The sequence below is a fragment of the Streptomyces sp. CB03234 genome, assembly GCF_001905885.1.
In the GTDB taxonomy this organism is placed as follows: Bacteria; Actinomycetota; Actinomycetes; order Streptomycetales; family Streptomycetaceae; genus Streptomyces.
This window is the reverse complement of record NZ_LIYH01000001.1, coordinates 837434-892252: the sequence shown is the minus strand read 5'-3', so window position 1 is coordinate 892252 and position 54819 is coordinate 837434. Positions and strand designations below refer to the sequence as shown.

The following is a 54819-nucleotide window of genomic DNA, read 5'->3' as shown; positions in this document are numbered from 1 at the left end:
CACCTCACGGACTCGCCGCTCGCGGTGGGCGTGATGGGCGCCGTCGAGCTGGTGCCGCTGGTGGTGTGCGGACTGTACGGGGGCGCCCTCGCCGACGCGGTCGACCGGCGCAAGGTCATCCTCGGCACCGAGGCGGCGCTGGGCCTGCTGGCCGGGCTTCTCCTGGTCAACGCCCTGCTGCCGACGCCCATGCTGTGGCCCCTGTACGTCGTCGCCGCGGGCGTCTCGGCCCTGGCGGGGCTCCAGCGCCCGGCGCTGGACTCGCTGATGGCCCGCATCGTGCCGCACGACCAGCTGACCGCCGCCGCCGCGCTGAACGCCCTGCGCTGGCAGCTCGGCGCGATCGCGGGCCCGGCGGTGGCGGGTCTGGTCGTGGCGTACGCGGGTCACGCCACGGCGTACGGCACCACGGCGGCCTGCTTCGTCGTGTCCGTCCTGCTCTGCCTGCGCCTCTCCCCCGCCCCGGCCGCGCACGACGCGGACAAGCCGTCCCTGCGGGCCATAGCGGAGGGCGCGCGGTACGCCTGGTCGCGGCCGGTGCTGCTGGGTACGTACGCGATCGACCTCGCCGCGATGTTCTTCGCGTACCCCAACACGATCTTCCCGTTCCTCGCGGACGACCTGGACGCGGAGTGGTCACTGGGCCTGATGTACGCGGCCGGCTCGGTCGGCTCCGTGCTGCTGAGCCTGACCAGCGGCTGGACGTCGAAGGTCCGGCGGCACGGCCTGCTGGTGGTGTTCGGCGCGGCGGGCTGGGGCCTGGCGGTGGCCGCGGCGGGCTGGTTCTCCAACGTCTGGCTGGTGCTGCTGTGCCTGGCCCTCGCGGGCGCGGGCGACATGCTCAGCGGCCTGGGCCGCTCCACGATCTGGAACCAGACCATCCCGGACGAGCTGCGGGGCCGCCTGGCGGGCATCGAGGTCCTCTCGTACAGCGTCGGCCCCCAACTGGGCCAGGTCCGCGCGGGCGCCATGGCCGGCTGGACCGGCACCCGCCCCGCCTTCTGGAGCGGCGGCCTGGCGTGCCTGGCCTCGGTGGGCGTGCTGGCGGCGCTGCTCCCGAAGCTGGTCACGTACGACGCCACCACGGACGAGGACGCCCTGCGCCGCCGTGCCGCTGCCGCGGAGGGCCAGCCCTGACGCGCCCGTAAGCCCCGGCCCGCGGCGGTGCCGCGCCCCTCCCCCCACCGGCCCGCAGTCGGCCACCGGCCGGGGTGGGCCGTGCAGGGTCGTCCCCGCAGAGGTTGGCGGCGCCGTAACGGCTCCCTTGCCCGTACCTGAGGCCGCCGGCCTCGTGGGGGTGCCCCCTCTGGGGGAGAGACGAGCCCGGAGGGGCCACGCCCCCCACCCCCCGGCAGGCCACCGACCCGCACCGTACCGGGGCGAACCGGGAACGGGCACCGCCCCGGTCCCGTTGTGCCCACCCTCCCCCAAGCTCTCGGCTTCGCTCGAGCAGGGGGGACCCCCATCGCCCCAGCGGGACGAATGCCCACAACGGGGAGGGACGGGCGAGGCCCGGCGAGGGCGACCGCCCACGGCGGGGGCGGGGCCGGGCGGGGCGCCCGCAACGGCGGGGGCGCGGGCCCTGCGGGAGGGCGCGGGGCCACCCGGGCGCGGCGGGGGGCGCTCCGGAGGGGGCCGTCAGGGGGTGGGGCCTCCGTCGTCGCGGGGGGCGTCGTGCCATTTGGGGTCGGTTTCCCACTGGAGGTTGCGCTCCCGGGCGGTCTCCATCGCGTGGGAGGCCTCCTCCCGGGTCGCGTACGGGCCGAAGCGGTCCGCCGCCCGGCACTCCGGGCCCTCCTCGACCCTCCCGTGCTTCAGGCAGTAGTACCACTCGCCCGGCTTTCCGACGGTACGCCTCTTGAACAGGGCCATCTCGGCTCCTTCCTCTGTCGCAATGGTGCCCCGCGATGCCTGGTTAGACTCGCTGGCATGTCTGGCCAGTCGCTGCTCGTACCAGGGGAGCTCTCCCCCACCCGTTCCGTTCCCGGATCCATCCGCCGCCCCGAGTACGTGGGCAAGCCCGCCCCGACGCCGTACACCGGCCCCGAGGTGCAGGATGCCGACACCATCGAGCGGATGCGCATCGCGGGCCGCATCGCCGCGCAGGCGATGGAGGAGGCCGCCAAGCACATCGCGCCGGGTGTGACCACGGACGAGCTGGACCGGGTCGCGCACGAGTACATGTGCGACCACGGCGCCTACCCGTCGACGCTCGGCTACCGGGGCTTCCCGAAGTCCCTGTGCTCCTCGGTCAACGAGGTCATCTGCCACGGCATCCCCGACTCCACCGTCCTGCGCGACGGCGACATCGTGAACCTCGACGTGACGGCGTACATCCACGGCGTCCACGGTGACAACAACGCCACCTACCTGTGCGGGGATGTCGACGAGGAGTCGCGGCTGCTCGTCGAGCGGACCCGCGAGTCGCTCAACCGTGCCATCAAGGCGGTCAAGCCGGGCCGTCAGATCAACGTCATCGGCCGGGTCATCGAGTCGTACGCCAAGCGCTTCGGCTACGGAGTCGTGCGGGACTTCACCGGGCACGGGATCAACTCCTCGTTCCACTCCGGCCTGATCATTCCGCACTACGACTCCCCGCACGCCACCACGGTCATCCAGCCCGGCATGACGTTCACGATCGAGCCGATGCTGACGCTGGGCACGCACGAGTACGACATGTGGGACGACGGCTGGACGGTGGTGACGAAGGACCGCAAGCGGACGGCGCAGTTCGAGCACACGCTCGTCGTCACGGACACGGGTGCGGAAATTCTTACGTTGCCCTGACGCGCCAGGCGGGTACCGTTTTACCGACAGGCCGTCGGGAACTGGTTGACTTAGGTAAGCCTAAGTAGGAAGATCGGCGGTAGTGGTGGCGGTCACGGCTGCGTCTGCGGCTGTGCCTGCCACATCCCGTCCCCTCGGTCCCCGGAGGCCCGCCTTGGACGCAAGCGGTACCGTCACCCCGTTCTCGACGCTCATCCGCACCGCTTCGCACCAGCAGCACACCGAAGCGGAGAACTCGACCTTCATGAGCGACCTGCTCGGCGGACGGCTCGGCGTGGAGGCCTACGCCCGCTACACCGAGCAGCTCTGGTTCGTGTACCGGGCCCTGGAAGGTGCCGCCGACGCGCTGGCGGACGACCCGGTGGCCGGGCCGTTCATACAGCCGGAGCTGTTCCGCACCGCCGAGCTGGAGCGGGACCTGGCCCACCTGCGCGGCCCGGACTGGCGCGCGGCGGCCGCACCGCTGCCCGCCACCACCGCGTACGCCGCCCGCGTCGAGGAGTGCGCCCGCACCTGGCCCGCCGGGTACATCGCCCACCACTACACGCGCTACCTGGGCGACCTGTCCGGCGGCCAGATCATCCGCGACAAGGCCGAGCGGACCTGGGGCTTCGCGCGCAAGGGCGACGGCGTGCGGTTCTACGTCTTCGAGCAGATCGCCAACCCGGCCGCGTTCAAGCGGGGTTACCGGGAGCTGCTGGACCGGGTGAACGCCGACGACCTGGAGAAGCAGCGGATCATCGACGAGTGCAGGCGCGCCTTCGACTTCAACGGCGCGGTGTTCCAGCAGCTCGGCGACGAGTTCCCGCTCAGCGCCTGACCCTCAGCGCCTGATCTCCCTCACCCTGCCGCCGAGTTCGATCGTGCCGTCGGGGCCGGGTGCCGTCAGCAACTGCGAGCCCCGGCCCTGCGCGATGTTCAGCGCCCTGCCCAGCCGCGCGGTGAGCAGCAGGGCGGCGGCGCCCGTCGCCTCGTCCTCCTCGATGCCGTCACCCCGCCCCGGGAAGGCCCGCGCCCGCACCCGGCCGGCCGCCTCGTCCTCCCACGCCCACGCGTACACCCACTCGCCCGGCGGCGGCACGTCCAGCGCGTCCACCTCGGCGGCCGACCCGTACTGGCGTATCGTCCGCGCCGGCGCCCACTCCGCTCGGGCGGTGATCCAGGTGAACTCGCCGTCCTGCCGCGCCCACACCTCGCCCGCCGGCGGGTTCACCACCTCTAGGTCCAGCAGCCAGGCCGTGCCCACGAGCGGATGGCCGGCGAACGGCAGGCGCACGCCGGGCGTGTAGATGTCGACGACCCCGCGCTCGGGGTCGTCGACGAACACGGTCTCGCTGAAACCCAGCTGCTTGGCGAACGCCTGCCGGGACGCCTCGTCGGGGTGGAGCCGCCCGTCGCGTACGACACCAAGGAGGTTGCCGTGGCGGCCGTCTCCTCCGCAGAAGACGGCGAGCACGTCGTATGCACTGTTCACCGGGGCATTGAAGCACGCGGTGCGCGGCGGTTCCGGGGGAACCTGAACCCGGCGCTCCGTCCACCGTGGACCCCGGTAGGGTTCGGACGGTCATATGGGGGTCGAGGAGCAGAGGCAACCGATGAGAAGGCGGGTCCCAGGGCGGGTGGCGGCGGCGCTCGCGGCGACGACGGTGCTGGCGCTGACGGCGAGCGGGTGCGTGACGGTGCACGGCGAGCTGGAGGTCGTACCGACGGCGACGAAGGGCGAGGCCGCGCAGGCGCTGGCGGATTTCACCGACGCGTACAACAAGGCCGACAAGGCGTACGATCCGGCGCTCGACGCGGGGCGGGTCACCGGCGCGCTGGGGGCGATCAACCAGGCCGGCCTGAAGGCCCGCAGTGTCACCAGCCCGGGTGGCAACCCCAACCACCGGCCGCTGGAGCTCACCGACGCCCGGTACGTCATACCGAAGAAGGCCGGCTGGCCGCGCTGGTTCGTCGCGGACACCGACTCCAACCGGGACACCGACCAGGGCGCGGACGACAGCCGCTGGGTGCTGGTGTTCGTGCGCAACGGCCCGGACCAGCTGTGGGAGGTCGCGTACCTGCAGATCCTGCCCGCCGGCGGGGTCCCGAAGTTCAAGACGGACCAGGACGGTTGGGCCGAGCCGGCCGCGCCGGACTCGACGGCGCTCGCGGTGGCGCCGAAGAACCTGAGCGAGGAGTACTCCTCGTACCTGCAGACCGGGAAGCCGGCGCACTTCGCGGCCGGGCCGCACACCTCGATGTGGCGCGACGAGCGGAACAAGGTCGCCCACCGGCCGGGGCTGTCCACCCAGTACGTGGACCAGCCGCTGGACACCGGTGACTACGCCCCGCTGGGGCTGACCACCCAGGACGGCGGCGCGCTGGTCTTCTTCGCGACGCGGTTCTACGACCGGCAGACGGCGGCCAAGGGCTACCGGCCGAAGGTGAATCCCGACGTACGGGCGCTGATGACCGGTGAGGTCAAGAGCACCCTCACCAAGGAGTGGGTGTCCAGCCAGGCGGTGCTGGTGAAGCCGGCGGGTGCGGGGTCGGACCAGGTGACGGTCCTGGGCCGGCTTCAGGGTGTGACGTCGGCGACGGGTTCGTGAACCCGGCGCGTCAGCGGCTGAGCGGCCAGGCCACCGAGTGGTGGTCGTCGTGCTCGTCGTACTGGTCGGCGTGGCGGGCACAGGCGTCGGTGAGCGCCTCCAGCAGGGTCAGCGGGTCCGGCAGCGGGTGCTCCGGGCCGCGCACCCACTCCACGCCCAGCTCACCGGGAAGGCGGGCGGGCGGTACGAGGACGTAGGAGCCGCGGCAGTGCCAGCGCAGGCCCGGGTGCTCGTCCATCGTCTCGGGGTGGCAGTCCAGCTCGCACGGCCACCACTCGTCCTCGTCCTCGGGGGTGCCGCGGGTGGCGGTGAAGAACAGCATCCGGCCGTCCCCGGACTCGGCGACCGGGCCGACGTCGATGCCCTTGCCGAGCAGCCGCTCCAACGCGGCGCGACCGGCCTCCAGCGGAACGTCGAGGACGTCGTGGACCATGCCGGTCGCGGTGATGAAGTTGGCGTGCGGCTCGCCCTGGGCCCACCGCTCGATCTGGGCCCGGTCGGTGGTGGACTGGGTCTGCCAGGCGAAGGAAACGGGATGGCGGGCGGGCGTGGGACAGCCGACGCGCTCGCACGAACACCGGTAGCCGACGGGGTACGCGGCGGGGGCGAGGGGCAGGCCTGCGGCGGCGGTGGCCCGGAGCAGATCTTCGCGGCTCGGGGTCTCGACGGCGGCTTTCCTCGGGCGCCGGCGCAGCCACTGCGCGAGTTTGTTCTCCGTGCCGCGGTAGCGGCCGATCCCGTCGCCCATCTATCCCCTCACACCTCTGCCAAGCCCTGCGGTCCCTGCCATGGTCCCACCATCCTGGGCCTTCGGTGACCGGAGTCCCCAACCTGGGTGGGGTGACGGTTTCCGTGACGTCATCCGACCGGTCACGTTGCGGTGCTATGGGGTGATTCGCACCTCGCCGCGGGCCGCCGGGCGTGAGGAGCTCCACGGAGCGGCACGGGGACGCGAGTGGTGGGGGCTCACCTCGGGGCGAGGCCGTGGAGGGCGTACTCGACGAGTTTGTCCGCGTATGCGTGGCTGAGCGGCTGGGTGCGCAGCAGCCAGCGGTGGGCGAGCGGGCCGACGAAGAGCTCCAGCGCGACGCGCGGGTCGATCTCGGGGCGGACCTGGCCCTGTTCCCTGGCGGCGGTCAGGCGCCTGACGTACAGCTGGAGCTGCGGTTCCAGCAGTTGCTCGACGAACTGGGCGCCGAGCTCGGGGTTGACCACGCCCTCGGCGGCGAGGGCCCGCGAGGGGGCTTCGTACTTCGGGTCGTTCATCTCGTCGACCGTGGCCCGCAGCACGAACTTGAGGTCGGCCTCCAGGTCGCCGGTGTCCGGGATCCCGCTGTCCGCGTCACCCCCGAGCGCCTCGTTGGCCTGGACGCCGAGGTCGACGAAGGCCTCCAGGAGGACGGCCGCCTTGGAGGGCCACCAGCGGTAGATGGTCTGCTTGCCGACGCCCGCGCGGGCGGCGATGCCCTCGATGGTGGTCTTGGCGTAGCCGACCTCGCCGACGAGGGCGAGGGCGGCGTCGTAGATGGCGCGGCGGGAGCGTTCGCTGCGGCGCGTGGAGTCGGGTGCCTTGGTCTCAGCCATGCCCACCACCCTATCAGCGACGCGAGGCGAGACGTATCGTCTCTTGACAAGACGAGACGTCTCGTTCATTGTTGAGTGCGTCAGCGAGACGAACGGACAACGAACCGAAGGAGCCCACCCATGACCCGTGGTGGAAACGGAAACCTGCTCGGCGTCGGCGGCACGCGCCGGAAGCTCTCCCGCGAGGCGCTGCGCGGCAGCGGCGGCGGAGGCGTCGGCCGGGGCGTCGACCCGGTCGCGCAGAAGCGGGAGTTGCTGCGCAAACTGAAGGAAGGGCGTACGGCACCCGGCGCTTGACGGGCGCCGGCGTGAACTCACCCGTACGGTCCACTGCGCGAAGGCTCCTCCCGGCGCACCATGGCTATCCACGTACACAACCGTGCGTGCCCTGCCGTCCGTGAGGAGCCTTCCTTGCCTCGTGACGCATCACCTCGCCGCTACCTGATGTGCCCACCCGCGCACTTCAAGGTGACGTACTCCATCAACCCCTGGATGGACCCCGCGAAACCGGTCGACCTGCCGCTCGCCCTCACCCAATGGGAAGACCTGCGCGACCGGTACCTGGCGCTCGGCCACACCGTCGAGCTGCTGGAGCCCCGAATCGACCTGCCCGACATGGTGTTCGCCGCCAACGGCGCCACCGTCATCGACGGCCGGGTGCTCGGCGCCCGGTTCGCGCACGCCGAACGCGCCGCCGAGGCCGCCGTCCACCGCGCGTGGTTCCGGGCCCACGGCTTCACCGACGTCCGCGAACCCGACCATGTCAACGAGGGCGAGGGCGACTTCGCCGTCACCGCCTCGTACATCCTGGCCGGGCGCGGTTTCCGCTCCAGTCCCCTGTCGCACGACGAGGCGCAGGAGTTCTTCGGACGGCCGGTGATCGGCCTGGACCTGGTGGACCCCCGCTACTACCACCTGGATACGGCCCTGTGCGTCCTGGACGACGCGGCCGACGAGATCATGTACTACCCCGGCGCGTTCTCCCCCGGCAGCCGCTCGGTGCTGCGCCGGCTGTTCCCCGGCGCGCTGATCGCCGAGGAGGACGACGCGGCGGCGCTCGGGCTGAACGCGGTGAGCGACGGCAGACACGTCCTGCTGCCACAGGCCGCGGTGGGGCTGTTCCGGCCACTGCGCGAGCGCGGCTTCGAGCCGATCGGCATGGACCTGGGCGAACTGCTCAAGGGCGGCGGCAGCGTGAAGTGCTGTACGCAGGAACTGCGCGCCTGACCGGTGACTCCACGGCAGGGGGCCGGCCCCGGGCGGGACCGGCCCCCGTGCGCGGGATCCCGCGCGATCAGTCGTCGAGCAGGATGCGGAACCGGGCGAGGTCGCCGTCGATGAAGGTGATCTCGGCCTCGCCCTCGGCGTCCACGTACTTCCCCGTGCCGCCGGTGACAGCCGAGCGCCCGCCGTGCGGATAGCGGCCGAAGCGGTCGATGGAGTCGCTCAGGCTGATGCTGCCGTCGTCGGTGCGCAGTACGCGGTGGCACAGGGCGACGTACCCGTGGCGGGTGAGGTCGACGACGCTGCAGCGCGAGGAGGCGTCACCGATCTTCTTGCCGGGCCTGCCCTTCTTGTGGGTGTAGAGGTGGGCGTGGGCCGTCCACTCGCTGCCGACGCGCAGGCGGTCCGGCTTGGTGTCGGACTGCTTGTCCGCCAGCCAGTCGAGCACCTTCACGGAGTCCTTCGGCGCGTCCTTCGGGGTGGGCTTGGGCGCCGCGTCGGCGGTGAAGGTCAGGGCGGTGGTGGCGAGCATCGCGGACGCGGCGGTCAGCACGCAGGCGGTGAAACGGCGCGAGCGGGTGCGCAGCAAGGGAACCTCCAGGGAGTGAGGTGGCTGGAACGAGCCCACCTCAACTCCGCGAGGGGGCCCAGGGCAATTGCCACGGGCACGACGTCACCCGCGTGGTCGCCCACTGTCACCCCGTCAGCCCGTCAGCGGGGCGGCCACTCGTCCCCCCAGGCGGCGTCGCGGGCCGCCTTGTAGAGCGTGCCGTGCCGCTTGGTCACCGTGTCGCGGCGCAGCCCGTCGTCCTCGGTGCACAGGTCCAGCAGGACCTGACCCTTGCGGATCTGGGGCTTGCGGGTCACCCGCGCGGTGGCGGGGGCCACGGGGAACCGGGTCGCCACGACATAGGCGAACTTCTCGTCCTCGTACGCCAGTGAGCCGCCCTTCACCTGCCGGTGGAGGGAGGAGCGGCTGACCCGGGCCGCGAAGTGGCACCAGTCGGTGCCCGGCTCGATGGGGCAGGCGCCGCTGTGCGGGCAGGGCGCGGCGATCGTCAGGCCGGCCGCGATCAGCAGGTCGCGGGCGGCGATGATCCGGGCGTAGCCGCCGGGGGTACCGGGTTCGACGATCACGACGGCCTGCGCGGCCCGGGCGGCCTCGGTGACGACGGAGGTGCGGTCCTGCTCGGTGAGTTCGTTGAGGACGTACGACACGGTGACGAGATCGGTGCTCTCGACGCGGAGCGCCGCGCTGATACGCGCGCGCTGCCACGCGGTGGCCTCCAGGGACGGGATCCCCGACGCGGCGGCCAGCTCGCGGCCCAGCGCCAGCGCCGGCTCGGCCCAGTCCAGCACGGTGGTGCGCGCCGCCGCGTCCCACGCCTCGGCGACCGCCCAGCTCGCCGCACCCGTCCCGCCGCCGATGTCGGTGTGCGTGCCCGGCACCCACTCCGGCGCCGCGTCCCGCAGCGCCGCCAGCGCCGCCCGTACCGCCTCGAACGTCGCGGGCATCCGGTACGCGGCGTAGGCGGCGACGTCGGACCGGTCGCGCAGCACGGGCGCGCCGGTCGGGACCGTCCCGCGGTAGTGGGCGATCAGCCGGTCGACTGCCTGTGCCGCCTGCGTCGGCGGCAGCCCGTCGAGCAGCCCGGCGAGGGCGCCACGCAGGGCGTCCGCGGTGGAGAGGGAGACGTTCACCGATCCATCGTAGGCGCCCGGCACACGGCCCCCTCCGGGCACGGTGAGCGACGGGCACGATGCGCGGTGCGGCGCGGGCGGGGCGGGCGACGCGGCGCGGGCGGGCGCGGTGGGCGGGGCGGCGGGGCGGCGGGTTTGGCGATGCGGCGCGGGCGGGCGCGCAGGTCGGCGGGGGCGGTGGGCGACGGGGGCGGTGGGCGGGGCCTGGGCAGGGGCGCGTAACTGCTCGGTGGCGGGCCGTAGTTGCTACGCTGGCCGCCGTCGGCCGGTGGGGGGACCAGTGAGACAGAGGATCGTGCGCATGGCCCTGGTGGCCGGCGTGGCCGTCCTGGCCCTGCTGCTCCTGCTCGCCACCTGCGGAACCGGCGACCAGCGCCCCTCGGTGCCGCCCGCGAAAGCCGGCGCCGCGCCCGTGACCCGGCTCACCGTCCCCGACGCGTACGACACCTCCCGGGGCTGGGACATCACCGGCGTCTCCCCCGAGTACGTCATCGCCCGCACCACCGGAGTGATCGCGTACCTGGAGCGGGTCGACGACACCCGGTTCCGTCTCCGCACCCTCGACGCGCGCACCGGCCGCCACGGCTGGGCGGGCCGGCCCTGGCGGCCGCTCGGCGACCCGGAGAGCTTTCCCGGCCTGCTGGCGCTGGAGAAGGAGGGCCGGCGGTTCTTCGTGACCTGGTCGTACGGAAGGACCGGCGACGACCCGCTCACCACGGCCGGCAGCTTCGTGTCGCTCGACCTGTACGACGCGGCCGACGGCACCCGGCAGCGGGTGGAGGTCCCGTGGGCGGACGTGCCGATAGTGACCGGCACCGGACCGGGCGTGCTGATCAGCGACGGGCGGACGAGGAGCGCGGTCGTCGCACCGGACACCGGCGAGGTGAGCACGGTGCCGCCGCAGCGCCTCGGCCACCCCAAGGGCTGCGCGGAGTGCCGGCGGCTGACCGCCGTGCGCGGGGTGACGTCCAAGGGCCTGCTGGTGAGCGGTGCGCGGGGCTTCTGGGTGCCGGGCGGCTGGTTCAGCCGCGACCGGGCCCCGGCCGGCGCCGACCCGGCGAGCGGGGTGCCCGGCTCGCTGACGTCCGGGCACGTGCTGGCGCGGTGGCAGCACAAGAAGGGCGCGGCGCGGGCGGCCACGCACGACATCTGGGCGGTCCACGAGGCACGCACGGGCAGGCCGCTGGTGAAGGCGGAGTGCCGCAGGCCGGCGATCGAACCGGGCGAGTACCCGCAGGCGGTGGTCTCGCCGGGCGGCCGGTACCTGATCGCCGGGAGCCTCGCCTTCGACCTGGACGCGCGGACCGGCCGCTGCTTCGAGGAGGCGGACGGTTCCACGCCGCTGACGCTGACCACCGTCACGGACGGGGGCGTGGCGTACGGCGCGAGCGGTGCCCGCAGCGTGGCGGACGCCCTGGCCGGCGGGGGCAGCCCGGTGGCGGTGGACCTGGCGACCGGCGTGCCCCAGGCGCTGGCGCCGAGCGTGCGGCTGCCGGCGGCGGAGGTGGCCGGGGTGGGCGTCTACCGCTGGACGGACGCGCGGGACCGCGTCCACCTGACCGGTTACGCGCGAACCGCCTGACGGTCCTGCCACGGACGGCACAAGCCCATGAAGCAGGCGACGGCGCCCAGCGCGCACACCAGCTGGACCACGGCCATCGGCACCGCCGTCGCCTCGCCCGCGATGCCGACGAGCGGTGAGGCGACCGCACCGACCAGGAACGACGACGTACCCAGCAGCGCGGAGGCCGAACCGGCCGCGTGCGGAGTGCGCATCAGAGCCTGGGCGTTGGTGTTGGGCAGCGTCACGCCCATGGCCGACATCAGGACGAACAGCCCGGCCGCGACGGGCACGAGCCCCACGTGGCCGAAGACCCCGCTGGTCATCAGCAGCAGCGCACCGGCCGCCAGGGCGATCACCACCAGGCCGAATCCGAGCACCTTGTCCATGCTCACCCGGCCCACCAGGAGCTTGCCGTTGATCTGGCCGACCGCGACGAGCCCGACGGAGTTGATGCCGAACAGCAGGCTGAAGGTCTGCGGCGAAGCCCCGTAAATCTCCTGCACAACAAAGGGACTGGCCGATATGTACGCGAAGAGGGCGGCGAAGGCGAGACCGCCGGCCAGCATGTAGCCGGAGAACACCCGGTCGGCGAGCAGCCCGCGCATGGTGCGCAGCGCCTCGCCGACCCCGCCGCTGTGCCGCTTGGCGCGCGGCAGCGTCTCGCCGAGCCACTTCCACACGACGAGGGTGAGCAGGACGCCGACCAGGGTGAGGACGTGGAAGACCCCGCGCCAGTCGGTGATCCGGAGGATCTGGCCGCCGATGAGCGGGGCGACGATCGGGGCGGCTCCGGAGATCAGCATGAGGGTGGAGAAGAACCGGGCCATCTCGACGCCGTCGTACAGATCACGCACCACGGCCCGGGCGATCACGATGCCCGCCGCGCCCGCGAGGCCCTGGAGCAGCCGGAAGGCGATGAGCAGTTCGGGGCTCGGCGCCAGGGCGCAGACGGCGGTGGCCGCGATGTAGAGCAGCATGCCGACGAGCAGCGGTCGGCGGCGCCCCCACTTGTCGCTCATCGGGCCGACGACGAGCTGGCCGAGCGCCATGCCGGCGAGACAGGCGGTGAGGGTCAGCTGGACGGTGGCGGCGGGCGCGTGCAGGGCCTGGGTGACCTCCGGCAGGGCCGGGAGGTACATGTCCATGGACAGCGGCGGCAGCGCGGTGAGCCCACCGAGGACGAGCGTCACGAGCAGCCCCACGCGCCGCGCGGCGACGGGGCCCGTGCCCTCGGCGGCGGGCGGGGCGGCAGCGGGAGCCCCGGTGCCGGTGTCGGTGCCAGGGCCGGCGCCAGGGCCAGGAGGGTCACCGGCCCCGGTGCCGGGGCCGGCGGGGTCGTCGGCTCCGGTGGGGGCCGGAATGGCGGCCTTCGGGCGCTCGGTCGGTATGTGTCCTGGCGTACTCGGGCCGCTTTCCGGCATCTCATCTCCCTCGTGAGGTCCGGCCCCATGCTCTCAGCTACCCAACAATTGTTGAAACCTCAATTGGGGGGAGGGCTGGACGCCGCCGAGGCCCGGGTCACACCGGCTTGAGGCCCGGGTCGCCCGCCTCCGTCACGAACGACGCGGCCGTGGTGACGGGCGCGCCGGGCGTCGTCACATGGGACACCGTCCGGTAGTCGGCGCGCGCCCGCTCGCCGGTCAGGGTGACGGTCACATAGCCGCGCCGCCCGTTGTAGTACTTCAGGTGCGGGTTGGCGCGGGTGAGGTTGTCCCAGTTGGCGGGCCGGTCGGCGCCGTCCTTGCCGCTCGCGATGGACGTGGCGACGATCTCGGTGCCGACGGTCCGCGACTCCGGGTCGTCGAAGTCGGCCTTGAGGTCGAAGGCGTACCCGACGTGGACATCGCCCGTCAGGACGACGAGGTTCTCGATCCCGGCCGCCGCCGCGCCGTCCATGACGCGCCGGCGCGAGGCGGGGTAGCCGTCCCAGGCGTCCATGGACAGCTTGAAGTCCGGGGTGGGGACGTTGCGCCGCTGGGCGAAGGTGACCTGCTGCGGTACGACGTTCCACACCGCGTCCGACTCCTGCCACCCGTCGAGCAGCCACCGCTCCTGCTCGGCGCCGGTCATGGTGCGCGAGGGGTCCTCCGACTCCGGGCCGGGGGTCTGCCAGCCGTCGCCGTAGGCCTGGTTGGAGCGGTACTGGCGGGTGTCGAGGATGTCGAACTGCGCGAGCCGCCCGAAGCGCAGCCGCCGGTACAGCCGCATGTCCGGGCCGGTCGGCCGCTGCGGGGCGCGCAGCGGCTGGTTCTCCCAGTACGCGCGGTACGCGGCGGCGCGGCGCAGCAGGAACTCCTCGGGCGGTACGCCGTTCTCCGGGATACCGCCGGCGTAGTTGTTCTCCGTCTCGTGGTCGTCCCAGGTGACGACGAACGCGTGCGCGGCGTGCGCGGCCTTCAGGTCCGGGTCGGACTTGTAGAGGCCGTAGCGCAGCCGGTAGTCCTCCAGGGTGATGGTCTCGCGGTTGAAGTGGGCGGGGAGCTGCCGGTCGGTGTAGTTGCGGGCGCCGCCGGTGGCGCCCACGGCGTACTCGTACAGGTAGTCGCCGAGGTGGAAGACGGCGTCCAGGTCCTCGTCGGCGAGGTGCCGGTAGGCCGTGAAGTAGCCGTCGTGGTACGCCTGGCAGGAGACGGCGGCCAGTTTCAGCTCGCCGGCGCGGGCGCCGGGGTGGGGCGCGGTGCGGGTGCGGCCCGTCGGGCTGATCCAGGTGCCGGCGCGGAAGCGGTAGTAGTAGACGCGGTCCGTGCCGAGGCCGGGCACCTCCACGTGGACGCTGTGGTCGAGTTCCGGGTGGGCGGTGGCCTGCCCGCGTCTGGCGATCCGGGCGAACCGGGCGTCGTGGGCGAGCTCCCAGTGGACCCGGACGCGGGCCCGGGGCATGCCGCTGCCGGGCTCGTAGGGGCGGGGCGCGAGGCGCGTCCAGAGCAGGACGGAGCCGGGCAGGGGGTCGCCGGAGGCCACGCCGAGGGTGAACGGGTCCTCGGTGATCTTCCGGGGGTCGGCCTCGGCGGCGTGGGCGGTGCCCGGCAGGTTCACCGAGAAGGCGAGGGCGGCGGCGGCCCCGGTGACGGTGAGGAAGCCGCGGCGGCCGAAGTGGCGGGCGGCGGCGCGTAGTTCGGGTGCGTGCTGGGCGCTGGACCGGTCTGCGGGTGTCATGGACCCCTCCCCTGGCGGTGGCTGTCAGGGGCATCTCAGTAGCACCGGTTGTCGGGTACACAACATCCATATGTCGGCCACATGAGTTCCGCGTGCCGGACTCTCCCGTACGCTGCGGCCTCATGAGCGCAGTACACGGGATCGCGGTGGTGACGGGGGCCGGCTCGGGCATCGGCCGGAGCGTGGCGCTCGCCCTGGCGGAGGACGGCTGGGCCCTGGCCCTGGCCGGCCGCCGGGCCGAGCCCCTGGAGGAGACGGCGGCGCTCGCCGGGGTGGACGCCCTGTGCGTGCCGACCGACGTCACGTCGCCGGACGCGGTGACGGCCCTGTTCGCGGCCGTACGGGACCGCTTCGGCCGGGTGGACCTGCTGTTCAACAACGCGGGCAGCTTCGCCGGGGGCGGCACGCCGGTCGAGGACCTGGAGTACGAGACGTGGCGCTCGGTCGTCGACGTCAACCTGACCGGCGCGTTCCTGTGCGCGCAGGCGGCGTACCGGCAGATGAAGGACCAGTCGCCGCAGGGTGGCCGCATCATCAACAACGGCTCCATCTCGGCGCACGTGCCGCGCCCGCACTCGACCGCGTACACGGCCACCAAGCACGCCATGACCGGCCTGACGAAGTCCCTGTCCCTGGACGGCCGCCCCTACCGCATCGCGTGCGGCCAGATCGACATCGGTAACGCGGCGACGGACATGACGCAGCGCATGGAGACCGGCATCCTCCAGGCCAACGGCCAACTGGCGGTCGAGCCGGTCATGGACGCGGCCGACGTGGCCCGCACGGTCGCCCACATGGCGGCCCTGCCGCTGGAGGCCAACGTCCAGTTCGCCACGGTGCTGGCCACGACGATGCCGTACATCGGCCGCGGCTGATCCCGCCCGGCCACGCCCGGCCCCACGCCGGCCCCACGCCCGGCCCGCTCCGCGCCCTGCCCTACGCCTGGCCCGTCTCGAAGCGGCTCACCTTTCCGCCCTCCACCACGAACCGCCACGCCGTGCGCATCTCGCCCCAGGTGTCGTTGCGGTAGCGGGCGATGAGGGAGAGGCCGTCGGCCTGCTCCGACTCGACGTCCATGTGCCCGTTGACGGAGAAGATCTCCCGCTCGGCCCACTGCCGGAGGTCCCGGTCGGAGCCGTCGTCGGACATGGTGGCGCCCGGCGTGAGCGCGGCGTAGAACGCCTGCTGGTCGCTGGCGTTGACCGCGCCGACGAAGGCGCGTACGGCCGGGTCGGTGAGCTGGTCCACGGGGACGGTCATGCTGTCTCCTTCGGTACGGGTACCGGTACGCGGGTGTACGGGGGAGCCTCACCCGTACACCCGCGTACCACGCTCCCCGTGGACCTTGCGCCGCCCGTGGCGTGTCAGTCCTTCGCCTCGGCGACGTGGCGGAACCAGCGCTCCGTCTCCTCGGCGCCCAGCACCCGCTCCAGCACCAGGTCGCCGGTCATGTCGGGGAAGAACCGCCCCGCCGCCCAGCCCCGCCGGTACGGCGGCGGGTCCAGGACCAGCAGGCGGGCGCCGTCGACGACCGGGATGTCGGAAGGGGTGCCCTCGTTCCAGATCCAGCCGCCGTCCGCGCCGACCAGGTTGAACGAGCCGGCCGTGTCGACCTGCCCGGGGGCGTCCCGGCACACGGCCACCTCCTGCGCGGAGGGCGCGTCGCCCGGCAGGTGCAGGCCGCCGATGAGCGCGCCGGCCAGCAGGGTGTGGAGCTGGAAGTTGTCGCCGATGCCGGTCATCCGCATCGCGTATCCGGTGCGGGTCTCCCGGTGCAGGACGACCAGCGGCTCGTCGTCGAGGACGCGCAGCGCGTACACCAGGCACTTGAAGGGGTGGCCGGAGGCGTCCTGGACGCGCTCCGCGAGCGCCAGCAACTCGGCCTTGCCGGGCACCTGCTGACGTACCGCCTTGGAGTTCAGCATCGCGAGCGCGGCCATCTCCCACTGCGGCAGCGACCACCAGCCCATCGCGGCCTCGAAACCGGTCCGGTCGACGATCTCGTCGGTCAGCTCGTCGGCCTCGGGCTGCGGCAGGTCCCCGCCGCCGGTGGCCGCCCACCGCTCGCAGAACGCCTCGGCGGCCTGCAACGCGCCCCGTACGCCGCCCAGCACACCCGGCGCGCACGCCACCGGGTCGGCGCCGCGCTCGACACACGCCCCGGTGATCACGGCGACCACGGCCCGTGGCCCGGGCGGCACTTCGGCGAGCAGCTCGGCCAACCGGGGCCCGGCGGCCAGGAATTCGTCGTCCCGGGCCTGCTCGTACGTCTTGTGCAGCCCCGCGTAGGCGCCTTCGGCACCGTCCGCGTCATGGGCCCGTACGGCCGTCTCGAACGCGTCGACGGCCCGCAGGAACCCGTCCTTCCCGAATATCATCCGGGCACCCTATCCAAACGGGTGAACGAGTGAACGCCCGAGTGCCGGGGGCCGACGCCCGGCACCGCCTGAGGCCTCGACGAGCTTCTTCTTCAGCGTGACATCACCGACGCCGCCCGTGCGGTACCGCTCTCGCTGTTCGGCTCACCCCCGCCGGATGCCGCCGGGACTGCCCATGCCCCCTCGAATGCCGATTGCCGACCGACCGGTGTGCGAGACAACCTCCGCGATCTCCTGGTATTCGACGGTGAAACGGGAGTTTCTCCTATCCCGCGGGTCACTTCTCCCACCGTACGCGTGATGAACAGTGGTGTTCCGCGGCCGGTCCGCTCTGCAATCCTCGCTAATGATCCCGGGCGGATACGGGCATCCCAGCCCACGAGCGGAGACTCCCGTGGACATGCGTTACGAGGCCTTTTGCCTCACGGACCCCCTCTTCTACGACACCCCCGCACGCGCCGGCGACACCGCCGCCGACAGCGACAGCGACAGCGACAGCGACAGCGACAGCGACTTCGAGCAGACCCGGTGTCCGGTTCCCGATACATGGGTGCGTGAGGACCTCGACGACTGGGTGGTCCTCCACCCCGACGGCGCCGAGCTGCCCCCGCAGGGGTGGAAGGTCCATGTATCGGCGTGCCTCGACAACGCGGAGGAGATCCTCGGCGCGGTGTGGGACTACTGCATCACCCGGCGGATCTCCTTCAAATTCCGCCCCGGGCTCGACGCACTGCTCAACGCCAACATCAAATACGCGCCCCGGGGCGCGAGCGGGAAATTCGTGACGATCTACCCGGCCGACGAGGCCCGGCTCAAAGACGTCCTCACCGACCTGGACGGCGTCCTGCACGGCCGGCCCGGGCCGTACATTCTCAGCGATCTGCGCTGGGCGTCAGGGCCGCTCTACGTCAGGTACGGCGGCTTCGCCCGGCGGTACTGCGTCTCCCCCGCCACGGGCGAGACGGTGCTGGCCGTCGAGGACGCGTCCGGCCGGCTCGTGCCCGACCTGCGCAAGCCGGTGTTCGAGGTGCCCGAGTGGGTGACGCTGCCCGGCTTCCTGGAGCCCCACCTCGCCGCACGGGCCGGGACGACCGTCGCCGACCTGCCGTACCGGATCGAAAAGGCCCTGCACTTCTCCAACGGCGGAGGCCTGTACGCCGCCCAGGACACCCGGACCGGGGAACGCGTCGTCCTCAAGGAGGCGCGGCCGTACGCGGGGCTCACACCGGACGGCGCGGACGCGGTCAGCAGGCTGCACCGCGAGCGGGAGACGCTGGAACGGCTGCGCGGCCTCGACTGCGTACCGGCGCTGCACGACCACTTCGTCCTGGGGGACCACCACTTCCTCGCCGAGGAGTTCGTCGAGGGGCAGCCGCTCACGGACCTCTTCCGCGAGCGCTACCCCCTGTCGTCGGTGGAGCCGGACGGGCCGGACCAGACGGACGACACGGCGGCCGTCGCCTACACCTCGTGGGCCGTCGACCTGGTGGGCCGGGTGGAACGGTCGGTCGCCGCGGTGCACGACCGGGGCCTGGTCCTCGGTGACCTCCACCCGTCCAACATCCTGGTACGCCCCGACGGCCGGGTCGTGCTGATCGACTTCGAGGGCGCGGCGGACGCGGCGGAGGAACGGCCCCAGACCCTGGCCGCTCCCGGGTTCCAGGCGCCCGGGGAACTGACCGGCTTCGCCATCGACCGGTACGCCCTGGCCTGCCTGCGCCTGTCCCTTTTCATGCCGCTGACACAGCTCATCGAGCTGGACAGGGCCAAGGCGGCACAGCTCGCCCGGGAGGCCCGCCGGTCGTTCCCGGTACCCCGCGCGTTCCTGGACGAGGCGGTGCGGGTCATCACGGGAAGCGACGGCCGTACGCCTGCTGCCGGTACCGAGCCGCGGCTGGAAGCCGACCACGACGGCTGGCTGCGCGCCCGGAGCTCCATGACCGCCGCCATCCTGGCCGCCGCCACCCCCCGGCGCGACGACCGGCTCTTCCCCGGCGACATCGAGCAGTTCAGGGCCCCGGGCGGGGGCCTGGGCCTCGCGTACGGCGCGGCCGGAGTGCTGTACGCGCTGGACGTGACCGGCGCCGGGCGCCACCCGCGGTACGAGGAGTGGCTGGTCCACCGGGCCGTGCGCGCGGAGGAGGGCACCCGCGGCGGGTTCTACGACGGCCTGCACGGCGTCGCCCACGTACTCGACCACCTCGGCCACCGCGACGCGGCCATGAAGGTCCTCGACATCTGCATGGGCGACGACCAGTGGCAGGAGCTGGGGCTCGACCTGCACGGAGGGCTCGCGGGCATCGGCCTGAACCTCCAGCACTTCGCGGCGGTCACCGGCGAACCCGCGTTCCACGACGCCGCCATGAACGTCGCGCAGTCCGTCGCCGACCGGCTCGGCCCGGCCGACGGCGTACCGGAGACCAGTGGCGGCAAGTACCCGTACGCGGGGCTGATGCGCGGCTCCTCGGGGCCCGCCCTGCTGTTCCTCCGGCTGTACGAGCACACCGGCGACCCCGCGTTCCTCGACCTGGCCGGCACGGCCCTCCGCCGGGACCTGCGCCGCTGCGTCGTCCGCAAGAACGGCGGGATGCAGGTCGACGAAGGGTGGCGGACCGTGCCGTACCTCGCCGAGGGCAGCGCCGGGATCGGCCTCGTCCTCGACGAGTACCTCACCCACCACGGCGACGACCGGTTCGAGGCGGCGGCCGCCGAGATCCGCAGGGCGGCGGCGGTGCAGTTCTCCGTCCAGCCCGGGCTCTTCCGCGGCACGGCCGGGCTGATCCTTTACCTCAGCCGCGCGCATCCCGCCGGCACGGCCGCCGGGCGGGACCCCCTGGTCGCCGCACATGTACGCCACCTTTCGCGGCAGGCCCTCATGCTCCGGGGCCACCTGGTCTTTCCCGGTGAGGAGCTCATGCGGCTCTCCATGGACCTGGCCACCGGCAGCGCCGGCGTGCTGCTCGCCCTCGGTGCCGCCCTCCACCACCATCCCGTGCACCTGCCGTTCCTGGGCACTCCGTCGGCCGACGGAACACGGCACACAGTCCAACCACCGGTTCTCGCAAAGAAGGGAGGTGACATCACATGACACTCCTCGATCTGCAAGGCCTCGACATGCCGGACGCGGAAACCGCGGCGCACGGCTCGAACTCGTCGGCCAGCTGCCGTGGCGGCATCGCCGTCAGGGTGAAAGTCGGCAAGCTCATCAAGGTGCGCGTGAGGCTGTGACCGAAAGGGGCGGGGACGCCTCCGGGCGTCCCCGCCGTACCGGCCCCGTGAGCACCGCGTGACCGGCCCCGTGAGCACCGCGTGACCGGTTCCGTGAGCACCGCGTGACCGGTTCCGTGAGCACCGCGTGACCGGTTCCGCGGAGGACCCGCGACCGGCCCCGCGACCACCGGGCAACCCGTCCCCGCGAGGATCGCGGCGGCCCGTAGCTCGCACGACGGCAGACGACCGGGAGGAGAAGCCCGTGGACCGACGCGCCGCGGACCGCCTGCTGCTGGCGGCAGCCCGACGGGGCGGCCCCTGGCTGGGGGTCATGCTGGTCACGTCGTTGCTGATCAGCGGTGCCGGAGTCGTGCTGCCCGCCGTCATGGGCCGCACCCTCGACGCCGTGCTCGGCGACCAGGACGCGGCCCGCTGGCTCGCCCTCAGCGCCGCGCTGATCTTCGTCCTGGTGGCCGCCGACGCGCTGGACGACTACGTGGGCGAGGTGACCGAGGCCCGCTCCACCGCGTGGCTGCGCCACACGCTGCTGCGGCACATCCTCGCGCTGGGCACCCGCGCCACCCGACGGTTCGACTCCGGCGACCTGGTGAGCCGGCTCGTGGGCAACACCTCCGAGACGGGGCGGGTCGCATCGGGCGTGGTGTGGGCCTTCATGAATCTCGTTCCCCCGATCGGCGCCATCGTCGCCCTGGCGCTGATCGACCCGTGGCTCTGCCTCACCTTCCTCGTCGGTCTGCCCGTCCTGGCGCCTCTGGTCCGCGCCTTCATCCGCGACATCTCCGACCTCAACGAACGCTACTTCGACACGCAGGGAAGGATCGCGGCACGGCTCACCGACGCCCTGACCGGAAGCCGCACGATCGCCGCGGCGAAGACCGTGGACCGCGAGGCGCGCCGCGTGCTCGCCCCGCTGCCGGAGCTGCACCGGCACGGCATGGGGATGTGGCGTTCCCTCGCCCGGATGTCGGCCCGGGAGGATCTCGTCGTCCCGCTGGTCATGGTCGCCGTGATCGCCGTGGCCGGTCTGGAGCTCGCCCGCGGGCGCATCACGCCCGGAGAGGTGCTCGCGGCCAGTCAGTACGTGGTCATGGCCACCGGCATCGGCTCGGTGGTGGGTACGCTCAATCAACTCGTCCAGGCACGTGCGACGGCCGGGCGGCTCGCCGAGGTGTTCGCCGAACCGCCCGTGGAGTACGGCTCCGAGCACCTGCCCGACGGCCGGGGGCGGCTGGAGTTCCGGGGCGTCACGGTACGCGCGGGGGGCGACACCGTCCTGGAGGACCTCGACCTGACCGTGCCGGGAGGCGCCCTGGTCGCCGTCGTGGGGCGTTCGGGGTCGGGCAAGTCGCTGCTGGCCGCGCTGGCCGGGCGTCTCGTCGACCCCGACGAGGGCGAGGTGCTGCTGGACGGCGTGCCGCTGCGCCGCGTGGACCGGGGTGAGCTGCGGCGGGCGGTGGGGTACGGCTTCGAACGCCCCGTACTGCTGGGTGAGACCTTCGCCGACGCGATCGGCTTCGGCCCTCGTACCCCGGCCACGGAGGAGCTGGTGGCGCACGCCACCGCCGCGCGGGCGGACGCGTTCATCCGGCACATGCCCGCCGGCTACGACACCCGGCTCGCCGACGCCCCGATCTCCGGCGGGGAGGCGCAACGCGTGGGGCTCGCCCGGGCGTTCACCCAGGCCGGGCGGGTGCTCGTCCTCGACGACGTCGCCGCCAGCCTCGACACCGTGACCGAGCACCACATCAGCCAGGTGCTGACCGGCGCCCTCGCCGACCGTACCCGGCTCATCGTCACGCACCGGGCCTCCACCGCCGCCCGGGCCGAACTGGTGATCTGGCTCGCGGACGGCGGCGTTCGCGCGCGGGGGCGGCACCGGGACCTGTGGGCGGACCCCGACTACCGGGCCGCGTTCCAGGCGGACGCCGCTGCCGGGCGGGTGCCGCAGACCGCGGACGTGGGAGGTACGCGGTGAAGGGGCGGCCCGGCGACCTCCTGCGCGCCTCACTCCGCCGGCGCCGCCGCGAGTACCTGCGGCTGACGGGCTGGTCGCTGGTGCAGGCCGTGCCGGCCTTCCTGTCCGGCCTCGCCGTGGCCCGCGCGGTCGACCAGGGCTTCCTCGCCGGCCGGCCCGGTGTCGGCTTCGCCTGGCTGGGGCTGCTGGCGGGCGCCTTCATCGTCGGGGCGTGGGGGACCCGGCACGCCGTCCTGGGACTCGCCGCGCTGATCGAACCGTTCCGGGACGAGCTGGTCACCCTCGTGACCACCGGCACGCTGGACCGCTCGACGCGGCTGGGCGGGGCCGCCGACACCGCCGGCGTGGCCCGCCTGACCGAGCACGTGGAGATCGCCCGTGAGGCGTACGGGGCGGTCGTGATGTTCGTCCAGGGCTTCCTGGTCACGGCGGTGACCGTGCTGCTGGGCCTGGCGACCCTGGACCCCGCCTTCCTCGTCCTGGTCCTGCCGCCGCTCCTCCTCGGGCTCGGGCTGTTCCTGGCGGCACTCCGGGCGATGGTCGCGAGGCAGCGGGCCGTCATCCTGGCCAACGAGCGCATCTCGGAGACCGCGAGCGCGGTGACCGGCGGGCTGCGGGACGTGATCGCCTGCGGTGCCGACGAGCGCGTCCGCGCACGGACCGGGGCCCAGGTCGACGACGCGGCCCGGGCCACCAGGGCCCTCGCCCGGCTCACCGCGCTGCGGACCGCCGCCCTGGGCATCGGCGGCTGGGTACCGCTCGTCCTCATCCTGGCCGGGGCGCCCTGGCTCGTACGCAACGGCGTGACGGCGGGAGCGATCCTGGGAGCGCTCACCTACGTGTCGCAGAGCCTGAGCCCGGCCCTGCAGAACTTCGTCCAGGAACTCGGGAGCAGCGGGCTGTGGCTGCTGGTGACCATCGGCCGGATCGCGGAGGTCGCCCCCGGCGCGCCCGCTCCGGCCCTGCCGCCGTCCGGCCCAGGGCCGGAGCCCGAGCCCGAGCCCGAGCCCGGGGCCGAGCCCGGGGCCGAGCCCGGCGCCGTCCCGGAGCGCGCCCCTGAGCCCGACCGGAGCCCACCCGTACCGCCACCGGGCGCTCCCCCGTCGCACCCGGCGCACCCGGCGCGCCCGGCGCGCCCGCGCGACTCCCGCGTCGAGCTCCACGGGGTCACCTTCAGGTACGCCCGGTCCGCCGAGCCGGTGGTCCAGGATCTCGACCTGGACCTGCGCCCCGGCGAACACCTCGCCGTGGTCGGCCCGAGCGGCGCCGGAAAGTCCACCCTCGCCGCGCTGACCGCGGGGGTCCTCGCCCCGCAGGCCGGGCAGATCCGCCTCGGCGGCGTACCGGTCCTGGCGCTGGACGGCGAGGACCTGGCCCGGCACCGCGTGCTGATCCCGCAGGAGGCGTACGTCTTCGCCGGCACCCTCCGGGAGAACCTCACCTACCTCGCCCCCGGCGCCGCCCCCGCGGAGGTGGAGTCGGCCGTCCGCGCCGTCGGGGCCGCAGCGCTCGTGGAGAAACTGGGCGGCTACGACACGCCGCTGGACCCGCGGGAGCTGTCGGCCGGCGAGCGTCAGCTCATCGCCCTGGCCCGGGCCCTCCTCCCGGCGCCGCGACTGGCCCTGCTGGACGAGGCGACGTGCCACCTCGACCCGGTCGCCGAGGCGGTCGCCGAAGAGGCCTTCGCCCGCGGCCCCGGCACCCTGATGGTCGTCGCCCACCGCATCAGCTCCGCGCTGCGGGCAGACCGGGTCCTGGTCATGGACGGTACGCGGGTCAGCCTCGGCACCCACGACGAGCTGATGGCCGGCTCCGCGCTCTACCGGGACCTCGTCGGCCACTGGGACGGGGCGGACCCGTCGGCGGTCACACCCAGCCCGACTCCCGCGCTATCCGGATCGCGTCGATCCTGTTCCGCGCCCCGGCTTTCCTGGTGATCGCCGACAGGTGGTTGCGGACCGTGGCCACGGACAGCGACAGCCGCTGGGCGATCTCCCCCGTGGGCGTGCCGTCCGCGGCCATCCGGAGCACCTCCACCTCGCGCGGAGTCAGCGGATTGTCCCCCGCGTCCAGCGCGACCAGCGCGAACTCCGGGTCGATGAACCGCTGCCCCCGCACCAGCTTGCGTACGCCGTGGACCAGGCGGTCCGCCGGGGCGTTCGTACTGATGACACCCGCGGCGTGCAGGTCGAGCATCCGGCGGAGACGTTCGGGTGTCGGCGAGGCCATCATCAGCAGCATCCGGCAGTCCGGCAGCTGCGCCGTCAGCTCTCCCTTCGCGGCGAACTCCTCGCCCTCTTTGCAGTCGACGTCGATCACCGCCACGTCCGGCCGGCACAGCATCGCCCGCGCGACGAGTTCGCCGTCCCCCTCCGCCTCGGCGACGACATCGATGTCCTCCTCGCGGGAGAGGAGAGCGGCGAGCGCCCCCCGCACGAGGCGGGTCTTCCCGACGAGAAGAACACGGATCAATGTCGCTCCCTGCGGCCGGTTGCCAGACCTGGCCCCGAACATGATTATCCCCGCCCCGGCCGGGATTTTCAGTTCGGCGGTGGGGCCGGCCGACTGGTACGGCCCGTGGAATCCGTGTCCAGCCGGCGCCCGGCCCCGGCAGTGCGAAACCACTGCCGGGGCAGGCGGGCCAGGTCGGCGAGCGATCAGAGGTACGGGGTCAGACCTGTGGGCCCCGGGAGGTCACCACGCGGGTGCGCCGCACTTGCCGCCCTGGAGGCAGGCCCTGAAGTTCAGGCCCTTGAGGCCGCTGTAGTCGCCGCTGAAGGTGCCGCCCTTCGCGGCGGTGCGTATGGTCGTCCAGCCCTTGCCCTGCCACTTGGCCTGGAGCAGCACGTACTTCTTGTCCTTGGGGGCGTGGTCGTAGAACGTCCCCCAGAAGCTGCCGTAGTAGCTCTTGCCGTTCGCGCTGCTGTGCCAGGTCCACTTGACGCGAACGGAACCGGCTCCGTTGCTGGTCCTCAGCGTCCGGTCGGCCGACCCGGAACCCGCCGCCCGGACGTCGCCGTTGTCGGCCGGCGTGGCCGCGGCCGGCTGGACGACGGAGTGGGCCGCCGGCGTGGTCAGGGCCACGGCCGCGGGCGCTGTGGCGCCGCCCGTGGCCGTGACGACCCCGGCGGTGAGTGCGAGCGCCGCGAGCTTCGTACGCGTGTTCATGGCTGTGTTCCTCTCCGGCCACGGTCCGGCGTGCCCCCGGTGGGTCCCGCTTCCCGGGCCGTGGTCCTGGCGTGGTGCAACGATGCCCAGCCCGGTCCACGGGGGGCCACAGCCGGCCGCCGGTGTGGGAGCACACGGGACGTCCCACGCCCTGACCTGCTGGGACGGAGTGCGGGATGGGACGTGGGGAGACGGGGAGGGGCTGCCCGCCATGCCCTCAGCCGGTGAAGCACTCCTCTCGGCCGCTCGACGCCGCCTTGAGGCACACGCGGACTCCCGTCGTGCCCGTGCCGGTGTCGGAGGACATCGGGGTCGACAGATACCTCCCGGCTTCGGGGCCTGCTTCGGCCGTCACGTACTGCAACCGCCCGTCGGACAGGCGCAGTTCGACCCGGTCACCCGCTTCGAGGCCGGTGGCCCGTACCCACAGGGCGCGACAGACCTCGGCGTGCCGCAGTTCCAGGCGGCGGCCTTCGGAAGCGGTGCGCCTGGCGAGGGTCTGGACCATCCCGCTGCCGCCACATCCCATGTCCACGGGGTTCCGGCCTTCGCAAGCCTCCGCGGTACACCCGGGGTTACGTACCGGGGGCTCCGCGGCGGCCCGCGGCGGGTCCTGCCGCGTCCCGGCCATCGACACGCCGAGCACGGCCAGGGACAGCGCCACGGCAGCGCCGGCGAACCCTGCCCACCGTCCCCGACGCGCGGCGGGCCTCCCGCCCGGAGCGGTGACCGACGGCGCCGAGGGGACTGCGCCGCCCGGGTGCCGCCCCCGGCCGCTCCAGGTGGCGTCGGCGAGTTCCCACAACGCGAGCAGCGGTTCGGCGGGTTCCCGCGTGATCCGGCAGAGCGCCTCGACCGCCCCACGCGGTACGGGTTTCTTCCCGTTGAGGTACCGCTCCCAGGACGACTTGCTGTACGGAGTACGGGCGGCCAGCGCCGCCATGCTCAAACCGCTCCGCTCCCGCGCCCGGCGCAGCTCGGTCACCAGTTCCTCGCACGCGGCACCGGTGATCATCGGCGCAGCTCCCCCCAGGTGTCCGGGCCGATGATCCCGTCCGCGACCAGGCCGCGCTTGGCTTGGAACGCCTTGGTGGCCGCTTGGGTCCGCTCGTCGTAGAGCCCGTCGAAGGCCTTGGGGTCGAAGCCGTGTTCGCGGAGCAGGCACTGTGCTTCCACCACATCGAAACCGGTGCTGTTGATGTCGAGGAGCATCGCGCGGGTGTCGCTGTGGCCGGCTCGCAGTTCCCCGTTCCCGCGCTGGATGTCGCAGCTGTACGTCTGGCCGCGCAGATAGCCGGTGGTGGCGGCCCGGGTGCCGGTTGTCGTCACCGGAGCGCCGTCGTCCCAGGCGCCTGCTGTCATCAGCCCGGCGCCGAAGGACACCGCCACAGCGGCGATTGCCGCCGCCAGCGTACGTCGCATGGGCAAGGTACGCGCCGGACGGGGCTCGCGCGGCGCCGGAGAGGTGGACGGCCCGGACGGTGCGGGCTCACCCGGCCCGCCGCCTTTCCGTGTGCGTGCGGCGACTTGGTGCAGCACCACGAGGCGGGTCGGGTCCGTGCCGCATACCTGGGCCAGCTCTTCGACCGCCTCACGGGGCACGGGCTGCTTTCCGTTCAGGTACCGCTCCCACGAAGAGCGGCTGTAGCCGGTCCTGTTGGCGAGGGCGGCGAGACTCAGACCGCTGCGGTCCTTCAGACGTCGTAACTGGACGAGCAGCTGACGTTCGCTGTCGTCGAGCGCCGCGGGCAGTTCCTTCCATCGGGACATGAGCAACTCCCCCTGTTGGTCGGTTCCATGCGTTCAACGGCTTCCACACGCGCGGCTGCGCGACCGGTTGCACCGATGCGCGATCCGGTCACGTCCCAGCGGGCCTTCGACCGTGCGGCACTCCCTGCGGGTGTGACGTGGATCACCTAACTACCGCATCACTCCTGGTAGACCGACTAAATGTGATTAACCGATGACTGTCTGTATGAAAATCTTGCGCCGGCTTGTAACTCCAGAGGGGTGCCGGATCGGTGTGAAGGCAGAACAAGCCGTTGTTCCGCCCGTACGGCACCGTCGCCGCCGGGCTCCGATCCTGGATCAAGAAGGAGGCTTCGTGGGGCCCACCCGGACCCGGTACACGCACGGCTCGGCCTGCGTCTGTCGGATGACCACCGCGTGCTCCGGAGCCGTCGTACGGCCTGCCGCCCGCACCGCCTCGCAGGTCCGCTCCACCCTCGGTCACCAGGCCGGCCATCGGCCCGACCGGCCGGTCCACCACCAGCGCCCGACCGTACTCCCGGCCTCCGGCAGCAGCCCGGCACCACGGAGGGGCCGATGAACGATCCGTTCGGCAAAGAACGCGACCTCGTCGGCCCCGACCCCGGCCAGCCGGGCCTCGACCCCCGCGGCGAGGAATTCTTCCGGGAGAACCTGGACACGTTCATGCGCATAGCCGCCTACCGCCTGCGCAACCTGCACGACGCCGAAGACGCCCTGATGGAAGCCATGGTCACGATGCACCGGCGGATCGAGCGGATCCTCGCGGCCTCGAACCCCATCGCGCTCGCCACGAAGATCCTCAACGACGCGATCACCGACTACTACCGCAGCAGCGTGCGGATCACGAAGTACGAACACCTCGTCGCAGAGATGCCCGCAGCCTCCGCCCTGACGGAACTAGGCCGTTACGACCGGCTCGACAGGGCCATGGAGCAACTGGAAGTCATCGCGCCGCAGCAGGCCCGCTGCGTACAGATGTACTACCTCATCGGGCTGTCCTACGCCCAGACCGCCGAGATCCTCGGCATCACCCAGAGCGCCGCGAAGACCGCCGCGTGCCGGGGCCGTCAGCAGCTGACCGAGCTCATGCTCACGGAACTTCCTAAGGAGAAAGGGGACTCCTGATGCCGGAAGACCTCCTGAACCAACAGGCCGGGACCGTCCACGAAGAGACCGCTCGCAACGCCGGGAAACCCGGGCACACCCCGGACCAGCCGACCGAGGGGGACCAGCCGCGGGACGGAGCGGGAACGGAGGGCGCGATGAAGCTGATGACCCGCCAGGCCGAAGCGATCCGCGCGCACGTCCTGCAGCACAGCACCGAGGACTTTATGCAGCGCCTGGCGGCACGGATCACATCCGAAGCCCGGCGGCCGGCACGCATTCAGTACGCGCCCGCGGGCCCGGCCGCCGGCGCGCACGACCCCTACCCGGGCGAGACCACGGAGATCACCCAGCTGCCCGCACCCGCCGCCGGCCCCCTCCCGCGCACGCTGCGGCCGGACGGGCGGCCGCAGCCGCGCCGGCCACGGGCACGACGCCGCCGCCCGACACCGATCAACACCTCCGATCCCGCCAAGAGCCAGTACCTCGCCTTCGGCTACGTCACCGAGCTGTGCAGCACAGTGCTGCGCTCAGCAGAGATCGACACCCTCGCCGCATTCGCGGCGGACTACGACGAAGCCGGCGCCCGCACCTTCGGGTGCCTGCTCTACAGCCTCGACAAGCGCGAATCCGCGATGTACTGGTGGCGCTTCGCCGCCGGCGCCGGAGACCCACTCGCCGCGCACCTGCTCGCCGCCCACCACGCGGCCACCGGCCCGAGCACGGACTCCCGAGCCTGGTGCGCCTTCTCCCGGATGCTCGGCTTCCGCGCCGACCGGCACGTACCCAAGCCCGTCCGCCACCGCACGGAACTCGCCGAGAACTTCGCCCGCGAGATCCCGCTGCGCGACGAAACGCGCCTCTTCATGCGTTACCCGCACCTGCCGCAGGGCCTCGCGGCCCGGTAACCCCCCTCTGCCCACAGCGCCGCGCCCGGTCGGCACGCACACCGACCGGCGCGGAGGAGACATGCCCACATGAACAACATCATCGAGAACGTCATCGCCGGCGTCATCGTCGTCGCCATCACCTGGCTGTCCGCCCGGGTCTGGACCCGCTGGCACCGCAAGGAGCACAGCGACTAGGACACCGGATGCCGGCACGGCCAGAGCAGGGGGACTGCCGGGCCCGGGTACGGGCGGGCAACGCGGGCGGACGCATGGTGGCCCCGGCCAGGGAAAACCCTGGCCGGGGCCACCATGGCAGACGAGTCGGGCTGTACGCCGGGTTCTGTGCCCCGGGACCTCGCGGTCGTCGGGGCGACGGCCATCCATCTAGGACCGGCGTTGCCGCCGGCCTCGTGCGGTCTACCCGCGGACTCGGGCGGGCAGCCCTCATGCGTCCGCGCAGGGACACCGAGGTGTCCCCTCTTGACCTTGCTCCGGGTGGGGTTTACCTAGCTGCCCAGGTCACCCTGGGCACTGGTGGTCTCTTACACCACCGTTTCACCCTTACCGAGGACCGAGGTCCCCGGCGGTCTGCTTTCTGTGGCACTGTCCCGCGGGTCACCCCGGGTGGCCGTTAGCCACCACCCTGCCCTGTGGAGCCCGGACGTTCCTCGGGAAGACCCCCGAAGGGTCTCCACGCGGCCGTCCGCCCGGCTCGTCTGCCGTGCCGACCATGGTACCCGGCAGCGGGTCAGAGGAAGTCGGCGGTCTCCAGGTCGAAGCCGAACGGCTCGGGGAGAGGCAGCGGCTTGCCGAAGGGCATCGTGACGACCTGGCGGTAGTCCTCGCCCTCCGGGTCGCTGAAAAGGGTCACCGAAGAGCCCTCGCGGTCGACCAACAGGTACAGCGGGATGCCGCCACGGGCATAGCAGCGCCGCTTGGTCTCGCGGTCCCGCTGCGGCCGGGTGGAGGTCACCTCGACGACGAGCGCCACGCCGTCGCACGGCATCCAGGACTCCGCGCCCCGGAAGAGCCGCAGCTCGGCGGGGGCGAAGGTCAAGTCCGGGATGACGTGGGTCCTGGGGCAGCTGCCGCCGCTCGGCAGCTTGAGGCCCTTGTTGCCGGAGACGTCCATGTCGGTGCGGGAACGCCTGATCACCTGCCTCACGATCAGGCTGTTGTAGTCCTCGTGGTCCCCGTCCGGCGGCGGCGTCACGACAATCTCCCCCTCGATCAGCTCGGCTCGGAAGCCCTCCGGCGTCTCCAGCGCCAGGAAGCCCTCCAGCAGGTCATCCGCCTGCGTGAGCGGTGCATGTGCCATGGCAGTCATGTCACGCCCCTTCCTCGGTCGCTCGTCAGACTGGGACATCGCCGGGCCGCCCGTCCGTGAGATGGGAGTCGTTCCCTCGATCGTGGCACATGATCAGGGAAGGCCGCAGGATTGCTGTTGACCTTGTCGCAGCGTCAACGTTTCTACTGGTCCTCATGCGGATCGGAGAGATCGCCGACCTCGTCGGCATCACAGCGCGGGCGGTACGCCACTACCACCACCTCGGGCTGCTGCCCGAGCCCCGGCGGCTGGCCAACGGCTACCGCGACTACACGCTGCGCGACGCCGTGCTGCTCGCGCGGATCAGGCGGCTGACCGAGCTCGGGCTCGGGCTGGACGAGGTGCGGGACGTACTGGCCGGCGACGCGGGGCGGGAGCTCGTCGACGTACTGGAGGAGCTGGACGCCGATCTGGCGCGGCAGCAGGCGGAGATCGGGGCGCGCCGGGAGCGGCTGGGGGTGCTGCTGGAGCAGGCGCGGACGGGGCGGCTGCCCGCCGAGGGGCCGGTGTCGCCGGGGCAGGCGGAGCTGTTCGGGGACATGGCCAGGGCCTCGGCCGCCCTGCCGGGGCCCGAGCCGGCGATGGCCGCGCGGGACCGGGAGATGCTCGCGCTGCTGGAGACGGTGGTGCCGGAGGAGGAAGGCGCGCGGCTGCTGGGCGCCATGCGGACGATGGCCGGGGCGCCGGGCGCGATGGAGCGGGCGTACGAGGTGTACGCGGCGCTCGACGCGCTCGCGGACGCGGCGGCCGGCGACGTACGGGTGGAGGAGACCGCGCGGGCACTGGCGGCGCTGGTGCCGGACGAGGTGGTGCCCGACGACATGGGTGACCTGGAAGGCGGGCCGGCCACGGTGTTCTTCGCGGACCTCTCGGCCGCGCAGGCGGAGGCCGTCCGGCGGGCGCTGCGGATCGCCGCGGAGCGTGCGCGGTGAGGCGGGTGGTGCGGGGCATGGCGTACGCCCTGCTGCCCGCCGAGGTGGTACTCGCCGTGTTCCTGGTGGCGGGGGTGCGGATACCGGGCGCCGTGGTGGTGGGGGCCGAGGTGGCGGTCCTCGCGCTGGTGGGCGCGGAGGTCCTGCTGTTCGTACGGCTGCTGCGGCGGGGGCTCGGCCTCCGGGAGGCGGTGTACGAGCTGGTGCCGGAGCCGGTGGTGCGGCTGATCGGGCACGAGCTGCGGCTGATGGTGAGCCTGGTGCGGTGGGTGGCGCGGCGGTCGCAGGGGACCGGCGGTACGGGGGCCGAGGCGTTCGGGCACGCGCGGGACCAGGCCGCGTACATGTACGGCTTCCTGTTCGTGTGCGTGGTGGAGACGGCCGGCATGTCGTACCTGCTGGCGTCGTGGCCGGTCGTCCACGCCGTGGTCCTGGTGCTGGACGTGTACACCGTGCTGTTCGTGCTGGGGCTGCACGCCGCGTCCGTGACCCGGCCGCACGTGGTGGACGGGGACGCGGTGCGGGTGCGGCAGGGGGCACATGTGGACCTGGTGATACCGCTGGAGCGGATCAGCGCCGTACGGCACGAGCCGCTGTTCTCGCACGAGAAGGCGGAAGGGGTGCTCGATCTGGCGGTCGCCTCGCAGACGTCCGTCACCATCGAGCTGAGCGAGTCGGTCACGGCCGTACGGCTGCTGGGGACGCGGTGTCCCGTACGCCTGGTGCGGTGCCACGCCGATGACGCGCGGGGGTTCGTGGACGCGGTCGGGCGGGCGCTCACGCGGGAGCGAACAGGGCCTTCGCCCGTCCCGGGTCCGCCTGCGTGAGCCGTACGCGCAGCCGCTCCCCCAGCGGGAGCGGGCGCGTGCCGCCCTCGACGCGCGCCACCACCGCCGGGTCCTCCAGGTGGACGGTGCCGATGGACGGGTCGCGGTCGTGCACGTCGACGACGTACGCGTCGAAGACCTCGCCCACCCGGTCCTTGAGCAGGGCGGCCTCCACGATGTCGACGCACTCGCGCTCGACGGTGCCCGCCCGGCGTGAGCCCTCCGCCATCCGCTGCGGGAGGCCGGGCAGGGCGGCCCGTACCCACTCCGGGGGCTCCTCACCCGCGACGGCGGCCACGCACAGCTCCCCGGCGTACCGGTCGACGAGGCGCCGCAGCGGGGCGGTGCAGTGGGTGTACTCGTCGGCGACGGCGGCGTGCACGGCCGGCACGGGCGTCTTGCCGTCGGTGAAGACGGTGTAGCCGGCGCCACGCAGAAGGGTGGTGCAGTCCTGGAGGAACGCGGCATGGCGGGTGTCGCGCGGGTCGAGGGAGCGGACGAGTGCGGCGTACGAGACGTGGTGCGGCCAGTCGATGCCCAGCGCCTTCGCGGAGCGCCGCAGCCGGGCGACGGCGCCGTCGGGGGCGGTGGGGAGCGTACGGAGGATGCCGGTACCGGCGGCGGTCATCAGGTCGGCGGCGGCCGCGCCGGTGAGCAGGGAGATCTGGGCGTTCCAGGCGTCGGCGGGGCGGGGTGCGCGGTACTCCAGCTCGTACCTGTGGTCGCGCTCGACGATCTCCTGCTCGGGGACGTTGAGGGAGATCCCGCCGCGTTCCACTTCCAGCCGTTCCCGGAGCGTGCCGATCTCGCGGAGCAGGGCGAGCGGCTCCTCGGCGGTGCCCGCGTCGAGCTGCTGCTGGACGCCCGCGTAGTCGAGCCGGGCGCGGCTGCGGACTAGGGCCCGGTGGACGTCGGTGGCGACGCGGCGCCCGTCGGCGTCGAGGTCGATGCGCCACAGGAGCGCGGGGGCGGTCTGGCCGGGGAGGAGGCTGGCGGCGCCCTCGGAGATGACGGGCGGGTGGAGGGGGATGCGGCCGTCGGGGAAGTAGAGGGTGAGGACGCGGCGGTGGGCCTCGGCGTCGACCGCGCCGCCGGGGGCGACGAAGGCGGCGACGTCGGCGATGGCGTAGTGGACGCGGTAGCCGCCGTCGGCGCGGCGCGTGAGGTGCATGGCCTGGTCGAGGTCGGTGGAGCCGGGCGGGTCGATGGTGAAGAAGGGGAGGTCGGTGGCGTCGCGCCCGGGCAGGCGGGGCGTTTTCGCGGCGGCCTCCGCCTCGGCGAGGACGGCGGGCGGGAAGGCGTCGGGGACGTCGAGCTCGGTACGCAGCGCGCGCAGGGCGGCCCGCAGGGGCGCCTCGGCCGCGCCGGTCACACGCATCTGGCGGCGGGGCATGGGTCGAGCGTATGGCGCGGGGCTCGGGGAGGCACGTCGTGCGGTGCGGTGCTTGGTGCGGTGCGGTGCTTGGTGCGCTGCGGGTGCTTTGTACGCGGCGGTGCTTGGTGCGCTGGGCGCTTCGTACGCTCCGGCGCTTCGTACCCTCCGGCGCTTTGTACGCTGGCGCGGGGCCGCATCCCCGTTTTCGTACGTACTGAAGGAGAACCACCGTGCTCGTGCTGTTGCCGCCCTCGGAAGGAAAGGCCGCATCGGGGAGCGGCGCACCGCTGGAGCCGGGTTCGCTGTCGCTGCCGGGGCTCGCCGCCGCGCGCGCCACCGTGCTGGAGGAGCTGGTGGAGCTGTGCGCCGGCGACGAGGACAAGGCGCGGGAGGTCCTCGGGCTGAGCGAGGGGCTGCGCGGCGAGGTCGCGAAGAACGCCGGGCTGCGGACGGCGGGTGCGCGGCCGGCCGGGGAGATCTACACGGGCGTGCTGTACGACGCGCTGGGCCTGGCGACGCTGGACACGTCGGCGCGGGAGCGGGCGGGGCGGTCGCTGCTGGTGTTCTCGGGGCTGTGGGGTGCGGTGCGGGTGGACGACCGGATCCCGTCGTACCGCTGCTCGATGGGCGTGAAACTGCCGGGGCTGGGGGCGCTCGGGGCGTACTGGCGTACGCCGATGGCGGCCGTGCTGCCGGAGGTGGCCGGGGACGGACTGGTCCTGGACCTGCGGTCGGCCGCGTACGCGACGGCGTGGAAGCCGAAGGGCGAGGTCGCGGCGCGGACGGCGACGGTGCGGGTGCTGCACGCGCCGACGAGGAAGGTGGTCAGCCACTTCAACAAGGCGACGAAGGGGCGGATCGTACGGAGCCTGCTGGAGGCGGGCGCGGTGCCCGGATCGCCGGGTGAGCTGGTGGAGGCGCTGAGGGACCTGGGGTACGTGGTGGAGACGCCGGGGGCGGGGAAGCTGGACGTGCTGGTGGACGAGATCCACTGAGCGGTTGCACATGCCGCAACGGTCGTTGCGGGTGGTGATGCTGCCCGGCAGGATGGCCGCATGACTTCCGCCACGTCCGTGCTGGACCATGCCCCGGTCGTGCCCGTCGTCGTCATCGAGGACGCCACCGACGCCGTACCGCTGGCGCGGGCGCTGGTGGCGGGCGGGCTGCCGGCGATCGAGGTCACGCTGCGGACCCCCGCCGCGCTCGACGCGATCCGGGCGATCGCGGCGGAGGTCCCGGACGCCGTGGTCGGCGCCGGCACGGTCCTCTCGGCGCGGGCCGTGGCGGACGCGGTGGGCGCGGGGGCGCGGTTCCTGGTGAGCCCGGGGTGGACGGACGGGCTGCTCGACGCGCTGGAGGGGTCGGGCGTGCCGTTCCTGCCCGGCGTCTCCACCGCCTCGGAGGTCGTGGCACTGCTGGAGCGCGGGGTGCGCGAGATGAAGTTCTTCCCGGCGGAGGCGGCGGGCGGCACGGCCTACCTGAAGTCGCTGGCCGGTCCACTGCCGCGGGCCCGGTTCTGCCCGACGGGCGGCATCTCACTCGCATCGGCGCCCGCCTACCTGCGGCTGCCGAACGTGGGCTGCGTCGGCGGCACCTGGATGCTCCCGGGCGACGCACTCGCGGGCCGGAACTGGTCGCGGGTGGAGGCGCTGGCCCGGGAGGCGTCGGCGTTGCGGAGCTGACACGTCGGAACCGTGCGCCGACGCTGTCGGCCGCTTGATGGGCCACGCCGACCGCGCGTCGGCCCGGCGGGCGGGGTCGCGTCGGCCCGGCGGGCGGGTTCGCGTCGGCCCGGCGGGCGGGTTGTGCGGCGCGCGCCGGGAGCCGGCCCGGTAGGCCGGGTGCGGGGCGCCGCGATCGGGCGTGGTCGGCCGGTTGTGGGTGAGCGGGCCCTGGCGGTCGGCCGGGGACACCGCCGCGACCGGCGGCGGAGATGAGGTGCTCCTACGGGGTGAGCGCCTCCACCAGCCACGCCAGCAGGCCGATACCCGCGACGCCGGCCGCGATGAACGCGGCGGCGAAGGCGATGGCCGGGAGCGCGAGCGCGAGCAGCGCACAGGAGCGGCCCCGGGCCGCCTCCGCCTCCGTCTCCGCCTCGTAGTCGTCGTCCCAGGGGCCCACGTCAGGCGAACCCGATGTCGAGGTGCTCGGCGGCCGGGCGGTAGCCCAGGCGCTGGTAGAGCGCGGTGCTGGTGGGGTTGGCGGCGTCGGCGAACAGCAGCACCTGCCGGGCGCCGGCGTCCTGGGCGGCGCGGCTGACGGCGGCGGTGACGGCCCCCGCGTAACCGCGACCGCGCAGTTCGGGCGGCGTGTAGACGGGCGAGACGCGGGACTGCCCGGCGGCGAGGGGCACGTCGGCGGCGGTGGCCCGCCGCGCGGTGCCGGGCGGCGCGGGGCACGGCGGCGTGAGGTCGCCGAGGCGGAACAGCCGGGTCCGCCGTACCGCGGTCCACGCCCCACCGGAGCCGGTCCACGCGGCCGCGAACGCCTGGGCGGGCCCGTCGGCGCCCTTCACGCCCGCGACGTACGTACCGCGCAGGGCTTCGGCGAGCTCACGGGCCGCCTCGTCCGGCATGGGCCCGAGCAGCGGAGCCTTGGGCGGGGTCTGGACGAACGCCGCCTCGACAGGCCCACCCGCAGTACGGCGCCACCACCCGAACCGGGCGTCGTCATCCTCGTCCGCGTACGGCCGGGGGCCGTGTCGCCGCACCGTCTCGGCGACGGTGAGCAGCACGGTGCAGCCGGCCGGGTCGGCATCGAGGTACGGGCCCGCCGTGCGGCGGAAGTCCTCGACGCCGTGGGTGAGTTGCCAGCTCATGGCTGCTGTCAGCGGAGGTGGGACGTGTCGTTCAGGAGGCGGACCGAGGCGTTGCCGTCCTTGTAGTACGCCACCGCCGAGAGCGACGCCGCGGCCAGCTCCATGCGGAACAGGGACTCCGGCGGAGCGCCCAGAGCCAGCCGGATCAGCGTCTTGATGGGCGTGACGTGCGTGACCAGCAGGACGGTACGGCCCGCGTGGCGGGCGGTCAGCTGGTCGCGGGTCGCCGCGACCCGGCGCGCGACGGCCGCGAAGGACTCGCCGCCCGTGGGGGCGGCCTTCGGGGAGGCCAGCCAGGCGTCCAGGTCGTCCGGGTACCGCTCCCGTACCTCCACGAACGTCAGGCCCTCCCAGGCGCCGAAGTCCGTCTCGCGGAGCCCGTCCTCGATGCGGACGTCCAGGCCCAGGCGGGCCGCGATCGTCGCGGCGGTCTGCCGGCACCGCGCGAGCGGCGACGAGACGATCTCCTGGATGGTGCCGCGCGCCGCGAGGGCGGCCGCGACCGCGTCGGCCTGCCGCCGGCCCACCGGGGACAAGTCCGGGTCACTGCCCCCGCTGCCCGAGAAACGCTTCTCCGGCGTCAGCGCGGTCTCCCCGTGCCGCAGCAGCACGAACGTCGCCGGCGCCCCGAGGTCCGCCGCGGCCGCCCACCCGACGGGCGGGGTGGCGGTCGTCGCGGTCGTCGCCGTACGGCTCGCGGCCGCGGCGACGCCCCCCTCGCTGAGCGCGTCCCCTCCGGCCGGTGCCACGCGAGTGGCCGCCGTGCTCTCGGGCGCCGTGCTCGCGGGCGCCGTGCTCTCCGGCGCCGTGCTCGCGGGCGCGGTGCTCGTCGTGCCCGCCAGCGCCGCGCGGGCCTTCGCCGCGCCCGCCGCCGCGTCGCCGACCACACGGGCCGCGCCCGTGTCGAGAGCGCCGGCGCGGGCACCGGCGTCCAGGGCGGCCGTCGACGAGGACGGCTGCCACTGCTTGCCGCGCTTGCCCGCGTCCATCGCCTCGTTGGCGAGCCGGTCCGCGTGCTTGTTCCGCTCACGCGGGATCCACTCGTACGTCACCTGCGACGGCGGGAAGATCCGGCCCGCCTCCGCCGCCAGCGGCTTCATGTCCGGGTGCTTGATCTTCCAGCGCCCGGACATCTGCTCCACGACCAGCTTGGAGTCCATCCGGACCCGGATCGTCGCGTCCGGCGCCAGCTCGCGCGCCGCCTTCAGGCCCGCCACCAGGCCCTTGTACTCGGCGACGTTGTTCGTGGCGACGCCGATGTACTCGGCCGCCTCCGCCAACGGCTCCCCCGACACCGGGTCCAGGACCACCGCCCCGTACCCCGCCGGGCCCGGGTTGCCCCGGGAGCCGCCGTCGGCCTCGACGATCAGTTCCCGCATGTCCGGCATTACAGGCCCGACTCCGACGTACGCACCAGGATGCGGCGGCAGTTCTCGCACCGTACGACCGTGTCGGGCGCCGCCGCCCGCACGTCGTTCACCTCGGTGATGTTCAGCTCGATGTGGCAGCCCTCGCAGCGCCGCTGGAACAGGCGCGCCGCGCCCACCCCGCCCTGCTGCTGGCGGATCTTCTCGTACAGCTTCATCAGGTCGGCGGGGATGGAACCGGCCACGAGCTCGCGCTCCTTGGCGACGGACGCGGCCTCGCTGTCCAGCTCCTGCTGCTGCGCGTCGCGCCGGGCGACCGCGTCGTCGACCTTGGCCTGGACGGAGGAGACCCGCTCGGTCAGCTCGGCGACCCGCTCCTGGGCGGACTCGCGGCGCTCCATGACCTCCAGGACGATGTCCTCCAGGTCACCCTGGCGCTTGGCCAGCGAGACGATCTCCTTCTGGAGGTTCTCCAGGTCCTTGGGGGACGAGATCGCCCCCGAGTCGAGCCGCTGCTGGTCGCGGACGGCGCGCTGGCGCACCTGGTCGACGTCCTGCTCCGCCTTGGTCTGCTCGCGGGCGCAGTCGCTCTCCTCGGTCTGTGCGGCGACGAGCAGGTCGCGCAGCTGGGTGAGGTCCTTGCTCAGCGACTCGATCTCGGCGTGCTCGGGCAGGGACGTGCGCTTGTGGGCGAGCTGCGACAGGCGTACGTCGAGGGACTGGACGTCGAGGAGTCGGATCTGGTCGGCGGGCGCGGCGTTCAGTTGGGGGCTCCAGAAGAAGAGTGGTGGGACCACGGGTCGGTGACCGTCCTGGACACATGGACCCTGAGGTCCCAGCCGTGGCGGTCGGAAATCTCGTCGAGCTGGGCGGCGGCCAGCTCGCACCAGGGCCACTCGGTGGCCCAGTGGGCGGCGTCGACCAGCCCCAGCGGTGAGTGGTGGGTGGCCTCGGAGGCCGGGTGGTGGCGCAGGTCGGCGGTGAGGAACGCGTCCACGCCCGCCGCCCGTACGGCGTCGAAGAGCCCGTCGCCGGAGCCGCCGCTGACCGCGACGGTACGGACGATGGCGTCGGGATCGCCCGCGACGCGGATGCCCTGCGCGGTGGCGGGCAGCCGCTCGGCGGCGCGGGCGGCGAACTCGCGCAGCGTCTCCGGGTGGTCCAGCTCGCAGATCCGGCCGAGGCCGTTCTCGGGTACGAGGGGCCCGGTGACGCGCAGGTCGAGGGCGCCGGCGAGGGCGTCCGAGACGCCGGGGTCGGCGGTGTCGGCGTTGGTGTGCGCGACGTGCAGCGCGATGTCGTTCTTGATCAGCGTGTGGACGACGCGGCCCTTGAAGTGGCCCGCCGCGACCGTCGTCGTACCGCGCAGATAGAGCGGGTGGTGGGCGACGATCAGGTCGGCGCCGAGCGCGATCGCCTCGTCGACGATCTCCTGTACGGGGTCGACGGCGAACAGCACGCGTGTGACGTCCGCGTCGGGGTCGCCGCAGACCGTGCCGACGGCGTCCCACTGTTCGGCCCGCTCGGGCGGCCACAGGGCGTCGAGCTCGGCGATGACTTCAGACAGACGGGGCACGGAGGAAAGGCTACCTGGCCCGCCCTCCGGGCCCGTACCTGCGCCGCCGTCACCCTGCCCGCGCCCACGGCCCCGCCAGGTCGCGGGCGCGGACCACGCACAGGTACGAGCCCGGGACCCCCGCCCGGTCACGGCGCCGAGCCCACCCGGGGTGGGGCGCCGGGACCCCGCCCGGTGGCGGCGCCGACCGCGCACAGGTACGGCCCGGCACCCGCCCGGTTACGGCACCGAGCCCGCCCGGCCGGGCCCCGGAACCCGCCCGGTAGGGCGCCGGAAGCCCGCCCGAGGGCGGGGCCACGCCCACCCGGCGGGCCCGGCCGGGCTGCCGGCCGGTCGGTGGGGGCGTGGCCCCTCCGGGCTCGTCTCCTCAAGGCCGGCGGCCTTGGGTACGTCGGATCCGGAGCCCGACCTTCGCCGCCGACCTCTGCGGGGACGACCCTGCACGGCCCCACCCCGGCCGTCGTTCGTCCGCGGGGCGGCGACGCCCCGTGCACGTGCGGACCGGGGAGCACAACCGCACCGCCTTCCTCAGGCGAACCCGGACATCGCCACCCTTATAGGTGAAGCGCGAGGGCTCCCGTTGTTCGGCTGGAAGTGCGAAAACTAGCTTCGGTCGCCGGAGGTGACGACTCGATGACAGCCTGTGCCCTCGAGACGGCCGCGGAGGACGACGGCGCGGTGTCGCGTGCGGGTTTCACCATCGCGGCGAACGGCGCCTACGCGGCACGCCTGGCCGGTTCCGGCGAGGCGCTGTTCCCGGAGCGGTGGACGCTGGACGGGCCGGAGCCGTACGCGGTGCCGCTGCCGGCCGCCCAGCCCGAGGACCCGCACGCGCAGCTGCTTCCGCTGGTGGACGGGCGGGTGCTGATCGGGCGCCGGGTGGGCGGGCGGTACGTCTTCTCGCTGCTGTACCCGACCGGGCCGCGAACGGGCGAACTGCCGCTCGGCGCGGTGGAGTCGGCGTCGCTGCGGCTGCTGCCGCCGTCGCCGGACGGAGCGTGCGCCTACGCGCTGGCCGCCGGGGAGCACTCGACAGGTGTCTGGCGGGTGGCCGGCGGAGCCCGCGGTGTCCCCGAGCACGTCGCCGAGGTCAGAGGGCGCTGTACGGGTGGGGCGTGGCTGGACCGTACGGGCCGGATGCTCGCACTGGACCGGCGGCCGCCCGGCGGCGGGCCGGTGAAGACGGTCGCGGTCGACCTGGAGCGGGGCGGCGAGGTGACGCCGCTGCTGCAGATCACGGACGGCAGCGACGACCGGCTGCTGCTCGCGGACCCGGACAGCGGGCTGCTGCTCATCCGGTCCGACGCACCGTCACCGGGCCACCACCGGCTGGGCTGGGGCGTCCTGGGGAGCACGCTGCCGGTGCGCTTCCCGGAGTGCCTGCGCCCGGCCGACGCCGCGGTGACGCCGTTCGCGATACAGCCGGGTCAGACGCTGACGCCGGAGGCGTGCGCCGTGGCGTTGCGGATCGACGCGGCGGCGGGCAGCTGGGTCGGGCTGTGGCGCCCGGCGGGGCGGCGGCTGCACCACCTGGCCGCGCCCGAGGGGTGGCTGGCGGGGGCCGGGCTGTGGACCCGGGAGGGGGCGCTGCGGCTGCCGTACGCGACGCGGTCGGTGCCGTGCGGCCTGGCCCGGGTCGACCCGGCCGTGGCGATGCCGGAGGAACCCGTACCGCATCCCGTCACCACACAATCGACACAAGCGGAATGCGCTGGTGGGGAACCGTCCGGGCGCGTGGTGACTCCTGGTGTGTGCAAGCCGGTGCCGTTGCAGCAGGCACCGCTCACCGGCCGCACAGCCCGTGGATAGACTCTCGGGCCGCAACATCGTCAGCGATCACTACGGGGTGACTTCCCACATGTCTGAAGCCAGCACCGACACGACCCACGGGCGACCGCAGGGGGACGCCGGCGGCTCCGGAAAGCACCGAGGGGGCGCGGCGTCGACGGAGGACCTCTCGACGCAGCCGCACGGCCGTCACCGCAAGGACCCGCACAACAGCGCGGCCTGACGGCACGACAGCCACAAGGGGCCGCCCCGGGGAGATCCCCCAGGGGCGGCCCCTTCGCCGTACGCGGCTCAGCCCTTCGCCAGGGACAGCACCTCGGCGGCGGCGAACGTCTCGCCGGGCGGCCGGGCGGCGTAGTACGGCGAGAGCAGGGCGTCCAGCTCCTCGTACGAGAAGGCCTCCTTGGCCGTGTCGAACGTCGCCGCCACCCTGGGCCGTTCCATCACGGCCACCATTCCGCCGTGGACGACGAGCAGTTGGCCGTTGACGGCGGAGGCTGCGGGTGAGGCGAGGTAGCCGACGAGGGGCGCGACGTGGTCCGGGGACAGCGGGTCGAGGTCGTCGCTCCCGGTGGGTTCCTTGAAGCCGGCGAAGACGTCCTGGGTCATACGCGTACGGGCGCGGGGACAGATCGCGTTGCACGTGACGCCGTACTTGGCGAGCGCGAGCGCCGTGGAGGTGGTCAGGCCCACGATGCCGCCCTTGGCGGCGGCGTAGTTGGGCTGGCCCGCCGAGCCCGCGAGGAACGCCTCGGAGGAGGTGTTGACGATCCGGCCGTGGACCGGTGCCCCGGTCGCCTTCGCGCGCTCGCGCCAGTGGACGGACGCGAAGTGGGTGGTGTTGAAGTGGCCCTTGAGGTGGACGCGGATCACCGCGTCCCACTCCGCCTCGCTCATCGAGAAGACCATCCGGTCGCGGAGGATGCCCGCGTTGTTGACCAGGATGTCGAGTCGGCCGTACGTGCCGATGGCGAGGTCCACCAGCTCCCCCGCCGTCGCGTGGTCGGCGACGTCCCCGACGTGGGCGACCGCCCGGCCGCCCGCCGCGCGGATCTCGGCGACGACCTCGGCGGCGGCGGCCGCCGACCCCTCCCCGTAGTCGTTGACGACGACCGCCGCGCCGAGCCGGGCCAGTTCGAGCGCTTCCGCGCGGCCAAGGCCCCGGCCGGCGCCCGTGACGATCGCGGAGAGGTCCCGCAGAGGCATGGACATGGGATCTCCTCCCCCTCAGATCTCGATGCAGGTACGCAGCGCCTCGCCGGTCCGCATCTGCTCCAGCGCGTCGTTGATGCCCGCCAGCGGAACCCGGTGGGTGATCAGGCCCGCGAGGTCGATACGGCCCGCCCGCCACAGGGCGATGGCCCTCTCGTACGAGCGGAGCACGTCACCGCCCCCGTACATCGAGGGCAGGATCCGCTTCTCGTCGAAGAACAGCTCGAACATGTTGAGCTGGAGGAAGTCGTCCATGGCGCCCGCGCCGACGATGCAGAGCGTGCCGCCGCGCCGGGTCGACTCGTAGGCGGTGCGGGCCGTGGCGGACCGGCCGACGACCTCGAAGACGTAGTCGAAGCCCTCACCGGCGGTGATCCGCTGCTTGGCGTCGGGGAGCCCGTCCGGGGCCACCGCCTCGGTCGCGCCGAACCGCAGCGCCGCCTCGCGCCGCGAGGCAACCGGGTCGACGGCCACGATCTGGGCCGCGCCCTGGAGCCTGGCGCCCTGGATCGCGGAGATGCCGACGCCTCCGCAGCCGATGACCGCGACCGACGCGCCCGCCTCCACGCGCGCGGTGTTGATGGCCGCGCCCAGTCCGGTGGTCACCCCGCAGCCGATGAGCGCGGCGATGTCGAAGGGGACGTCGTCGGGTATGGGCACCGCGCAGCCGGCGTCGACGACGACCTCCTCGGCGAAGGTGCCGGTCCCCGCGAAGCCGAAGACGTCCCCGCCGGGGCGCTTGAAGTTGGGCGTACCGGCGTTCATGAAGCCGGCGAGGCACAGCTGGGTCTGGCCGCGTTTGCAGGACGGGCAGGCGCCGCAGGCGGGCAGCCAGCACAGCAGCACCCGGTCGCCGGGCTTGTGTGCCGTCACCCCGTCGCCGACGTCCACGATCTCGCCGGCGCCCTCGTGGCCGGGGACGAACGGCGCCGGCTGCGGCAGGACGCCACTCATCGCGGAGACGTCGGAGTGGCACAGGCCCGTCGCCCTGACCCGGATGCGCACCTTGCCGGGGCCGAAGCCCACCGCCTCGACGTCGTCGAGGACCTCGAGTTTCTCCTGGCCGGTCTCGTGCAGTACGGCTGCGCGCATGGTGCGGCTCCCTTCACACAATTTGCTTCACACGGTTTGCTTCACACGGTTTCTACGAGGGTGTCGGCGAGGACCGGGGCGTCGTCCCGCTCGGCGGCGGACACCGCCACCCGTACGCCCGTGTCCTGGCGCCACATCCGGATACGGAGGGTCTCGCCCGGGTACACCACGCCCGCGAAGCGGGTGCGGTACGAGCGGACACGGGTGACGTCGCCGTCGAGGAGCGTGTCGGCGACGGCCTTCAGCGTCATGCCGTAGGTGCACAGGCCGTGCAGGATCGGCCGGTCGAAGCCGGCGAGCTTGGCGAACTCGGGGTCGGCGTGGAGCGGGTTCCAGTCGCCGGAGAGCCGGTAGAGCAGCGCCTGGTCCTCGCGCACGTGCCGCTCGACGGTCCGGTCGGGGGCGCGGTCGGGAGGTTCGGGGCGGGCGGAGGGGCCGCGGTCGCCGCCGAAACCGCCTTCGCCGCGTACGTAGATCTCGGCGTCGCTCGTCCACAGCGGCCCGTCGTCGTCGGCCGCCTCGGAGCGGAGGACGAGGACGGCCGCCTTGCCCTTGTCGTACACGGCGGCGACGCGGGCGGTGGTGACGGCCCGGCCGCGTACCGGGATGGGCCGGTGCAGGTGGATGGCCTGCCCGCCGTGCAGGACGGCCGCCAGGTCGACGTCGATGCCGGGTGCCGCCAGCCCGCCCATCATGCCCATCCCGGCACCCGCGACGGTGGCGAAGCTGGGCAGGACGTGCAGCCGGGATTCCAGGGTGTAGCGCAGCTCGTCGGGGTCGGTGGCGGGCGTGCCGGCGCCGAGGCCGAGGTGGTAGAGCTGGACGTCCTTGTGGTCCCAGGTGATCTCGGCGGAACGGGGCTCGGCCGCGAGTGCCTGGCCTGCGTCAATGGGCATGAGGCTCCTGCTCGTCGCTGGAGACCTCGGCACGGCCGTCCGCACCGTCGGCCGCGCCGAGGCCGTGAGGGGGCCGGTTCTAGAACGCGTTCTAGGGCCGGTGGTCCTCCTGTATAGCGCGAGCCTCGCGGGTTGGGAAGAGTCCTGACGGCGCGTCAGATACGGTCACGACATTGCTCCTGGCCCCCCGTTGCGGGCACAACGGGCCAGGGCGGCGCCTGTTCCCGGTCACCCCCGGGACGGTGCCCTCGCGGGACGGTGCCCTCGCGGGGCGGGCGCCCTCCCCGCGCCGGGAGGGGCGGAGCGCGGCGCCCGGGCGCGCGGGACGCCGCGGCGGCGGGCGGGTCCCGGGGATCGGGACCGGCTCCGCGGCGCGGCGTCCGGGTCGCGGGCGGGCTGCCGGCGAGAGGGTCGGTCGGCAGCCGTCAGTGGGACGGATCAGCCGGGCTGAAAGGGGTCAGAGCTTGTCCATGCCCTTGTACGGGCTGACGATGCGGGTCTTCTGGGAGCCGAAGTCGACGAGCGTGGCGATCTGGTCCTCGACGGCGATGACCGTGCCGAGACCGTGCCTGTCGTGGGAGACCCGGTCCCCTACCGCGAAGTGCTTGATAGGTGCGGCGACGGGGGCTTTGAAGGGACTGGTGGCGAGGTGGCGCCGGGGCGCGGAGCGATTCGTCATTTCCCGCCAGTATGCGGCACGGAGGCCGGATGGGGCAGGGGGCTGCCGTGAGCGGAGGCCGACCGTAACCTACGCCTCGGTGCGGCGCGGCAGCCACAGCAGCATCAGCACGGCGCCCACCAGCAGGATCCCCGCGCCGGTACGGAACGCCAGCGCGTACCCGGCGGTAAGCGCCTCCGGCCCCGTACCGCCCGCCATCCGGGACGCGGCGACCGTCGACAGGACGGCCAGGCCCAACGCGCCGCCCATCGTGCGTGAGGTGTTGACCAGGCCCGAGACCAGGCCGGCGTCGCCCGGTGCGGCGCCCGACGTGGCGAGCGAGGCGAGCGGGGTGATGGCCAGCCCGATGCCGGCCATCATCAGGATGCCGGGCCCGAGGATGGTCGTGACGTACGTACCGTGCGCGTCCATCAGGGACTGCCAGCCGAACCCGGTGGCGGCGATCAGCGTGCCGATCGCCGCGAGGTTGCGCGCCCCGGTCGTCACCATCAGCCGCGGCGCCAGCTTGGAGCCGACGATGACGCTGATCGAGCTCGGTACGAGGGCGAGGCCCGCCGCCAGCGGGGAGTAGCCGAGAACGTTCTGGGCGTACACCGTCATGAAGAACCACATGGCGAACGAGGCGGAGCCGTTCACCAGCATCGCCACGTTGGCCGCCGACACGGCCCTGGACCGGAACACCTTCAGCGGCATCAGCGGGGCGTCCGTCCGGGCCTCGACCGCCACGAACGCCACCAGCAGCGCCACCCCGCCGAGCAGCGGCAGCAGTGTCGCGCCCGCGCCCCAGCCCGACTCCTCGGTCTGCACGATGCCGTACGCCACGGCCGCGAGCCCGCCGGTGACCAGCACCGCGCCGGGCAGGTCGAGCCGCCGCCCGCCCTCGGTCCGGCTCTCGCGGATCCACAGCGCGGCCCCCACCAGCACCAGCACGCCGACCGGCACGTTGATCAGCAACACCCAGCGCCAGGACAGCAGGTCGGTCAGGACGCCGCCGACCAGCCCGCCCGCCGCGCCGCCGCCCGCGCCCACCGCCGACCAGGTGCCTATCGCCCGGGTCCGCGCGGGCCCCGGCGGCACCGCGCCGGTCACGATGGTGAGCGTCGCGGGTGCGAGGACCGCGGCCCCGAGCCCCTGCGCGGCACGGGCGGCGAGCAGCTGCCAGCCCTCCACGGCGAGGCCACCGGCCACGGAGGCGGCGGTGAACAGCCCGAGCCCCACCAGGAACATCCGCTTGCGCCCGAAGAGGTCCGCCGCCCGCCCGCCGAGCAGCATGAACCCGGCGAAGGCGATCGAGTACGCGTTGAGCACCCACTGGAGCCCGATCGCCGACAGCCCGAGGTCGGCACGCATCGACGGCAGCGCCACGTTCACCACGGAGACGTCGAGGACCACCAGGAACTGCCCGGCACAGGCGGCGGCCAGCACCGCCCAGGTACGGGCGGCGGGGCGAGGTGAGCCTGCGGCTGTGGGCGCGGGAGCGGCGGTGTCGATACGGGACTGAGACATGGCTGTCATGGTCGCAGGTGCCGTGCGCTCCGTACATCCGGATATGGACCTACGCCGGAAGTCCCGCGCGGGACCGCGCCGCCTACGATGTGACCGCCCAGTAGGACCGTCCGACGCCCTCGACCGACCAGGAGGAACCCATGGCTGTGCCTGCCGCGCCCAAGCCGGAGACGCTCGCCGCCTTCGAGGCCGCCAAGGGGTTCATGCCCGTACGCGAGGGCCTGGCGCTCCACGCGGCGGCCGCCGAGGCGGGACGGCTGGGGTTGCCGCTGCTGGAGGTCGGCACGTACTGCGGCCGTTCCACGATCCTGCTCGCCGACGCCGCCCGCGCGGCGGGCACGGTGGCCGTCACGGTCGACCACCACCGGGGCAGCGAGGAGCAGCAGCCGGGCTGGGAGTACCACGACCCGACGGTGGTGGACCCGGAGGTCGGGCTGATGGACACGCTGCCGACGTTCCGCCGCACGCTGCACGCGGCGGGCCTGGAGGAGCACGTGATCGCGGTCGTCGGCCGCTCGCCGCAGGTCGCGCGGGTATGGGCGGGCGAGGTCGGCCTGGTCTTCATCGACGGCGGTCACACCGACGAGCACGCCACGTCCGACTACGAGGGCTGGGCGCCGCGCGTGGTCGAGGGCGGACTGCTGGTCATCCACGACGTGTTCCCCGACCCCGCGGACGGCGGCCAGGCCCCGTACCGCATCTACCTGCGGGCCCTGGAGTCCGGCGCGTTCACCGAGGCGTCGGTCACGGACTCGCTGCGCGTCCTGCGCCGTACGGGCCCGGGCATCTGACCGACCGCGCGGGAGCCGGCGCGGGCTCCCGCGACGCGGGCCGCCGTACGGGGCGCGGACGTGGCGCCGGACGGGGCGCGGACGGGGCGCCTCAGCCGGCCAGGGTGCGGCAGGCGCCGGAGTGGCCGGGCAAACGGGGCGCCCCCTTCGCCCCTCCGGTCACGCCCGTGCCGGATCACCGGAGTCGTGGGCGGGGTGGGACACCCGGAGCCCGATGCCCCCGGCGGGAGGTGTCGCACACGGCCCACAACTCCCGCCCCTGGTGCCGTGGGGCACCCGGGGGGTGGACGGCAGGCAGGACCCTCCGGGAACCAGGCGGGCGCCGACCGAGCCCGTGGCGGCAGGCCCCCCCGGGGGTGGGCGTACCGGTTGGTGCACCGTTCCGGGCCGCCCTCCTTCCCGAGAGTCGCGGGCTCCGGCGCCCTGTCAAGGGCGCTTCGCGTCGGCTTCGCCGATGGGCTTCGCCCACCCTTGACAGGCCGCCTTCGCCCGCGCGTTTTCTCTCGGAGGGCGGCCCCGGGGAGCGGGCGTCCGGGGGCCAGCCCTTTCTGGGCGCTCGTTGCCGAGGCGGCCCGGCCGGGGCAGGCGCGGCAGGGGAATGGGGCGGTGACGGCTCGGCTAAGCGACTGGCGGCCGTCTCCCGGTTGCGGCACAAGACCTCGCTCCGGTGAGTGGTGGGTGCGCCCAAGTGGTGTGGGGCATCCGGGCCCGGCCCGGCGACTGCGGCCGGGTGAGGGGCCGGGGTACAGGCAGGTGGCTGGGGTGGGTGCGGGGCTGGGCCCGGGTGTTGCCCTGTCCGGCCGGGGGCACGGCGGGGACGTCGGGCCTCGGGACGGTGAAGCTCCCGGCCCGGCGCGGACCGGGCTTCCGGCTCGGGGCTGGGACCACGGCCTCCGGACGGTCGGGCGCGGCCGGGGTCGGTCCGGCCGCCGACACAGGCCAGCGGGACACGCCCACTGCTCCCCCGCCCGGAGCGCTCGAAGTCCGGGCAGGGGCGTCCCTTCCGGCCTCTCCAGTCACACTCGTGTCGGACCACTGGAGTTGTGGGCGGGATCGGACACCCCTGCCCGGATGCTCATGGCCAGGAGGCGTCCCACACCGCCCACAACACCCCAGCCCCGATACCGGTGTGACGGTGGGGACCAGTGAGGCGTCCTGGTGGGGCAGGCGGGGTCCCTGGACTCTCGAGCCCGGCACGCCACGCCGCGAGACGCCAAGCGACGGCCGTCATGCCCCGTCAGGGACCAGGGCGAGGCCCAGCCGACTTCCTGTCCGGCACCCTCCTGGGGCGCGCCCTTCCCCTGGCAGCCCCCAGGGCCCCGGACACGTCATCGGACCCACCGGGCGGGCCCCTCCGCCCTCTCCAGTCACAGCCGTGTCGCCTCGCCGGAGTTGTGGGCGGGATCGGACACCCACAGCCCCCGACACCACGGGGGGAGGTGTCCCACACCGCACACAACTCCCCCATCCCGGTGCTGCTGTGACCGAGGAGACGGGTGGGGCTTCCCCTGTGGGGCAGGCGGGGCCGGTGAGGTACCCGGGCGCAGCCACGGGCGGCACAGGCCCCCGACCGGACCCGCGAGCCGACCGGCCCGGCAGCCAGCCACCCGGCCACACCCACGCCTCCACCCCCGCCGCCAGGCGGGGCAACACCCCGGCCCAGCCCCGCACCCGCCCCAGCCACCCGCCTGAACCCCGACCCATCACCCTCCCGCAGCCGCCGAGCCGACCCCAGAAGCCCCATGCCACTGCCGCGCACCCACCACTCGCCGGAGCGAGGTCCTGTACCGCAACCCACAGACGGCCGCCAGCCGCCTAGCCAAGCCGCGCCGCCCCATTCCACTGCCGCGCCTGCCCCGGCCGGGTCGCCTCGGCCACGAACCCCGCACCGCAGGGCGCCCCTCCCGGGCCCGTTCCCCCGGGCCGCCCTCCGAGTGGGAAAAGGCGGGCGGAGGCGGCCGGTCAAGGGTGGGCGAAGCCCATCGGCGAAGCCGACGCGAAGCGCCCTTGACGGGCCGCCGGAGCCCGCCACACTCGGAGAGAGGGCGGCCCACACGCCCACCATGGGCGGGACGTTCGCCCCCGGGGCGTCGGTGGCGGCCCACACGCCCACCATGACCGGCGGGCCGGTGCGGCGGCTGTACGGCTCCGTACGCATACCATCGCAGGGTGCACGATGACGACAGCTCCAGTCCCGTCCGCCGCAAGCTCGTGCTCACGGTCGGCGCGCCGCTGGCCGCCACGCTGGCCGCCGCGCTCGCCGGGTGGCTGGCCTGGCAGGCGATGAGCAGCGACGGAGGCGAGCGGGTACCGAAGGCGCTCGGGCCGCTGCCGGTCGCTTCCGACGTGGTGCAGGGCACCCCGCCCGCCCCCGTCGCGCGGCCCCTCGCCGGAAAGACCGTCGTGATCGATCCGGGTCACAACCCGGGCAACTTCGATCACCCCCGTGAGATCAACCGGCTCGTGGACATCGGAACGAACCGCAAGGAATGCGACACAACCGGTACGTCCACGAACTCCGGTTACACGGAAGCCGCATTCACCCTGGATGTTTCACACCGTCTTCGCACCCTGCTCCAGAAGCAGGGCGCGACGGTGACCCTCACTCAGGACGCCGACCGCCCCTACGGCCCGTGCATCGACGAGCGCGCCCGCATCGGCAACGCGGCGAAGGCCGACGCTGTGGTGTCGGTCCACGCGGACGGCTCGGGCACCGGCAACCGCGGCTTCCACGTGATCCTCCCCGCACTGGTCAAGGGAGGTGCGGCCGACACGACGCGGATCGTCGGCCCGTCACGCGCCCTCGGCGAGCGCATCGCGCGGGAGTTCGCGCTGGCCACCGGAACCGCTCCGGCCAACTACATCGGCGGGGGTACCGGTTTGGACGTACGCAAGGACCTCGGCGGACTGAATCTGTCGACCGTGCCCAAAGTCTTCGTCGAATGCGGCAATATGCGTGACCCGAAGGACGCCGCATTGCTGACAGACACGGCATGGCGGCAGAAAGCGGCCCAGGGAATCGCGGCCGGCGTCAGCACCTACCTGCGGGACTAGGTCCGGCGGGCGGTAGCCTGCCGGGGGTCCGGGGTCGCCCCGGACCCAGACCCGTACAGCATCCGTACGATGGGGCCGGCCACCCCCGTGCTTCGCGCCACCCCGACGAGACGAACCGACGAAGGACTCTTACACGTGAACATCCGCTCCCTCACTCGAGGCGATGGCGTGGTGATCGGAGCAGCGGTGGTGCTGTTCATCGCCTCGTTCCTCGGCCTCACCAGTTTCGACTGCCCCAGTGGGGTCGACTGCTCCGGCTTCGAGAAGACCAACGCCTGGGACAGCCTGGGCCTCTTGATGAGCATGTTCCTCTCCGGCGTCATCGGGGCGGCGCTGATCGTCGTCGGCCGGGGCATGCCCGGCCGCAAGATCGCGGGGATCGACCTGGGCCAGTTCGGCGTGGCCTTCTGCATCTTCGCGCTGTGGACGGCGTTCTGGACCATCATCGACATGGACGCCGACGCCGGCGCCGGCATGATCCTGGGCCTGCTGGCCACCATCGCGCTCGCCGCGGCCGCGGTCGCCGCTCCGCTCGTCCCGGCGCTCAAGGCCCCGCTCATGGGCGCGCCGCGGCCGCAGCAGCCGCAGCCGTACGGCGGGCAGCCGCAGGCCGGTTACGGCTACCCGGGCGCGCAGCAGCCGCCGTACGGCGGGCAGCCCGAGGGCGGTTACGGCTACCCCGGTACGCAGGGGGGCCAGCCGGCCCAGCCGCAGCCCCCGCAGGGTGGCCAGCAGCCGCAGCCGCAGCCGTCGCAGGGTGCCGGTCAGGCCGCGCCCGCCTCGGACTTCTCGCCGTTCTGGTTCGCCGTTCCGGTGGCCCGTCCGCTGTACGCGGAGGACGGCTCCCCGACGCCGATCGCCGAGCTGGCGCCCGGCACCTGGTACCTGGCGGTCGAGCAGCGCGGCCAGGGTCTGGTGGCCCAGACGCAGGACGGCCGCCGTGGCGTGCTCCAGGACACGACGGGCATCCAGCGCGGCTGACCCATCGTCGTACGCGTACGGCCCCTCGCCCTTCCGGGCGGGGGGCCGTTGTCGTACAGTCACCCCGGTACCTGACGGATCGTCAGACAGGGGCGTCATGCGGCTCGGACTGGCACTCGGCTACTGGGGGCGCGGCCCGAACCCCGCCCACCTCGAACTGGCCCGCGAGGCCGAGCGGCTCGGCTACGACTCCGTCTGGACCTCCGAGGCGTGGGGCTCGGACGCGTTCACCCCCCTCACCTGGATCGCGGCGCACACCACCCGGATCCGGCTCGGTACGGCGATCGCGCAGATGGCCGCCCGGGCGCCGACCGCCACCGCCATGCACGCGCTGACCCTCGACCACCTCTCGGGCGGCCGGATGATGCTCGGGCTCGGCCTGTCGGGGCCGCAGGTCGTCGAGGGCTGGTACGGCCGCCCGTTCCCCGCCTCGCCGCTCACCGCGACACGCGAGTACGTCGACGTCGTCCGCCAGGTCCTGCGCCGCGAGGCGCCGGTGGCGCTGGACGGCCGCTTCCACTCCCATCCGTACGCCGGCGAGGACGGCACCGGTCTCGGCAAACCGCTCAAGCCGATCACCCACCCGCTCCACGCCGACCTGCCGATCCTGCTCGGCGCCGAGGGGCCGAAGAACATCGCCCAGACGGTCCGGATCGCCGACGGCTGGCTGCCGCTGTACTGGTCACCGCTGCGGCCGGACGCGTACGACGTGAAGGACGTGAAGGACGAGCACGACGTACCGCACGGGTTCATGGTCGCGCCGCTGGCCCGCGCGCAGCTCTGCGACGACGTCACCGAGGGTCTGCTGCCCGTCAAGGCGATGCTCGGCTTCCACATCGGCGGCATGGGGCACACCACCCGCAACTTCCACGCCGACCTGATGGCCCGCATGGGGTACGAGGCCGAGGCGCGCCGCGTCCAGGAGCTGTTCGCCCAGGGCCGCCGCGAGGAGGCGGTCCTCGCCATTCCGGACGCCTTCGCGGACGAGATCTCGCTGGTCGGTCCGCGTGAGCGCATCGCCGAGCGACTGGAGCTGTGGCGCGCGGGCCCGGTCACCGACCTGCTGGTGACGTCTCCTGACGTGGCGACGCTGCGGGTGCTGGCGGAGCTCAACGCGTAGGCCACGACGTCACCGTACGGGTTTCAGGGGCGGCGGAGCGGCAACGCGTTGAGCATGTCTCCCCGTCGCAGCAACGGAAGTCACCAGGCGGCCACCGCGATCGCGGTCGTCGCCGACGTCATGGCCGCGATCATCGGCCTGTGGATCCTGATGTACCTGTTCGACGCCAACCGGGCCAACGACCTGGTGCAGTTCGTCCAGGAGGCGGCCCGCTGGCTGGCCGGCTGGTCGCACGATCTGTTCACGTTCGACGCGGCGTGGCTGCGGGTCGTGGCGGGCTACGGTCTCGCCGCGCTCGTGTACCTGCTCCTCGGCCATGCCCTCGCCGGCCGGCTGCGCCGGTACTAGTACCGGGTGCCGACCGGCGACGACATGGGCCTCAGCGAGCGGCGCCCCATGTGTGGGCGACGTCCACCACGAGGCGGTCGGGCAGGTGCAGGACCCGGAACGGCAGCCGGGCGCGGACGCCGAGGCCGATCTGGGTGTCACCCTCGAAGCTGCCGACGAACCGGGCGTCCTTGAACGTGCGGTACCCGGTGAGGTTCACACCGGGCAGCGGCTGGGCCACCTTCCCCCGGTAGGTCTGTCCGCCGGTCTCGGGGTTGTAGCTGGGCGCGGCGATGCGCACTTCCAGACGGGCTCCGCCGGCGACCGGGACGTACTGGCCTGAGCCGTCCTGGTACACCCGGTCGACGTACCGGATGTGGTAGCCGATCTTGCTGCTGCCGATGCCCGGCGCGTGGAAGACCATGCGGTCGAAGCAGTCGTGGCGGCCGGTCCTGATGTCCACCAGGGAGGCGGTCGCGGCGCTGACGCCGGTCTTCTGGGCGCTGCCCCAGCCGGTGGGGCAGACAGCGGTGGCCTGCGTGGTCACTGCGGGGGCCGCCTCGGCGGGCACCGTCAGCATCCCGAATCCGGCGCCTGTGAGCAGGAGCGTCACCAGTGCCGTGGCGCGTCGTTTCATTGTTTTCCCCTGACGCTGGGCCTTTATTGTGTTGGACGATCGGGACAGCGGGATGGTTGCGGACGAATCGCCCGCAACACCGTCTCGATCGGTGAACTCGGGTACCCCGCCCCGAGGCTGGCGAATCCGGGCGGGGGCGGGTTCAGGCCATCACGCCGTCACGCCACCGCACCGTCACGCCATCGCGTCGTCACGCCGTTACGCCATCCCGCCGCCGCGCCGTCACCGGCAGCAGTCCGGGGCCAGGCCGTGTGGCAGCCGCTCGCCGCCGAAGACCGCGGTCGTCGCCTCGTCTCCCCCCAGGGCCGCCACCGCCAGCAGCAGGGAGCCCGCCGTCCAGGTGGTGAGCTCCTCGGGCCAGAAGGCGCGGTTGCCCTCGAAGACGTACCCCGTCCAGTACATGCCACCGTCGGCGCGCAGGTGGCCGATGGACTGGAGAATCTCCAGCGCGCGGTCGGACTCGCCCATCACCCACAGCGTCAGGGCCAGTTCGCAGCTCTCGCCGCCCGTCACCCAGGGGTTGGGCAGGACGCAGCGTACGCCGAGGCCGGGGACCACGAAGTCGTCCCAGGCGCTCTCGATGCGCTCCTTGGCGGCCGCGCCGGTGACGGCGCCGCCGAGGACGGGGTAGTACCAGTCCATCGAGTAGCGGTTCTTGTCGAGGAACCGCTCCGGGTGGTGGCGGATGGCGTGGGCGAGCGCGCCGGCGGCCAGCTCCCAGTCGGGCTGGGGCTCCTCGCGCTCCTCGGCGATGGCCAGGGCGCAGCGCAGCGCCTGGTGGATGGAGGAGGAGCCGGTCAGCAGGGCGTCGGTGATGGGCGTGCCGTCGGGCTCGCGCTTCCAGCCGATCTGGCCGCCGGGCTGCTGGAGCCGCAGCACGAACTCCACGGCCGCGTAGACGACGGGCCACATGCGGTCGAGGAAGGTGTCGTCGCCGGTGGAGAGGTAGTGGTGCCAGACGCCGACCGCTATGTAGGCGCAGAAGTTGGTCTCGCGGCCGTGGTCGGTGACCTGGGTGTGGTCGCCGTCGTGGTAGGCGGCGTACCACGAGCCGTCCTCGTTCTGGTGGCGGGCGAGCCACTCGTAGGCGCGGGCGGCCGCGTCGTGCTCGCCGGCCGTGTCCAGGGCCATGGCCGCCTCGGTGTGGTCCCACGGGTCGAGGTGGTGGCCGCGGAACCAGGGGATGGCGCCGTCCTCGCGCTGGACGGCGAGGATGCCGGCGACGGTCTCGGCGGCCTGCTCGGCGGTGAGGACGCCGGGCAGGACGAGGTGTTCGGTCCTCTCGGGGCTCGTCACGCGGTCTCGGCCTCGGCCTTCGGGAGGTGGGGCTTGGTCGCGTACGCCACGAAGCTCTTGCCCATGACCGGGTTGAGGGCCCGCTCGGCGAGGCG

At 73.4% G+C, this 54819-nt stretch carries 54 protein-coding genes and 1 other RNA gene (2 of these 55 only partly in view); 25 read left to right on the top strand and 30 right to left on the bottom strand.

Going from position 1 to position 54819, the window contains the following annotated elements; all coding sequences use genetic code 11:
* On the top strand, window positions 1-1137 hold the 3' portion of the coding sequence (locus tag AMK26_RS04050) for an MFS transporter (RefSeq protein WP_073751961.1). The gene continues 141 nt to the left of window position 1, outside the view; 1137 of the gene's 1278 nt are visible here — the last part of the coding sequence; its start codon lies off the left edge, out of view; the stop codon is at window positions 1135-1137.
* Window positions 1138-1638: 501 nt separating this feature from the next.
* Here the strand turns inward: AMK26_RS04050 and AMK26_RS04045 are convergent.
* Window positions 1639-1872, bottom strand: coding sequence for a hypothetical protein (locus AMK26_RS04045; protein ID WP_073751959.1), 234 nt, complete (start codon window positions 1870-1872; stop codon window positions 1639-1641).
* 57 nt (window positions 1873-1929) lie between these two features.
* Here AMK26_RS04045 and map point away from each other — a divergent pair, with 57 nt between their 5' ends.
* The gene (gene map / locus AMK26_RS04040; protein WP_073751957.1) at window positions 1930-2787 is read left to right on the top strand and encodes a type I methionyl aminopeptidase; all 858 of its coding nucleotides are present in this window, start codon (window positions 1930-1932) and stop codon (window positions 2785-2787) included.
* 154 nt (window positions 2788-2941) lie between these two features.
* The gene (locus tag AMK26_RS04035; RefSeq protein WP_073751955.1) at window positions 2942-3607 is read left to right on the top strand and encodes a biliverdin-producing heme oxygenase; all 666 of its coding nucleotides are present in this window, start codon (window positions 2942-2944) and stop codon (window positions 3605-3607) included.
* Window positions 3608-3610: 3 nt separating this feature from the next.
* Here the strand turns inward: AMK26_RS04035 and AMK26_RS04030 are convergent, their stop codons facing one another.
* Window positions 3611-4261, bottom strand: a complete 651-nt coding sequence (locus AMK26_RS04030; protein WP_073751953.1) for a PhzF family phenazine biosynthesis protein — start codon at window positions 4259-4261, stop codon at window positions 3611-3613.
* Between the two features lie 121 nt (window positions 4262-4382).
* On the opposite strand from AMK26_RS04030, the gene AMK26_RS04025 reads away from it, so the two are divergent.
* Entirely contained in the window at window positions 4383-5378 is a 996-nt protein-coding gene (locus AMK26_RS04025; protein WP_073751951.1) for a hypothetical protein, read from the top strand.
* A 10-nt stretch (window positions 5379-5388) separates the two neighbouring features.
* Here AMK26_RS04025 and AMK26_RS04020 read toward each other — a convergent pair whose 3' ends face one another.
* Window positions 5389-6126, bottom strand: a complete 738-nt coding sequence (locus tag AMK26_RS04020) for a bifunctional DNA primase/polymerase (protein WP_073751949.1) — start codon at window positions 6124-6126, stop codon at window positions 5389-5391.
* 218 nt (window positions 6127-6344) lie between these two features.
* On the bottom strand, window positions 6345-6962 hold the full coding sequence (locus AMK26_RS04015; RefSeq protein ID WP_073751947.1) for a TetR/AcrR family transcriptional regulator: 618 nt from the start codon (window positions 6960-6962) through the stop codon (window positions 6345-6347).
* Between the two features lie 120 nt (window positions 6963-7082).
* Here AMK26_RS04015 and AMK26_RS37200 point away from each other — a divergent pair, with 120 nt between their 5' ends.
* The gene (locus tag AMK26_RS37200; protein ID WP_198943985.1) at window positions 7083-7259 is read left to right on the top strand and encodes a DUF6243 family protein; all 177 of its coding nucleotides are present in this window, start codon (window positions 7083-7085) and stop codon (window positions 7257-7259) included.
* Window positions 7260-7319: 60 nt separating this feature from the next.
* Complete coding sequence (gene ddaH, locus AMK26_RS04010) at window positions 7320-8189, top strand: dimethylargininase (protein ID WP_338015562.1); 870 nt, start codon at window positions 7320-7322, stop codon at window positions 8187-8189.
* Window positions 8190-8256: 67 nt separating this feature from the next.
* Here the strand turns inward: ddaH and AMK26_RS04005 are convergent, their stop codons facing one another.
* Both AMK26_RS04005 and AMK26_RS04000 read right to left on the bottom strand, forming a co-directional pair.
* Window positions 8257-8775, bottom strand: a complete 519-nt coding sequence (locus tag AMK26_RS04005; protein ID WP_073751933.1) for a hypothetical protein — start codon at window positions 8773-8775, stop codon at window positions 8257-8259.
* A 122-nt stretch (window positions 8776-8897) separates the two neighbouring features.
* A complete protein-coding gene (locus AMK26_RS04000) occupies window positions 8898-9887 on the bottom strand; it encodes a small ribosomal subunit Rsm22 family protein (protein ID WP_073753012.1) in 990 nt (329 codons plus the stop codon).
* Between the two features lie 301 nt (window positions 9888-10188).
* On the opposite strand from AMK26_RS04000, the gene AMK26_RS03995 reads away from it, so the two are divergent.
* Window positions 10189-11469 (top strand): hypothetical protein, encoded by a 1281-nt coding sequence (locus AMK26_RS03995; protein WP_073751931.1) that lies wholly within the window; start codon window positions 10189-10191, stop codon window positions 11467-11469.
* On the opposite strand, the gene AMK26_RS03990 is transcribed toward AMK26_RS03995, so the two are convergent.
* Both AMK26_RS03990 and AMK26_RS03985 read right to left on the bottom strand, forming a co-directional pair.
* Entirely contained in the window at window positions 11451-12872 is a 1422-nt protein-coding gene (locus AMK26_RS03990) for a multidrug effflux MFS transporter (RefSeq protein WP_073751929.1), read from the bottom strand. The genes AMK26_RS03995 and AMK26_RS03990 overlap by 19 nt on opposite strands.
* Window positions 12873-12969: 97 nt before the next feature.
* On the bottom strand, window positions 12970-14607 hold the full coding sequence (locus AMK26_RS03985) for an alkaline phosphatase D family protein (protein WP_073751927.1): 1638 nt from the start codon (window positions 14605-14607) through the stop codon (window positions 12970-12972).
* 122 nt (window positions 14608-14729) lie between these two features.
* Between AMK26_RS03985 and AMK26_RS03980 the strand changes: the two genes are divergently transcribed.
* Window positions 14730-15482, top strand: coding sequence for an SDR family oxidoreductase (locus AMK26_RS03980; protein ID WP_073753010.1), 753 nt, complete (start codon window positions 14730-14732; stop codon window positions 15480-15482).
* 61 nt (window positions 15483-15543) lie between these two features.
* Here the strand turns inward: AMK26_RS03980 and AMK26_RS03975 are convergent, their stop codons facing one another.
* A complete protein-coding gene (locus tag AMK26_RS03975) occupies window positions 15544-15867 on the bottom strand; it encodes a hypothetical protein (protein ID WP_073751925.1) in 324 nt (107 codons plus the stop codon).
* A gap of 104 nt (window positions 15868-15971) precedes the next feature.
* Entirely contained in the window at window positions 15972-16985 is a 1014-nt protein-coding gene (locus AMK26_RS03970; protein WP_073751923.1) for a hypothetical protein, read from the bottom strand.
* A 394-nt stretch (window positions 16986-17379) separates the two neighbouring features.
* On the opposite strand from AMK26_RS03970, the gene lanKC reads away from it, so the two are divergent.
* The 4 genes from lanKC (at window position 17380) to AMK26_RS03955 (ending at window position 24128) form a co-directional block, all read left to right on the top strand.
* Window positions 17380-20073, top strand: a complete 2694-nt coding sequence (lanKC, locus tag AMK26_RS03965; RefSeq protein ID WP_079277435.1) for a class III lanthionine synthetase LanKC — start codon at window positions 17380-17382, stop codon at window positions 20071-20073.
* Complete coding sequence (locus tag AMK26_RS36040; RefSeq protein ID WP_107420853.1) at window positions 20070-20213, top strand: SapB/AmfS family lanthipeptide; 144 nt, start codon at window positions 20070-20072, stop codon at window positions 20211-20213. Before lanKC ends, AMK26_RS36040 begins: the two co-directional genes overlap by 4 nt.
* Before the next feature lie 244 nt (window positions 20214-20457).
* Window positions 20458-22191: an ABC transporter ATP-binding protein gene (locus AMK26_RS03960; protein WP_073751921.1), complete on the top strand. Its 1734-nt coding sequence runs from the start codon at window positions 20458-20460 to the stop codon at window positions 22189-22191.
* Window positions 22188-24128 (top strand): ATP-binding cassette domain-containing protein, encoded by a 1941-nt coding sequence (locus AMK26_RS03955; RefSeq protein ID WP_073751919.1) that lies wholly within the window; start codon window positions 22188-22190, stop codon window positions 24126-24128. The genes AMK26_RS03960 and AMK26_RS03955 overlap by 4 nt, the downstream gene beginning before the upstream one ends.
* Here the strand turns inward: AMK26_RS03955 and AMK26_RS03950 are convergent.
* The 4 genes from AMK26_RS03950 to AMK26_RS03935 all read right to left on the bottom strand — a co-directional run bounded on the left by AMK26_RS03950 (window position 24058) and on the right by AMK26_RS03935 (window position 27129).
* Complete coding sequence (locus AMK26_RS03950) at window positions 24058-24663, bottom strand: response regulator transcription factor (RefSeq protein WP_073751917.1); 606 nt, start codon at window positions 24661-24663, stop codon at window positions 24058-24060. The two genes, AMK26_RS03955 and AMK26_RS03950, sit on opposite strands and share 71 nt — an antisense overlap.
* Before the next feature lie 222 nt (window positions 24664-24885).
* Window positions 24886-25359, bottom strand: coding sequence for a hypothetical protein (locus tag AMK26_RS03945; RefSeq protein ID WP_073751915.1), 474 nt, complete (start codon window positions 25357-25359; stop codon window positions 24886-24888).
* A gap of 217 nt (window positions 25360-25576) precedes the next feature.
* Entirely contained in the window at window positions 25577-26374 is a 798-nt protein-coding gene (locus AMK26_RS36895) for a helix-turn-helix domain-containing protein (protein ID WP_073751913.1), read from the bottom strand.
* Window positions 26371-27129: a helix-turn-helix domain-containing protein gene (locus AMK26_RS03935; protein WP_073751911.1), complete on the bottom strand. Its 759-nt coding sequence runs from the start codon at window positions 27127-27129 to the stop codon at window positions 26371-26373. Before AMK26_RS03935 ends, AMK26_RS36895 begins: the two co-directional genes overlap by 4 nt.
* Window positions 27130-27684: 555 nt before the next feature.
* Between AMK26_RS03935 and AMK26_RS03930 the strand changes: the two genes are divergently transcribed.
* A complete protein-coding gene (locus AMK26_RS03930; protein ID WP_073751909.1) occupies window positions 27685-28254 on the top strand; it encodes a sigma-70 family RNA polymerase sigma factor in 570 nt (189 codons plus the stop codon).
* Entirely contained in the window at window positions 28254-29141 is an 888-nt protein-coding gene (locus tag AMK26_RS03925) for a hypothetical protein (RefSeq protein ID WP_073751907.1), read from the top strand. Before AMK26_RS03930 ends, AMK26_RS03925 begins: the two co-directional genes overlap by 1 nt.
* A 295-nt stretch (window positions 29142-29436) precedes the next feature.
* Here the strand turns inward: AMK26_RS03925 and rnpB are convergent.
* Together rnpB and AMK26_RS03915 are read right to left on the bottom strand one after the other, a co-directional pair.
* Window positions 29437-29838, bottom strand: an RNA gene (rnpB, locus tag AMK26_RS03920) — RNase P RNA component class A.
* Between the two features lie 33 nt (window positions 29839-29871).
* Complete coding sequence (locus tag AMK26_RS03915; RefSeq protein WP_073751905.1) at window positions 29872-30450, bottom strand: Uma2 family endonuclease; 579 nt, start codon at window positions 30448-30450, stop codon at window positions 29872-29874.
* A gap of 155 nt (window positions 30451-30605) precedes the next feature.
* Here AMK26_RS03915 and AMK26_RS03910 point away from each other — a divergent pair, with 155 nt between their 5' ends.
* Together AMK26_RS03910 and AMK26_RS03905 are read left to right on the top strand one after the other, a co-directional pair.
* The gene (locus AMK26_RS03910; protein ID WP_073751903.1) at window positions 30606-31382 is read left to right on the top strand and encodes a MerR family transcriptional regulator; all 777 of its coding nucleotides are present in this window, start codon (window positions 30606-30608) and stop codon (window positions 31380-31382) included.
* A 17-nt stretch (window positions 31383-31399) separates the two neighbouring features.
* The gene (locus AMK26_RS03905; RefSeq protein ID WP_107420850.1) at window positions 31400-32209 is read left to right on the top strand and encodes a hypothetical protein; all 810 of its coding nucleotides are present in this window, start codon (window positions 31400-31402) and stop codon (window positions 32207-32209) included.
* Here AMK26_RS03905 and AMK26_RS03900 read toward each other — a convergent pair.
* Window positions 32160-33602, bottom strand: coding sequence for an RNB domain-containing ribonuclease (locus AMK26_RS03900; RefSeq protein WP_073751899.1), 1443 nt, complete (start codon window positions 33600-33602; stop codon window positions 32160-32162). The two genes, AMK26_RS03905 and AMK26_RS03900, sit on opposite strands and share 50 nt — an antisense overlap.
* Window positions 33603-33814: 212 nt before the next feature.
* Between AMK26_RS03900 and yaaA the strand changes: the two genes are divergently transcribed.
* Together yaaA and eda are read left to right on the top strand one after the other, a co-directional pair.
* The gene (gene yaaA, locus AMK26_RS03895) at window positions 33815-34579 is read left to right on the top strand and encodes a peroxide stress protein YaaA (RefSeq protein WP_073751897.1); all 765 of its coding nucleotides are present in this window, start codon (window positions 33815-33817) and stop codon (window positions 34577-34579) included.
* Between the two features lie 60 nt (window positions 34580-34639).
* Window positions 34640-35266: a bifunctional 4-hydroxy-2-oxoglutarate aldolase/2-dehydro-3-deoxy-phosphogluconate aldolase gene (gene eda / locus AMK26_RS03890; protein WP_073751896.1), complete on the top strand. Its 627-nt coding sequence runs from the start codon at window positions 34640-34642 to the stop codon at window positions 35264-35266.
* Window positions 35267-35528: 262 nt separating this feature from the next.
* Here the strand turns inward: eda and AMK26_RS36890 are convergent, their stop codons facing one another.
* From AMK26_RS36890 to AMK26_RS03870, 5 genes are read right to left on the bottom strand one after another with little or no spacing between them, the layout of a single operon-like run.
* Complete coding sequence (locus AMK26_RS36890) at window positions 35529-35705, bottom strand: hypothetical protein (RefSeq protein ID WP_158071101.1); 177 nt, start codon at window positions 35703-35705, stop codon at window positions 35529-35531.
* A gap of 1 nt (window position 35706) precedes the next feature.
* Window positions 35707-36402: a GNAT family N-acetyltransferase gene (locus AMK26_RS03885; RefSeq protein ID WP_073751894.1), complete on the bottom strand. Its 696-nt coding sequence runs from the start codon at window positions 36400-36402 to the stop codon at window positions 35707-35709.
* A gap of 8 nt (window positions 36403-36410) precedes the next feature.
* Window positions 36411-37781 (bottom strand): bifunctional RNase H/acid phosphatase, encoded by a 1371-nt coding sequence (locus tag AMK26_RS03880; protein ID WP_073753006.1) that lies wholly within the window; start codon window positions 37779-37781, stop codon window positions 36411-36413.
* A gap of 8 nt (window positions 37782-37789) precedes the next feature.
* On the bottom strand, window positions 37790-38533 hold the full coding sequence (locus AMK26_RS03875) for a zinc ribbon domain-containing protein (RefSeq protein ID WP_198944002.1): 744 nt from the start codon (window positions 38531-38533) through the stop codon (window positions 37790-37792).
* Window positions 38530-39345: a Nif3-like dinuclear metal center hexameric protein gene (locus tag AMK26_RS03870; RefSeq protein WP_073751892.1), complete on the bottom strand. Its 816-nt coding sequence runs from the start codon at window positions 39343-39345 to the stop codon at window positions 38530-38532. Before AMK26_RS03870 ends, AMK26_RS03875 begins: the two co-directional genes overlap by 4 nt.
* A 633-nt stretch (window positions 39346-39978) precedes the next feature.
* Between AMK26_RS03870 and AMK26_RS03865 the strand changes: the two genes are divergently transcribed.
* Both AMK26_RS03865 and AMK26_RS37195 read left to right on the top strand, forming a co-directional pair.
* Window positions 39979-41154, top strand: coding sequence for a hypothetical protein (locus tag AMK26_RS03865; protein ID WP_073751891.1), 1176 nt, complete (start codon window positions 39979-39981; stop codon window positions 41152-41154).
* Between the two features lie 49 nt (window positions 41155-41203).
* A complete protein-coding gene (locus AMK26_RS37195; RefSeq protein WP_198943984.1) occupies window positions 41204-41356 on the top strand; it encodes a hypothetical protein in 153 nt (50 codons plus the stop codon).
* Window positions 41357-41424: 68 nt separating this feature from the next.
* On the opposite strand, the gene AMK26_RS03860 is transcribed toward AMK26_RS37195, so the two are convergent.
* The 5 genes from AMK26_RS03860 to AMK26_RS03840 form a co-directional block, all read right to left on the bottom strand.
* Window positions 41425-42345 carry a 3-oxoacyl-ACP reductase gene (locus AMK26_RS03860; protein ID WP_073751889.1) on the bottom strand — a complete coding sequence of 307 codons (921 nt, stop codon included), beginning with the start codon at window positions 42343-42345 and terminating at the stop codon, window positions 41425-41427.
* A gap of 15 nt (window positions 42346-42360) precedes the next feature.
* The gene (locus AMK26_RS03855) at window positions 42361-43437 is read right to left on the bottom strand and encodes a Zn-dependent alcohol dehydrogenase (RefSeq protein ID WP_073751887.1); all 1077 of its coding nucleotides are present in this window, start codon (window positions 43435-43437) and stop codon (window positions 42361-42363) included.
* A 41-nt stretch (window positions 43438-43478) separates the two neighbouring features.
* Complete coding sequence (locus tag AMK26_RS03850; RefSeq protein WP_073751886.1) at window positions 43479-44333, bottom strand: MaoC/PaaZ C-terminal domain-containing protein; 855 nt, start codon at window positions 44331-44333, stop codon at window positions 43479-43481.
* Between the two features lie 457 nt (window positions 44334-44790).
* Window positions 44791-45012: a hypothetical protein gene (locus AMK26_RS03845; RefSeq protein ID WP_073751884.1), complete on the bottom strand. Its 222-nt coding sequence runs from the start codon at window positions 45010-45012 to the stop codon at window positions 44791-44793.
* Between the two features lie 69 nt (window positions 45013-45081).
* A complete protein-coding gene (locus AMK26_RS03840; protein ID WP_073751882.1) occupies window positions 45082-46527 on the bottom strand; it encodes an MFS transporter in 1446 nt (481 codons plus the stop codon).
* A gap of 131 nt (window positions 46528-46658) precedes the next feature.
* Here AMK26_RS03840 and AMK26_RS03835 point away from each other — a divergent pair, with 131 nt between their 5' ends.
* The 5 genes from AMK26_RS03835 to AMK26_RS03815 all read left to right on the top strand — a co-directional run bounded on the left by AMK26_RS03835 (window position 46659) and on the right by AMK26_RS03815 (window position 52812).
* Window positions 46659-47309, top strand: a complete 651-nt coding sequence (locus AMK26_RS03835; RefSeq protein WP_073751880.1) for a class I SAM-dependent methyltransferase — start codon at window positions 46659-46661, stop codon at window positions 47307-47309.
* Between the two features lie 2169 nt (window positions 47310-49478).
* Window positions 49479-50363, top strand: a complete 885-nt coding sequence (locus tag AMK26_RS03830; protein WP_443333136.1) for an N-acetylmuramoyl-L-alanine amidase — start codon at window positions 49479-49481, stop codon at window positions 50361-50363.
* 135 nt (window positions 50364-50498) lie between these two features.
* Window positions 50499-51344: a hypothetical protein gene (locus tag AMK26_RS03825; RefSeq protein WP_073751878.1), complete on the top strand. Its 846-nt coding sequence runs from the start codon at window positions 50499-50501 to the stop codon at window positions 51342-51344.
* Window positions 51345-51441: 97 nt separating this feature from the next.
* Window positions 51442-52464 carry an LLM class F420-dependent oxidoreductase gene (locus AMK26_RS03820; RefSeq protein WP_073751876.1) on the top strand — a complete coding sequence of 341 codons (1023 nt, stop codon included), beginning with the start codon at window positions 51442-51444 and terminating at the stop codon, window positions 52462-52464.
* 54 nt (window positions 52465-52518) lie between these two features.
* The gene (locus AMK26_RS03815) at window positions 52519-52812 is read left to right on the top strand and encodes a hypothetical protein (protein WP_073751874.1); all 294 of its coding nucleotides are present in this window, start codon (window positions 52519-52521) and stop codon (window positions 52810-52812) included.
* Window positions 52813-52843: 31 nt separating this feature from the next.
* On the opposite strand, the gene AMK26_RS03810 is transcribed toward AMK26_RS03815, so the two are convergent.
* The 3 genes from AMK26_RS03810 to AMK26_RS03800 form a co-directional block, all read right to left on the bottom strand.
* Complete coding sequence (locus AMK26_RS03810) at window positions 52844-53428, bottom strand: AMIN-like domain-containing (lipo)protein (RefSeq protein ID WP_443333135.1); 585 nt, start codon at window positions 53426-53428, stop codon at window positions 52844-52846.
* 222 nt (window positions 53429-53650) lie between these two features.
* Window positions 53651-54724, bottom strand: coding sequence for a prenyltransferase/squalene oxidase repeat-containing protein (locus AMK26_RS03805; RefSeq protein WP_073751872.1), 1074 nt, complete (start codon window positions 54722-54724; stop codon window positions 53651-53653).
* Window positions 54721-54819, bottom strand: the 3' portion of a protein-coding gene (locus AMK26_RS03800) for a class I SAM-dependent methyltransferase (protein ID WP_073751870.1). Its footprint extends 642 nt past the window's final position; 99 of the gene's 741 nt are visible here — the last part of the coding sequence; the start codon falls outside the window, past its right edge; it ends in the stop codon at window positions 54721-54723. Before AMK26_RS03800 ends, AMK26_RS03805 begins: the two co-directional genes overlap by 4 nt.

What these genes read in the sequence shown, in the direction of transcription:
- AMK26_RS03935 (WP_073751911.1), bottom strand. Translation starts at nt 27,129, where the DNA reads ATGTCCCGATGGAAGGAACTGCCCGCGGCGCTCGACGACAGCGAACGT.
- AMK26_RS03985 (WP_073751927.1), bottom strand. Translation starts at nt 14,607, where the DNA reads ATGACACCCGCAGACCGGTCCAGCGCCCAGCACGCACCCGAACTACGC.
- AMK26_RS04020 (WP_073751949.1), bottom strand. Translation starts at nt 6,126, where the DNA reads ATGGGCGACGGGATCGGCCGCTACCGCGGCACGGAGAACAAACTCGCG.
- AMK26_RS03995 (WP_073751931.1), top strand. Translation starts at nt 10,189, where the DNA reads ATGGCCCTGGTGGCCGGCGTGGCCGTCCTGGCCCTGCTGCTCCTGCTC.
- AMK26_RS03975 (WP_073751925.1), bottom strand. Translation starts at nt 15,867, where the DNA reads ATGACCGTCCCCGTGGACCAGCTCACCGACCCGGCCGTACGCGCCTTC.
- map (WP_073751957.1), top strand. Translation starts at nt 1,930, where the DNA reads ATGTCTGGCCAGTCGCTGCTCGTACCAGGGGAGCTCTCCCCCACCCGT.
- eda (WP_073751896.1), top strand. Translation starts at nt 34,640, where the DNA reads ATGACTTCCGCCACGTCCGTGCTGGACCATGCCCCGGTCGTGCCCGTC.
- ddaH (WP_338015562.1), top strand. Translation starts at nt 7,320, where the DNA reads ATGGCTATCCACGTACACAACCGTGCGTGCCCTGCCGTCCGTGAGGAG.
- AMK26_RS03835 (WP_073751880.1), top strand. Translation starts at nt 46,659, where the DNA reads ATGGCTGTGCCTGCCGCGCCCAAGCCGGAGACGCTCGCCGCCTTCGAG.
- AMK26_RS03880 (WP_073753006.1), bottom strand. Translation starts at nt 37,781, where the DNA reads ATGCGGGAACTGATCGTCGAGGCCGACGGCGGCTCCCGGGGCAACCCG.
- AMK26_RS04045 (WP_073751959.1), bottom strand. Translation starts at nt 1,872, where the DNA reads ATGGCCCTGTTCAAGAGGCGTACCGTCGGAAAGCCGGGCGAGTGGTAC.
- AMK26_RS03865 (WP_073751891.1), top strand. Translation starts at nt 39,979, where the DNA reads ATGACAGCCTGTGCCCTCGAGACGGCCGCGGAGGACGACGGCGCGGTG.
- AMK26_RS03820 (WP_073751876.1), top strand. Translation starts at nt 51,442, where the DNA reads ATGCGGCTCGGACTGGCACTCGGCTACTGGGGGCGCGGCCCGAACCCC.
- AMK26_RS03810 (WP_443333135.1), bottom strand. Translation starts at nt 53,428, where the DNA reads ATGAAACGACGCGCCACGGCACTGGTGACGCTCCTGCTCACAGGCGCC.
- AMK26_RS03970 (WP_073751923.1), bottom strand. Translation starts at nt 16,985, where the DNA reads ATGATATTCGGGAAGGACGGGTTCCTGCGGGCCGTCGACGCGTTCGAG.
- AMK26_RS04015 (WP_073751947.1), bottom strand. Translation starts at nt 6,962, where the DNA reads ATGGCTGAGACCAAGGCACCCGACTCCACGCGCCGCAGCGAACGCTCC.
- AMK26_RS03885 (WP_073751894.1), bottom strand. Translation starts at nt 36,402, where the DNA reads ATGAGCTGGCAACTCACCCACGGCGTCGAGGACTTCCGCCGCACGGCG.
- AMK26_RS03900 (WP_073751899.1), bottom strand. Translation starts at nt 33,602, where the DNA reads ATGCCCCGCCGCCAGATGCGTGTGACCGGCGCGGCCGAGGCGCCCCTG.
- AMK26_RS03815 (WP_073751874.1), top strand. Translation starts at nt 52,519, where the DNA reads ATGTCTCCCCGTCGCAGCAACGGAAGTCACCAGGCGGCCACCGCGATC.
- AMK26_RS03910 (WP_073751903.1), top strand. Translation starts at nt 30,606, where the DNA reads ATGCGGATCGGAGAGATCGCCGACCTCGTCGGCATCACAGCGCGGGCG.
- AMK26_RS36895 (WP_073751913.1), bottom strand. Translation starts at nt 26,374, where the DNA reads ATGATCACCGGTGCCGCGTGCGAGGAACTGGTGACCGAGCTGCGCCGG.
- AMK26_RS03855 (WP_073751887.1), bottom strand. Translation starts at nt 43,437, where the DNA reads ATGCGCGCAGCCGTACTGCACGAGACCGGCCAGGAGAAACTCGAGGTC.
- AMK26_RS03915 (WP_073751905.1), bottom strand. Translation starts at nt 30,450, where the DNA reads ATGACTGCCATGGCACATGCACCGCTCACGCAGGCGGATGACCTGCTG.
- AMK26_RS37200 (WP_198943985.1), top strand. Translation starts at nt 7,083, where the DNA reads ATGACCCGTGGTGGAAACGGAAACCTGCTCGGCGTCGGCGGCACGCGC.
- AMK26_RS03980 (WP_073753010.1), top strand. Translation starts at nt 14,730, where the DNA reads ATGAGCGCAGTACACGGGATCGCGGTGGTGACGGGGGCCGGCTCGGGC.
- AMK26_RS03905 (WP_107420850.1), top strand. Translation starts at nt 31,400, where the DNA reads ATGGCGTACGCCCTGCTGCCCGCCGAGGTGGTACTCGCCGTGTTCCTG.
- AMK26_RS03850 (WP_073751886.1), bottom strand. Translation starts at nt 44,333, where the DNA reads ATGCCCATTGACGCAGGCCAGGCACTCGCGGCCGAGCCCCGTTCCGCC.
- AMK26_RS04025 (WP_073751951.1), top strand. Translation starts at nt 4,383, where the DNA reads ATGAGAAGGCGGGTCCCAGGGCGGGTGGCGGCGGCGCTCGCGGCGACG.
- AMK26_RS03840 (WP_073751882.1), bottom strand. Translation starts at nt 46,527, where the DNA reads ATGACAGCCATGTCTCAGTCCCGTATCGACACCGCCGCTCCCGCGCCC.
- AMK26_RS03990 (WP_073751929.1), bottom strand. Translation starts at nt 12,872, where the DNA reads ATGCCGGAAAGCGGCCCGAGTACGCCAGGACACATACCGACCGAGCGC.
- AMK26_RS03845 (WP_073751884.1), bottom strand. Translation starts at nt 45,012, where the DNA reads ATGACGAATCGCTCCGCGCCCCGGCGCCACCTCGCCACCAGTCCCTTC.
- AMK26_RS03860 (WP_073751889.1), bottom strand. Translation starts at nt 42,345, where the DNA reads ATGTCCATGCCTCTGCGGGACCTCTCCGCGATCGTCACGGGCGCCGGC.
- AMK26_RS03945 (WP_073751915.1), bottom strand. Translation starts at nt 25,359, where the DNA reads ATGAACACGCGTACGAAGCTCGCGGCGCTCGCACTCACCGCCGGGGTC.
- AMK26_RS36040 (WP_107420853.1), top strand. Translation starts at nt 20,070, where the DNA reads ATGACACTCCTCGATCTGCAAGGCCTCGACATGCCGGACGCGGAAACC.
- AMK26_RS37195 (WP_198943984.1), top strand. Translation starts at nt 41,204, where the DNA reads ATGTCTGAAGCCAGCACCGACACGACCCACGGGCGACCGCAGGGGGAC.
- AMK26_RS03930 (WP_073751909.1), top strand. Translation starts at nt 27,685, where the DNA reads ATGAACGATCCGTTCGGCAAAGAACGCGACCTCGTCGGCCCCGACCCC.
- AMK26_RS03925 (WP_073751907.1), top strand. Translation starts at nt 28,254, where the DNA reads ATGCCGGAAGACCTCCTGAACCAACAGGCCGGGACCGTCCACGAAGAG.